Raw genomic sequence first — 55,673 nt, 5'->3', positions numbered from 1 at the left:
GCCGGCCTGTGCTGCTGCCTGCACGCTCACACCTCACGTCACTACTCCGTACCTGGGCTCGCGGTCTTCCCGATAGGTACGCACGCGAACCCTCGAGCGCTCACCATGTCGGCCGCGCGGACACCCCGCCGTCCACCACCAGGTCGTGCCCGGTGACCCAGGACGCGAGGGGTGAGGCCAGGAACACGCACGCGTCGGCCACGTCCTCGGGCCGTCCGAGCCGCCCCAGAGGCGCGTTCCGCACCCACCGCTCCACCCCCTCCGGCCAGGCCTCCGCCAGCCCCGCCCGGTCGATCAGCCCGGGCGAGACCGTGTTCACGCGGATGCCCCGCGGTCCGTACTCCAGGGCCGCCGACCGCGCGTGCATCACGATCGCGGCCTTGGAGACGGAGTAGTGGGCGTGCCCGGGCGCGGGGTGCCGCGCCTCGATGGACGCGATGTGGGTCACGCAGCCGCCCGGCCCCATGACCTCGGCCGCAGCCTGCGTACACGCGAAGGCACCGGTCAGGTTGGTCTCCACGACCGCCCGCCAGTCCGCCGCCGTCATCCCGGGCAGGGGCTGGACGGGCTGCACACCGGCGTTGTTGACCAGCGCGGTCAGTCCGCCACCCCACGCGGCGGCCTCCCGGACCAGCCGCCGGCACTCGTCCTCGTCCCGCAGATCCGCTTCCAGTACGACGGCCCGGGCGCCCGAGTCCTCGATCCGGGACGCCACGTCACGGGCCGCCGCCACCGCCGTACGGCAATGGAGTGCGACGGCCGCGCCCTCCTCGGCGAACCGCAGCGCGATCCCCCGCCCGATGCCGCCGCCCGCGCCCGTGACCAGGGCGACCTGCCCTTCCAGGAGTCTCATGGACGGGACAGTCCCGCGATGCGTGCGGCCTGGGACGGATAACGCGCCGTCAGTTCGGCCGCGTCCCCGTGCTCGTAGTCCTCGTAGGTGAAGCCGGGCGCCATGGTGCAGCCGAAGAAGGTCCACGTGCCGCGGGTCCTGGCCCCCATCCAGGTGCCCGCGGGCACGGTCAGCTGGGGGTGCTGGCCGCCGCGTATGTCCGGTCCCAGGACGGCGGTCGTCGCCGTGCCGTCCGGGGCGAGGAGCAGGAGGTCCAGCGGGTCGCCGAGGTAGTGGTGCCAGATCTCGTCGCTGGGCAGGCGATGCAGGGCGGAGTAGTCGTCGGCGGTGAGGAGGGCGACGATCGCCGTGCCGTGCGGCCTGCCGTCGCCACGCTCCTCGCCCGCCCAGGTCTGCCGGAACAGCCCGCCCTCGCGGGGGATCGGTACCAGGCCGTAGTGGGCGACGAGGTCGTCAGGCGTCACCCGGGAAGGCTACCTCCCTTGTCAGGAACGCCAGTTGGGCATGCTTCTCGGGCAGGTACACGTCCGGGAGGTCGATCTCCGGCAGCACGACCGCGGCTCCGGCCACGAAACCCTGCTTCAGGAAACGGGCGATGGCCTTCTCGTTGCGCACGTCGGGGTCGACCACGACCCGCCGTTTGTCCAGGACCAGCAGCACGTACGAGGCCACGGCGGACAGCAGCGCCGACGACCAGCCGGGGTGCGTGCCGTGCGGGCCGGGGGGCGGGAGCAGCAGGTGAATGCCGATGTCACCGGGTTCCGCGGGGTAGCACTCGCTGACGCGGTCGGCCTCCGGCTCGTAGGTCTGCAGGAGTCCGGCCGGTTCGCCGTCCTTCTCCAGGAGATAGGCGTGGTGGGTGTCGAGAGTGTCCAAGTGGGCGTAGACCTCTGCCACTTGCTCCTTTGTGAGGCCGTTCATGCCCCAGAACGCGGCCCGTTCCTCGCGCACCCAGGCGTGGACGGTCGCGGCGTCGGCGTGCGGGTCGAGCCGCAGGACGCGGACGGTGCCGAAGCCGTCCACGGTCCGGGTGTGGACCGCTTCACGGGTGGGGGTCTCGGACATGGTCTCCTCAGTCTTCCTTCTTCAGCTGCTGCCAGTCGGTGCCGACGGGGACGAGATCTCCCCTGAGCCACAAGGGGAGTTGGTCGTGGTGATGCGGTGAGCCGGACACGCCGGAGGCGCCCAGTGGGACCACCCAGAGGCTGTCCTCGCGGCGGGCTAGGTCCCAGACGTAACGGGCGGCCGGGCCACGGGCGGCGAGGTCGGTGAGTCCGGGGACCGCGGAGGTGCACAGGACGCAGTCGTGGTCGCCGGAGAGGGCCGGGGCGTCCCAGTCGCTCTCGGGAAGCGCCCGCCAGGGGGCGAGGCGATGGGTGTCGCCCCAGGTGCCCCGCGGCGGCTCGGCGGCCACTTCCTCCACGGCGGCCCGCACGATCCCGGCGCGGTCGATGCCGTACAACTCCTCGGCGCGCAGGAGGTGTTCGAGCGCGAAGGCGACACGGGGGACGAGGCCGAGCCAGGGGAGCAGGACGTCCGGGTAGGCGGGCGGGGCGGTCAGGGCCGCGAACGCGGGGTGGGCGGCTAGCCGTCGTACGACCGCGCTGCGTACGGCGGCGTAGAGGGCGGCCTCACGGCTGCTCGCGACCATGCGGCGATTCCAGCGGAGAATCGTTTCCCTCGTGGTCACGGCCTCGGGGCTCAGTCCGTCCAGGGCCTCGAGGTGATCCAGCAGCGGCTGCGCGGAGGCGAGATGGGTGTCCGTGTGGATCAGGGGCATGTCGGCGGCCGACCACTGCTCCTTCTCCCGCAGCAGGGCGGTGATGCGGTCGGCCCGGTGGGGCGGGGCGAACTCCACGCCCAGCGGGGTGGCGGGGCCGCGCTGGTTGGCCATCACGGCGATGCCGTCGGTGAGACCGGCGCGGGGAGAGTCGTGCCAGCCCCGCCAGTCGTGCCCGGGCTCCCAGGCGGGGACGGGGTGCAGCCGGTTGGCCTCCGCGCGCACGGGGACCCGTCCGGCGACCCGGTGCAGCAGCCCGCCCTCGGTGTCGGCGGCCTGGACGACGTTCACGGGCTCGGCCCACAGGTCGAACGCCCGGTCCACGTCGACGGTACGGCGGGCCCGGAGGAGGGGGAGCAGGGCACTGAAGCCGAGGTCCTCGGTGACCTGGGGCGGGTAGCAGAGGGAGAGGGCCACGGGCACACCCGGGAAGACCGGCCGCTCCTCCTCCGGCACTCCCTCGTCCAGCCCTTCCGGACCGCCCGCGATCACCGGCCCCCGCCCGGTCTCGATCACCTCGATCTCGACCGGGGCCTCGCCCGCCACCTCGACCGTCTCGGTGTGCCGGGTGGCCCGGTGCCAGACGCCGTCCGGGCCGAGGGCCTCCACCCCGGCCCCTGTGCGGCGCAGTCGCTCCCGGTACAGGTCCTGGTAGTCGGCCATGGCGTTGGTGATGGACCAGGCGACCGTGCCGGTGTGGCCGAAGTGGGCGATGCCGGGGACCCCGGGGACCGCGAGGCCGATGACGTCGAACTCGGGGCAGGAGAGCCGGATCTGCTGGTAGACGCCGGGATCCTCGATGTAGCGGTGCGGGTCGCCGGCGAGGACGGCGTGGCCGGTGGTGGTGCGGGTGCCGGCGACCAGCCAGCCGTTGCTGCCGGAGGTGCCCGGGCCGTCGGCGGCGAACAGGCCGATCGCGTCCGGGCCCAGGTGCCGTAGCGCCTCGTCCCGCCAGAGCTTGGCCGGGAAGCCGGCGAACAGGATGTGGGTGGCGAGCCAGACGCCGAGCGGGGTCCAGGGCTCCCAGCGCCCGGGGGCGAGGCCGACGCGGGCGAACTCCGGGGCCCGCGCGCCCGGCAGCTCCTCGTTCACGCCGTCGACGTACGCCCGCACCCAGTCGGCCGTCTCCGGGTCCCGTCTCTCCAGCGCACCGAAGCAGCGTCTCGCCGTGTCGTCCAGGCGGGCGCGTCTCGCGAGGGTGTCCCAGGACAGGGCCCCGGCACCGAGGAAGGCGGCCGAGGTGCCCTGCGCCCGGTGCCGTTCGGCCTCCAGCTGCCAGGCACGGTCGCGGGCGGTGACCCGGCCCTGGGCGCGCGCGAGTTCACGCGCGCTGCCCGCGCGGAGATGGGGAATCCCCCAGGCGTCGCGGTAGATCTCGATACTCACCCTCGAACCCGCTTCCGTTTAAGTTAGGCTTACCTAAGTTTGCCTGGTGAGGGAATCGTACGCGAGGGGTGAAAAGGTCATGGGGCAGGGGCACGGCTGGGAGGGAGCGGTCCTAAGACTGCTGCGCGCGAAGGACTTCACGTTCACCGTGACGGGCGCCGAGTACGTCACCGGCGCGTACCGGCGGGTGCACCTCACCGACGGCGGCATGCTGGCGGTCACCGGCGTCCACCCGACGATGTGGGTGCGCGTGTGGTTCTCCGGCGCGGGCAAACCGCACCAGCGCGCGTACACCCTGGTCGACCCGGACCCCGCGGCAGGCACCTTCACCCTGGAGTTCGCGCTGCACGACGGCGTGGCCAGCGACTGGGCCCGGACGGTGAAGCCCGGCGACACCATCGAGGCCACGGTCCACGGAACCGGCTTCGAGCGCCCCGACCCCGAGCCCACCCATGTCTTCGCCATCGGCGACCCGGCCTCCCTGCCCGCCCTCAACTCCCTCCTCGGCGCCCTGGACTCCTCCCCCGCGACCGTCTGGTTCGAGGGCGGCGACGAGGGCCTCCCCTTCCGCACCGACCCGTCCCGCCACGAGGTCCGCCGGGTCCTCCGCCTCGACTCCGGCGCGCATCTGGTCGCCCAGGTGAAGGCGGACCTGCCCGGTCTGCTGAAGAGCCACCCGGACGCGTATGTGTGGATCGCCTGCGACACGACGACGACCAGGGCGCTGTCGTCGTACGTCCGCAAGGATCTCGGCGTGGCCAAGGAGCGGGTGAACGCGCTCGGCTACTGGAGGGAGCAGTCCGCCGACTCCCGGTAGAGGCGAGCCGTCGGCACAGGCATGATCGGGGACATGGACGTCACCCTTCACCTCGCCCAGGACCCCGAGGCCGACGAACTCCTCGGCCGCTCCCCGCTCGCCGCGCTGGTCGGGATGCTGCTGGACCAGCAGGTCCCGATGGAGTGGGCGTTCAAGGGCCCCCGCACCATCGCGGACCGCCTCGGCGCGAACGACCTCGACGCGCACGAGATCGCCGCACAGGACCCGGAGGCCTTCGCCGCGCTGCTCTCCGAGAAGCCGGCCGTGCACCGCTACCCCGGCTCGATGGCCAAGCGGATCCAGCAGATGTGCCAGTACCTGGTCGAGCACTACGACGGCCAGGCCGAGCTGGTGTGGAAGGGCGTGGCCGACGGCCGCGAACTGCTGCGCCGCCTGGAGGAGCTGCCGGGGTTCGGGAAGCAGAAGGCGCAGATCTTCCTGGCGTTGCTGGGCAAGCAGCTCGGCGTTCAGCCGAAGGGCTGGCGCGAGGCCGCCGGCGCGTACGGCGAGCCGAAGTCCTTCCGGTCCGTCGCCGACATCACCGGCCCCGAGTCGCTCACCAAGGTCCGCGCGCACAAACAGGAGATGAAGGCGGCGGCGAAGGCGGCCAAGAAGGCCTAGTCAGCCGGGTGGCCCGCCCCGGTGGCCGTGCGGTGGCCGGCGGTCCCAGCATGGACCATGACCGAGTTCGACGACCGCTTCGACGACCGCAAGGTCCACGCGGGCCGCCCGCCGGGTGTCTCGGCGCACGCGCCCGAACCGCCCTTCGAGGGGCCCTTGCACACCCTCGCCCAGGCCGCCTGGCAGGTCGTCCTGCTCACCGGCGTCGCCTCCCTGATCCTGGGCGTCCTGGTCCTGGTCTGGCCCGACGCCACCCTGCTCGCGGCCGGTGTCCTCTTCGGCGTCTACCTCCTGATCAGCGGTGTCTTTCAGCTGGTCGCGGCCTTCGGCACCCACAGGACGACGGCCCTGCGCGTCCTGGCCTTCGTCAGCGGCGCCCTGTCCATCCTGCTGGGCCTGTTCTGTCTGCGCGGCCCGATGCGGTCGATCCTGCTGCTCGCCCTGTGGATCGGCATCGGCTGGCTGATCCGCGGCATCACCCAGACCCTGGCCGCCGCGTCCGACCGGTCGATGCCGGCCCGCGGCTGGCAGATCTTCCTCGGCGTGCTCACCTTCGCCGCCGGGATCGTGCTGATCGACTCCCCCTTCGAATCGGTCGCCGTGCTCACCCTGGTCGGCGGCATCTGGTTGGTCGTCGTCGGAGCCGTGGAGATCATCACCGCGCTCAGCATCCGCACCCGGGCCCGGGAGGTACCGCGCACGCTGTGACCATGTCCCCCACGGTCATGCCCCGGCCAGGTGAAGCCCACGGCTGAAGCGGTGATCGCCCCCGCCCGACGGCGCCCGGCGAGTGCCACCCACGCCACCGACGGACGCGCCGCCTCGACCGGACGAACCGCGCGCCGGACGAGAACCGACGGGTACCACCCAGTCGCCGCCGCACCACCGGCATGCCTACTGCCGCGACCGACGACGAGTCACCCCCGCCGGACGGCAACCCGCGGGCGCCACCCCCGATCTCCACCACACCACGGCCCTCCACCACGGCCACAGTCCCGTCACCCCACCGGCGGGCACTCTGCTGCGACCGGACGAACCTCACAGCCGCAATCACGAGCCGCGCGCGCCGGACGGGAACCGATGGGTGCCCCCGGCCGCCGCAGCACAGCCATGCCTGCTGCCGCGGCCAGGAGAACCCCGCAGCCGAGTCACCAACCACGCCCTCGGGACAGGAACCGGCGAGCATCACCCCCGCCCCACCGACGTGCACGCTGCTGCGACCGGGTGAATCGCGCGGCCGAAGTGATGAATCACGTGCGCCGGGCGGGGAGACGACCTGTGTGAGTTCCGTACGACGTGCCCCGCGCAGCCATGACTGGCTGCGGACGCTCGTGCTGCTGCTCGCGCTGCTGGTTCCCGGGGCCCATTTCCAGGCGCACGCGATCCCGCCCGTTCCGGCCGGGGAGCTCGTCGAGTACGACGTCCTCGACACCCCCCTGCGGCCACCGGCCCGGACCGTCCACCGTACGGCCGTACCTCTGCGCCCCGTTCCGCGACCGCAGACGGCTCCCGGAGTGCCGGCGTACCGCCCCGTCCCGGCGTCGCCGCGGCCGCCGTACGTGCTGCGCGCCCTGCGTTCCGTGGTCCTGCGCTGCTGACAGAGCCCGCTTCCCGCAGGCCTGCTCAGCACTCACGCAAGGAACACCGTCATGCCCAACGACCCGTACGCGATCCTGCGCGCCCTGCTGCGCGCGGAGGCCGCACGCAGTGCACCGAAACCGCAGAGCACCAAGAAGAAGCCGCCGTCGGGAGAGGAGAAGCGCGGCTGATCCTCCGGAGGAGGCGGGACTACCGCCTCCTCCGGGCCGTACCGAAGAGCGAGCGGGTGATCTCACGCCCGATCTGCGTGCCCAGCGACCGCGTGAGCGACTTGAACATGCCACTGCCGACGACCTGTTCGACGACGGAGGGGTCCTCCCGACGAGACGTGGGCGGGGCCTTCATCTCGTCCGGGCCCTTGGCACCCCGCGAGCTGAGCTTCTCGTACGCCGACTCCCTGTCCACAGCCTGTGCGTAACGCCCATGCAGCGGCGAGGCCTCGACCGCCGAGTCCAGCGCACCGGCGTCGACAGGGCCCATCAGGGACTCGGGAGCGCGCAGGCGGGTCGCGGCGACGGGCGTGGGAGCCCCCTTCTCGCTCAGCACCGTCACCACGGCCTCCCCCGTCCCTAGACCGGTGAGCAGCTCCTCCAGGTCGTACGCGGAGTCGGGGAAGGTCTTCACGGTCGCCTTCAACGCCTTCTGGTCGTCGGGGGTGAAGGCCCGCAGCGCGTGCTGGACCCGGTTGCCGAGCTGGGCGAGGACGTCGGCGGGTACGTCCTTCGGGGTCTGCGTGACGAAGAAGACGCCGACCCCTTTCGAGCGAATCAGCCGGACGGTCTGCGTGAGGGAGTCGAGGAAGGCCTTCGAGGCCCCGTTGAAGAGCAGATGCGCCTCGTCGAAGAAGAAGACGAGCTTCGGCTTGTCGGCGTCACCGACCTCCGGCAGATCGTGGAACAGATCGGCGAGCAGCCACATCAGGAAGGTCGAGAAGAGCTGCGGCCGGTCCTGTACGGCGGCCAGTTCCAGCACGGACACCAGCCCGCGCCCGTCGTCCTGCGTCCGCAGCAGTTCAGCGGTGTCGAACTCCGGCTCCCCGAAGAAGTCGGCCATGCCCTGCGCCTCGAAGGCGGTGAGGGACCTGAGGATCACCCCGGCCGTGGCCGTGCTGAGGCCACCGATGTTCCTCAGCTCGCCCTTGCCCTCGTCGGAGGTCAGGAAGGCGACGACGGCCCTGAGATCCTTGAGGTCGACGAGCTCGAGCCCCTTCTGGTCGGCGTAGTGGAAGATCAGGCCGAGGGACTGCTCCTGGGTCTGGTTGAGCTGGAGCACCTTGGACAGCAGCACCGGACCGAAACTGGTGACGGTGGCCCGGACGGGGATGCCGTGGCCGATGCCGCCGAGGGCGTAGAACTCGGCGGGACACCCGGTGGCGGCCCACGTCTGATGCACTTCCGCAGCTCTGGCCTGCACCTTCTCGTTGCGCACACCCGGCTCGGAGATCCCCGAGACATCGCCCTTGATGTCGGCGAGGAAGACCGGAACCCCCTGCGCCGACAGCTGCTCGGCGATGAGCTGGAGCGTCTTGGTCTTGCCGGTGCCGGTGGCACCGGCGACGAGCCCGTGCCGGTTGAGCATCGGCAGCGGGATCCTGACCTGCGCGTCCGGCAGACAGACGCCGTCCCACAGCAGCGCGCCCAGATCGAGGGCGGGGCCGGTGAAGGCGTAGCCGGAGGCGATCTTCAGTGCCTCCCGGGGCAGAGCGGCGGAGCCGGACTGTGCCTCCGGCATGGACCGGTCGGTGGTGCCCGCGGCGGCCCCCGTGACGCCCTCCGGCGGGGTCTTTCGCTCGCTCATGCCAAACCCCTGCTCCCGTTACGCGCCTTTTCGCGGCTTTTTTCCAGCGTCGCACTCGGTCGCCATGGCTGCGCCCGGAAGGTCTTGACCGGTAGGCTTTCCGTGTGATCTTCAAGCGCATCGGAAACGGCCGGCCGTACCCCGACCACGGCCGGGAAAGCACCCGGCAGTGGGCGGACGTCGCACCGCGCCCGGTCCGCCTCGATCAGCTGGTGACGACCAAGGGCCAGCTCGACCTGGAAACCCTCCTCGCCGAGGACTCGACGTTCTACGGCGACTTGTTCGCGCACGTCGTGAAATGGCAGGGCGACCTGTACCTGGAGGACGGCCTGCACCGCGCGGTGCGGGCGGCGCTCCAGCAGCGACAGGTGCTGCACGCGCGCGTGCTCGAACTGGACTGAGTGACCGCGCTGTAAAGGTTTGGCCCTTTCGGGTTCACCTGCGCCGTGGTCAATGATCATCTAGTAGGCATTGCCGTCCTGGCGCACTACGCTGCGCCCATGAGCATGCTGACGCCCCCCGGCATGGGCCGTAAGTACCGGATCACGGGCGACAAGTACCCCCGGATGCGTCGGCGCCGGCGGCGCAGCAGGCTCGTGCTCGGCGTGGTGGCCTCCGTGGCCGCGCTGAGCCTGGTCGGCTGGGGCACGCTCCAGCTCATCGACGTGTTCACGGGCGGCGGGGACGAGGCCTCCGCGGTCGGCTCCAAGGGTGACTGCACGACGAAAGCCGGCGCGTCCCCCTCCGCCTCTGCGGTCCCTCTCCCCAAGCCGGGCCAGATCACCGTCAACGTCCTGAACGCCACGGCTCGCGGCGGACTCGCCAAGAAGACGGCGGACGAACTGAAGAAGCGGGGCTTCAAGATCGGCGATGTGGGCAACGCGACGGCGACCTACGACAAGAAGGTCAAGGGCACGGGGGTACTGCTCGGTCCGTCGACCGCCCTCAAGACCTCGCTGCCGGTCCTCGCGACACAGCTGGCCTCCGCCGAGACCCGCACGGACACGCGCAAGGGCGCCGAGGTCGACCTGATCATCGGAACGGGCTTCAAGAGCCTGACCAGCAAGGCGGCCGCGAACAAGGCACTGGCCGCACTGAACGCACCCGAGCCGACGGCTACGGCGTCGAAGAAGAGCTGCTGAGGTGTCGTAAGGCGGGGCCACACCGGGTCCTTACGCGTCTGCAGGCCGGTGGGGGCCGGTCGCGCAGTTCCCCGCGCCCCTGGGTAGGTGCAGTCACCCGCGCCAGGACGGGCCGTTGGCCGCGTACGGCGTGAAGGGGACGGGGTGGGGGGTGTCCGCCCGCAGCGGCCGGCGTCCGTTACCGAGCACTGTTGGAGCAGCCGAGCCGCCGGACCGAGGACGGACCCCCCCCCCCCCGGCCCCGACCCACCCACCAGACCGCACGCGCTACACCCGCCCCCACCGAACCGAAACAGGCCGCCGCAGGCATCCAGGGGCGCGGGGAACTGCGCACAACGCCCGCCCCCACCCAGCCGCACAGGCCGCCGCAGGCAAACCCACCGAACCCGCACAGGCCGCCGCAGGCACCCCCGCTCAACCGCCGGAGGCAACCCCTACTCGGCCGCGCCGTACAACCGGTCCCCCGCGTCGCCGAGGCCCGGGACGATGTAACCGTGCTCGTTGAGGTGGTCGTCGACCGCGGCCGTGACCACCGTGACCGGAGTGCCCGCCAGCTCGCGCTCCATGATCTCCACGCCCTCCGGGGCGGCCAGCAGAACCACCGCCGTCACGTCGTCCGCACCGCGCTTGATCAGCTCACGGATCGCGGCGACCAGGGTGCCACCGGTCGCGAGCATCGGGTCGAGGACGTACACCTGCCGCCCGGAGAGGTCCTCCGGCATGCGCGCGGCGTACGTGGTCGCCTGCAGCGTCTCCTCGTTACGGATCATGCCGAGGAAACCCACCTCGGCGGTCGGCAGCAGACGGACCATGCCGTCCAGCATGCCGAGCCCGGCACGGAGGATCGGCACCACCAGCGGGCGCGGATACGACAGCTTCACACCGGTCGTGGGGGCGACCGGCGTGCGGATGTCGACCGCCTCGGTGCGCACGTCGCGCGTGGCCTCGTAGGCGAGCAGGGTGACCAGTTCGTCGGCGAGACGACGGAAGGTCGCGGAGTCGGTGCGCTGGTCGCGCAACGCGGTGAGTTTGTGGGCGACCAGAGGGTGGTCGACGACGTGGAGACGCATGGCCACAACAGTAGCCGGGTCCACCGCACCCCTCGCGCTGGCGTCAAACCGCCCGACCGGGGGAAAGTGGGAGGGACGGACTGGGGTGGTGAACCGATGCCTGACCTGCCTGAGCACGAACCGTCGTCACAGGAGACCGACGCCGAGCGCCGGCGCCGTCGAGCGCAGTTCCTGCGCGATCTCGCGGAGGCCCGAGAACTTCGCGACCGGGTGCAGCCGCGCCGGGCGAAGGTGGCCCGGCTGCGACACGCGATGCGTATGCGGACCTTCCGCTGGTAAGGATGATCACGCGCCCCGAGCCTGGCGGCGCACCGACGGTGCGCCGAACAGGTGGCTGTGCGTGGGCCCTTGGGAAAGCGGCGTACGATCCCGCTCGTGGCGGCGACGAGTGCGCTGGTGAGTCCTTCACCGACGTGCCGACGCACGTGCGATCAAAACCACCGGACACAGGGTGCCGAAGACGTCCCCTGAACGCCTTGTTTCTGCCACGATTCCGAGTGGGCGGGGCTCGGAGCCGAGCTCTCCCCGCCTACAACCTCCGCCGGGGGGACCCCCAACCGGCACGCCTATGACCAGTGGGAGAGTCACGGTGTACTTCGCCGCACTGCTCGCGCGCACCGAAGACGGGTGGGAAGCGAGCGACACAGAGCTGGACGATGTGGAGACCCTGTCGGATCTGGCCGACCTCGCCCGGGAAGCCGCGCCCGAGGACGACACGGTGCTTGTACTGATCGAGCAGGAAGACGCTTGGTTCGGCGTCGTCCGCATCGACGGCGAGGAGGACCCTCGCATCTATGTCTCGGACGCCGCCGCCGCTGCCCGCAGCTCGTACGGCGAGATCCTGCTCACCGACGAACTGCTCGGAAGGGAGCCCGGCGACGACGACCCGGACCTCGACGCCCTCGACCTCGACGGCACCGAGGACGGTGAGGACGAGGACGAGGACGACGACCCGACCGCGGAGGCGGGTGTCTCCGGAGAGATCGTGCCGCACGGCCCGGTCGGCGACGCGCAGGTCCTCGACGACCTGGGCGTCAGCGAGAAGCAGCTGAAGTCCCTGTCGGAGGACGCCGTCACCGAGATCGCCGAGTCCCTGGGCGCCTCGGAGGTCCTGGAGACCGTCCGCTGACCGGAACCACCGCGGCAGACCCGGTACGTGACCACTGGCGGGCCGCGATGCGGCTCGCCCTGGAGGAGGCCGGCAAGGCGGGCGCGGACGTGCCGGTGGGCGCCGTCGTACTGTCCCCGGACGGTACGACCGTGCTCGCGGCCGGCCACAACGAACGCGAGGCCGGCGGCGATCCGACCGCGCACGCGGAGATCCTCGCGATCAGAAGGGCGGCGGCGGAGCTCGGCGAGTGGCGGCTGACCGGCTGCACGCTCGTCGTCACGCTGGAGCCGTGCACGATGTGCGCGGGCGCGATCGTCCAGTCCCGGGTGGACCGGGTGGTCTACGGAGCCCGGGACGAGAAGGCCGGCGCGGCCGGTTCCCTGTGGGACGTCGTCCGCGACCGGCGCCTCAACCACCGGCCCGAAGTCATCGAAGGTGTCCTCGCGGAGGAGTGCGCCGGACTCCTCACGGAGTTCTTCCGCGAGCGCTGAATTCCGATTTCAAAGCACGCCCCACCTTGCTGTAAGGTCTCCCTCGGTAGCGTGTCCGAGCGGCCGAAGGAGCTCGCCTCGAAAGCGAGTGTGGCGCAAGTCACCGAGGGTTCAAATCCCTCCGCTACCGCTTGAGAAGGGCCTCGTCGAGAGACGGGGCCCTTCGTGCGTACTGATCACCCCGGTTACACTCGCGCCCCAGAAGGAACAGACACACCAGAAGCGGGGGAGGCCGCGGTGGCGGTGAACGGAAAGAAGATCGCCGTCTATGTGCTCGTGGTCTTCGTGCTGTATGTGATCATCACGGACCCTGAAAAGGCGGCTGACTACGTCCAGATAGGGTTCGAGGGCATATCGGACGCCGCCAAGGCCGTCGGCGACTTCTTCACCTGGCTGGCCGACGGGGCGCATTGACAGAACCAAGGGAGCGCCCATGATCCGCCACCTCGTCCTCTTCAAGCTCGACGAGGGCGTCGAGCGCGACGACCCGCGCGTGGTGGCGGGCGTCGAGGCCTTCCGCGCGCTGGAGAGCAAGATCCCCGAGATCCGCTTCTGGGAGCTGGGCTGGAACCTCAGCGACCGGCCCATCGCCTACGACTTCGCCATCAACTCCGGCTTCGAGGACGCGACCGCGCTGCGGACGTACGTCGAGCACCCGGAGCACCAGGCGGGCGTTGCGCTGTGGAAGGAGTTCGCCACCTGGGTGATCGCGGACTACGCGTACTGAGCCCGAGCGCTCCGAAGCCTCCCGCCGGGAACGGTGGGAGGCTTTTCTGCGTCCAACGCCCCAACTTGCCACTCAACACGGCGTAACCAAACGTTATGAGGTGCTTGCACACAGTGCACATGTCTTGTGATGCTATGACCGCTTTTGACGGATGGGTTGATCAACGAAGAGGTGGCGTTGACCGTGTCGGCCAGTACCGCGCCTCCCCAGGAGGCCACCCAGGAGGCCGCTCCACGCAGTCGCGGCGCCGACACCCGGGCGCTCACCCAGGTGCTCTTCGGCCAGTTGAAAGGGCTTCAGCCGGGCACACCGGAACACAGCCGGGTACGGACGGCGCTCATCGAGGCCAACCTCCCTCTCGTGCGCTACGCGGCTTCCCGCTTCCGCTCCCGCAACGAGCCGATGGAGGACGTGATCCAGGTCGGCACCATCGGGCTCATCAACGCGATCGACCGCTTCGACCCGGACAGGGGTGTGCAGTTCCCGACCTTCGCGATGCCGACCGTCGTCGGCGAGATCAAGCGGTACTTCCGCGACAACGTCCGCACGGTCCACGTCCCACGCCGGCTGCACGAGCTGTGGGTGCAGGTCAACGGCGCGACGGAGGACCTGACGACCGCCTTCGGACGGACCCCGTCGACCGCCGAGATCGCGGAGCGGCTGCGCATCACCGAGGACGAGGTGCTGTCCTGCATCGAGGCCGGACGGTCGTACCACGCCACCTCGCTCGAGGCGGCCCAGGAGGGCGACGGACTGCCGGGCCTGCTCGACCGGCTCGGCTACGAGGACCCGGCGCTGGACGGCGTGGAGCACCGCGACCTGGTCCGCCATCTACTGGTCCAACTCCCGGAACGGGAACAGCGAATCCTGCTGCTGCGCTACTACAGCAATCTCACCCAGTCGCAAATCAGCGCGGAACTCGGCGTCTCGCAGATGCACGTTTCGAGGCTACTCGCGCGTAGCTTCCAGCGGCTGCGATCCGCCAATCGGATCGACGCTTAGCCGATGCATAAGGGGCGCACGGTCGCACGTTCCGGAACACCGCAGTTCGCAAGCAGTATCGAGGCGTAACCGGCACGAGCGAATCGCTCACCAGCGCCGTTCCCGACACTTCTGTGCCGAAAGACCGTCAGACCCCCTTTATCCAGGGCGTATTCGGGTCTCACATGTCGACATGTCACTACAGCGTGTTGCCGACATGTGACATTCTGCGGGAAGCGCGTTTGCCGAGGCTTCGGCTCCGGTATTCAGGTGAAGGCTGACGTTCCACCCGGGGCGTTCGCCACGACCGTCCCGCGACCCAAAGGGGGTGGCATGTCCGCAGATCAGGGCAGCTCGAAGGTGCTTACGCTCACGAAGAGCGAGGCTGAGCCAGTGCTCGACGACATCACGGCCGTCGAGGCCGCACCGGCCCCGGTCATCCCGGCTCCCCCGACGGTGTCCGGAGCCATCGACACCCGCACCCTGTCCCGCTCCCTCTTCCTGCGGCTCGCCGCACTCGACGAGAACAGCCCGGAGCGCGCCTACGTCCGGGACACCCTCATCGAACTCAACCTCCCGCTGGTGCGCTACGCGGCGGCCCGCTTCCGCTCGCGCAACGAGCCGATGGAAGACATCGTCCAGGTCGGCACCATCGGCCTGATCAAGGCGATCGACCGCTTCGACTGCGAACGCGGCGTGGAGTTCCCGACCTTCGCGATGCCGACCGTCGTCGGCGAGATCAAGCGGTTCTTCCGCGACACCTCGTGGTCGGTGCGCGTCCCGCGCCGCCTCCAGGAGCTGCGGCTGGCCCTCACCAAGGCCAGCGACGAGCTCTCCCAGAAGCTGGACCGTTCTCCGACGGTGGCCGAACTCGCCTCCGTGCTGGGCGTGTCCGAGGAGGACGTCGTCGACGGCCTCGCGGTCGGCAACGCCTACACCGCCTCCTCGCTGGACTCCCCGGCCCCGGAGGACGACGGCGGCGAGGGCTCCCTCGCGGACCGCCTCGGCTACGAGGACACGGCTCTGGAGGGCGTCGAGTACCGGGAGTCCCTGAAGCCACTGCTGGCCAAACTCCCGCCCCGTGAGCGGCAGATCATCATGCTGCGCTTCTTCGCCAACATGACGCAGTCACAGATCGGCGAGGAGGTCGGCATCTCCCAGATGCACGTCTCGCGCCTGCTGACCCGCACACTGGCGCAGCTGCGCGAGGGCCTCATCTCGGACTGACCTGCCCTGACCGGGTGCCGGCAGCTGCGCTGGGCTTGGGCGGGGCGCCTATGGGGGTGCCTCGCCATGCCGCCGGGCGGCTGCGGGTCGGTGGGGGCTGGTCGCGCAGTTCCCCGCGCCCCTGGGGAGTTGCACTCCCCTACGCCACGACGGACCGATCCCCACCTCATGTGCCTCGACGGGCCGTTCGCCGCACCGCGCGCCACCACGGGCCGGTAGCCGCGTACGGCGGCAAGGGGACGGGGTGGGGGGTGTCCGCCCGCAGCGGCCGGCTCCGATACCGGGCACCGCCCAAGTAACAGCAACCGCCGGACCGAGGACGGACACCCACCAGAACCGCACGCGCTACACCCGCCCCCACCGAGGACGCACAGGCCGCCGCAGGCATTCAGGGGCGCGGGGAACTGCGCACAACACCCGTCCCCACCGAACCCGCACAGGCGCCGCAGGTACCCGCTACTTGAGCGCCAGCCAGGCCACCGCCGCGACGATCGCCACTGCGACCACCACGCCGATGATGAGGCCGATGCGCGGGCCGCCCGAAGAGGCGGGAGCGGTCTGCTGCCGACGGCCCTGCGGGCCCTCGTCGACGAACGCGCGGAACATCTGGGTGCTGCCGGCGGGGTCGTGGTTGCCCTGGGGGACCTGGTTCTCAGCCATGCCCAGAGACCCTAGCGAATCCGGGAGCCGGGCCCAAGTGCGGGGCTCAGGGGGGTTCGGAACTGCTGGCGACGCCGTGAGCGGGCTTGAGTCTGGGTGAGTGCCGGGGCCGGATGTGTGGGGCCGGTCGTCCGCGGTGCGCCGGGGGTTCGCTGCTGCCAAGAGGGTGTCCGAGCTCGAGGCCCTGAGGGGAACGGGAGTTCTCGGGGCGAACGGGTGACCTTTTCTGGGGTTGCTCGTTGACTGCTGTGACAGGGGCCTTCGGCCTGGCGGGAGGGGATCGGGTGGGCGGGCTGCGGGAGTTGGCTGCGTCGTTTGTGGTGCCCGCTCCGGCCGGGGTGGGCCCTTCGGGACCGGTTGCGGGTGTCTGCGGTGGATGCGGCGGTGCTGGTTGAGGTCGGGGTGTTCCTGGGTTCGCTGGCGGCCGGTGATCTCGCCGAGCGGTCCCGGCAGGGGCTGGGTCATGATGCGGCGTCCTGGGCAGTGCGCAAGCGGGAGCTGACGGGGAGGTCGTCGGCGCGCTGGGCGGGCAGTATCACCAAGGCCAGCCATGATCAGTGGACGCTGGCCAGGCGCGGGCAGGCCGCCCACATGGCCTGGCTGCGGCGGCAGATCGCGTCCATCGGGGCGCGGCTGGCCCAGCCGCTCGGTGCCAAAGCCGACAAGCGCGCAGAGCTGGTGCGCGGGTATGCCTCGCGGGGCGAGTGGCATGCCAAATCTCGCCGCCTGCAGACCCTCAAGGATCGGCTGGCGGTGGTGGAGGCGGACTGGGCGGCGGGCCGGGTGCGGGTGGTGCGCGGCGGTAAACGCCTCGCCCGCGCCCGCCATCATCTGGACGCGGCGGGGCTGGACGTGCACGGCAACCCGGTCGGCGAACCCCAGCGCTACTTCTACGACCTCACCGGCACCGCCCAGCATCGGGACGCGCAGATCCGGCACGCGCTGACCCGGCTGCTGCACCACGCCCGGTGTTGCGGGGCGTCCGCGATCGCCATCGAGGACCTCGACTTCAGCGATGGCACCAGCCGCGAGAAGCACGGCCGCAGCAAGCGTTTCCGTCGCCTCATCTCCCGCTTCCCCACCGCGAAGCTCAAGGCCCGGCTGGTGTCGATGGCCGCCGAGCAGGACATCGCCGTCATCGCGGTCGACCCCGCCTACACCAGCCGCTGGGGCGCCCAGCACTGGCAGCAGCCGCTCACCACGACAACCCGCAAGATGTCCCGGCACGATGCGGCAAGCATCGCGATCGGGCGACGCGCCCTCGGCCACCCGATCCGGCGACGGACGACACCGCCCCTGTCCCACCAGAGTGATGGTGCGGGGCATCGGATCGTCCAGGCCCGACCGGAGACCCGTCGGCGCGAGGGAACCCACCCCCCATGTTCCCGGACCGCGCACCGGATGCGCGCCGGCCGGGCCATGGAGCGAAAGCGGGCGACCAGGGTGCCCAACACCGTTCGGAGCACCCGGCTGAGCGTGCGTTCTGGCGACAGGACTCACTCCCGCTCAGTCCTTAGGAACGGTAGTACAGGCCCCCACCCGCAGGTTTACGTTCGCAATACTTGCCTTTGCCAAGTTTTTATGGCGCACTCACCCCGTTTCATTTGCCTGTAGCAACCAAGCACATCTATGGTTGCCCTAAGCAACGAATACGGGAGGTGTGATGGCCGAGCAGACGCGATACGAGGAGCTGATCCGTCAGTTCAGCGCCTTCGGCGCTGTGAAGAGGGAGATCGGACGGATGATGCCGTCCGAGTGCCCCGCCGGTTCCGCCGCCGTACTGACCCTGCTCGGGCGCTACGGAGACATGCGCATGAGCAGGCTCTCCGAGCTGCTCGCCGTGGACATGTCCGTGACCAGCCGGCACGTGGCGCACGTCGCCGAGCGCGGCTGGATCGAACGCTCCCCCGACCCGGCGGACAAGCGCTCACGCATCCTGCGGCTGACGCCGGCCGGCCAGGCGCTCCTGGACCAGCTGTCCTGTCGGACCTGCCAGCTGCTCGCCGAACGGCTGAGCGACTGGAGCGACGACGAGGTGGCCCAGCTGACCGCGCTGATGGCCCGCCTCCGGGCGAGCTTCGACGACACCCGCGCCCACGGCCCCGAACCGCGGCCGCCCGTGCCCCCCGTACTCGAACAGATCACCCGTACACCCGCGACCACCCAGTAAGAGAAGGAAGCCCATGGCTACGACCACACCAACCGGTGTGCGGGCACACGCCAAGCACGGGGGAGGCTCCACCGAGTACGCCCCCATGACGCACCGGCAGATCATGGAGGCCATCTCCGGCCTGCTGCTCGGCATGTTCGTGGCGATCCTGTCGTCCACGATCGTCACCAACGCACTCCCGCACATCATCAGCGACCTCGGCGGCGGCCAGTCCGCCTACACCTGGGTCGTCACCGCCGCCCTGCTGTCGATGACCGCGGCCACTCCCCTGTGGGGCAAGCTCGCCGACCTGTACAGCAAGAAGGCGCTCGTCCAGATAGCCCTGGTCATCTACGTCCTGGGCTCCGCGGCGGCGGGTCTCTCGCAGAACGCCGGCATGCTGATCGCCTGCCGCGTCGTCCAGGGCATCGGCGTCGGCGGCCTGTCCGCCCTCGCGCAGATCGTCATGGCGGCGATGATCTCCCCGCGTGAGCGCGGCCGTTACTCCGGCTACCTCGGCGCGACCTTCGCCGTCGCCACCGTCGGCGGTCCGCTGCTCGGCGGTGTCATCACCGACACCTCGTGGCTGGGCTGGCGCTGGTGCTTCTACGTCGGCGTCCCCTTCGCCGTCATCGCGCTGATCGTGCTGCAGAAGACCCTGCACCTGCCGGTCGTGAAGCGGGACGTGAAGGTCGACTGGGCCGGTGCGTTCTTCGTCGCCGCCGCCGTCTCGCTGCTGCTGGTCTGGGTCACCTTCGCCGGTGACAAGTACGACTGGATCTCCTGGCAGACGTACGCGATGGTCGGCGGTTCCATCGTCCTCGGTCTGGTGTTCGTGCTGGTCGAGTCCAAGGTGCGCGAGCCGATCATCCCGCTGCGCCTGTTCAGGAACCGCACCATCACGCTCGCATCGCTGGCCTCGCTGTTCGTCGGTGTCGCGATGTTCACCGGCACGGTCTTCTTCAGCCAGTACTTCCAGCTGGCCCGCGACAAGTCCCCGACGATGTCGGGTGTGATGACCATCCCGATGATCGGTGGTCTGTTCGTCTCCTCCACCGTCTCCGGGCAGTTCATCACCCGCACCGGACGCTGGAAGGCGTGGCTGGTCAGCGGTGGTGTGCTGGTGACGGCCGGTCTCGGTCTGCTCGGCACCATCCGGTACGACACGGCCTACTGGAAGATGTCGATCTTCATGGCCCTGCTGGGTCTCGGCATCGGCATGATGATGCAGAACCTGGTGCTGTGTACGCAGAACCAGGTCGACCCGGGCGACCTCGGCTCCGCCAGCTCCACGGTCACCTTCTTCCGTTCCCTCGGCGGTGCGGTCGGCGTCTCCGCGCTCGGCGCGGTCATGTCCCACCGGATCACGCACTACGTCACGGACGGCGTCGCCGCCCTCGACCCCAAGTACCAGGCCGCCCTGTCCGGTTCCGGCTCCTCCACCGACAGCATCCCGGACCTGAGCAAGCTCCCGGCCCCGGTGCGCACCCTGATGGAGAGCTCCTACGGCCACGGCATCGCCGACGTGTTCCTGATCGCCGGTGCCCTCGCGGCCGTCGCGTTCCTGATCACGCTGTTCATCAAGGAGGTTCCGCTGAAGACCAAGGGCGCACTGGCGCAGGCGGCCGGCGACGACTCGTCCGCCGAGGCCCCCGCGGAGGCCGCGACCCCCGCGGAAGCTGCGGCTCCGACGACTGCCGGGCACACGCCGAGCTGGGCCTCGACCACCTCCGACACCGAGACCGCTCCCGACGGCACGCAGCGGCTGTCCGCCGTCGCCACCCTGACCCGCCCCGAGGAGCCCTCGGCCGGCTCCGGCGGCATCCCGGTCCGCGGCTTCGTGCGCGGCAACGAGAGCGCGCCGGTCCCGCAGGCCGCGGTCACGCTGATCTCGCTCGCGGGACGGCAGCTGGGCCGGTCGGTGACCCAGGCCGACGGCTCCTACGCGGTCGAGGCGCCGAGCGTGGGGTCGTACGTCCTGATCGCCTCGGCCGACGGCTTCCAGCCGCAGGCGTCCACGGTGCTCGTGAACAGCGAGCCGGTGGCCTACGACGTCCTCCTCAGCGGCACCAGCGGGCTGAACGGACTCGTGCGGGCCGCGCGGAGCGGGGAGCCGGTCAAGGACGCGATGGTGATCGTCACTGATGTGCGGGGTGATCTGCTGGCCACCGGGACCACCGGTGAGCAGGGCGAGTTCGCCTTCGGCGAGCTGGTGCCGGGTGCGGTGACCGTCGCGGTGAACGCCGCCGGGTACCGGCCGCGCGCGCTGCCCGTCGAGGTCGGTGGCACCGGCGTCACCCGTATCGAGGTCGACCTCGACTCGGGCGCCCGCCTCCAGGGTGTCGTACGGGCGCCGCACGGTCCGCTGGCCGACGCACGGGTCACCCTCGTGGACGCGGCGGGCAACGTGGTCGGTACCGCCACCACGGGGACGGACGGGGCGTACGCCTTCACCGACCTGGACGGCGGCGAGTACACGGTCATCGCGACGGGGTACCCGCCGCAGGCGACGGCCCTGACGGTGAACGGCCCCGCGGTCGACGGCCACGACATCGAACTCGCCCACCCCGGCGAGTAGTCCACCGACTCCGGCCCGTGGCAGGAGCGCGCTCCGAGCGGAGGTGCGCGCCCGCCACGGGCCGGTCTTCTTCGAGGAGTTACGTGAAATGGGACTGAGCGCGAGGATCCGGACCCGGGACGGCTGGGCCGTGTCGCACGCGGTCGTCACGGTGACCGACATGACCGGGACGCAGGTGCTGCGCGCGGAGGCGGACGCCGAAGGGGCGGTACGGGACGGCACACCGCTGGAGCCGGGGCCGTACACCGTCATCGTCACGGCCGTCGGCTACGCGCCCGCCGCGTCGAGCGCGATCGTCACCGCGAGCGGCCGGGCCGAGGTCGGCACGGTCACGCTGGCCCGCATCGGCGGGGCGGAACTCCCGCCGCCGGGGCCCTGGACCGTGGACCCGGCCCACTCCGGCGTGGGCGCGGTCGCCCAGCACCTGGGCATCTCCAGCGTGCACGGCCGCTTCACCGACTTCACGGCGGCGATCGAGGTCGCCCCGGACGACGTGACCAAGTCGCGGGTGGAGGCGGTGATCCGGGCGGCGTCCATCGACACGGGGAACGCGATGCGGGACGAGCACCTGCGGTCGGCGGACTTCCTGGACGTCGAGCGGTATCCGGAGATCACGTACCGGTCCACGGGGCTGGCCGTGGCCGGTACGGACCGGTGGACCGTGCGGGGTGAGCTGGCGATGCGTGGTGTCGTGCGCCCCGTCGACCTGGACCTGGCGTATCTGGGGACGGGGGCCGATCCCTGGGGCGGGACCCGTGCCGCCTTCCGGGCCACCACCCAGCTTCGGCGGGAGGACTTCGCCATGAACTACAACCAGGTCGTGCAGGCGGGGATCGCGGCGATCGGTACGACGCTGAAGGTCGAGCTCGATGTCCAGGCGGTACAGGGGGAGTCGCTGCCGCAGGCCTGAGGCCGTTGTCAGTGGCAGGTCGTACCGTTCTGGCATGGAGCGAACCACGGGGGTACAGGCCTACTACGCCGAGTCGGCGCAGCGGCTGGGAAGGGTGTACGAGAGCGTCTCCTTCGAGTCGGTGCACGAGGCGCTGCTGGATCTGCTGCCGGAGGCGCCCGCGCGGGCGCTGGACGTCGGCGCGGGGACGGGGCGGGACGCGGCGGCGCTGGCCCGGCGCGGGTTCACGGTCGATGCGGTGGAGCCGGTGGCGGAGCTGCGGGACCTGGCCGAGGGGCTGCATCCCGGCAGCGGGGTGGCCTGGCGGGCGGGTGCCCTCCCGGAGATACCCGGCGTCCAGGGGCCGTACGACCTCGTCCTGCTGTCCGCGGTGTGGATGCACCTGCGGCCGGAGGAACGGCCCCTCGCCATGCGGCGCCTGGCTGAACTGCTCGCCCCCGGCGGCATCCTGCTGATCACCCTGCGGCGCGGTGAGCCACCGGCGGACCGGCAGATGTTCGACATCGCGCCGGAGGAGGTCGCCGGGCACGGGGCAGGGGCGGGGCTGAAGCTGCTGCGGATCGTGGACGAGAAAGCCGACCGACTCGGCCGTGAGGCGGTTCACTGGAACGCCGTGGCGCTCCAACTAGGCTGACGTCATGGCACCGAACATTGCGACCAACAAGGCCGTCTCGCTGGACGAGTTGCTGGACTTCGTACGGCCCCGGCACCGGGCGATCCTGCTGACGCGGCGGGGGGACGGGTCACCGCAGGCCTCGCCGTTGACCTGCGGGGTGGACGACTCCGGGCGGATCGTCGTCTCGACGTACCCCGAGCGGGCCAAAACGCGCAACGCGAAGCGGGACTCCCAGGTCAGCGTGATCGTGCTGAGCGACGACTGGAACGGACCGTGGGTGCAGGTCGACGGGACCGCGGAGGTCGTCGACTCGCCGGAGTCCGTGGAGCCGTTGGTGGAGTACTACCGGAACATCGCAGGGGAGCACCCCGACTGGGACGAGTACCGGGCGGCGATGGTGAAGCAGGGCAAGTCGATCATTCGGGTGACGCCGGTGCGGTGGGGTCCTGTGGCTACCGGTGGATTTCCCGAGCGGTTGGCTTCGCCGGACGCCTGAGGGGCCCTGGGTCGGCGCACCTAAGCGGGTCCGGCCATCGCCTCGATTCCCTTGATCAACAGGTCCAGGGCGAACGTGAAGTCCCGGTCCCTCATCTCCTCCACCGTGTCGCCTCCCCTCGCCGTCATGATCTCCTCGTTCTCCTTGAGGATCTCCGCGGCGCCGGGAGCCCGGGTGGCGGTGGTCATGGCGTGGCGGAAGTAGGCCTCCTGGGTCATGCCGGCCTGGGCGGAGCGGGCGATGAAGTGGCCCTCGATGGTGCCGAAGCCGTAGACGAACTGGAAGACGGCGGAGATCGCGCCGGTGATGCCGTGTGCGGGCAGGCCGGTCTTGCGGATGACCCGGTGCACGATCCGGGAGAGCGCCAGGGAGTTGGGGCCGATGTTGAGGAACGTCCCGGCCAGCGGTGAGACCCAGGGGTGCCGGACCAGCAGGCCCCGGTACTCCTTGGCCACCGTGCGCAGTTGGTCCCGCCAGTCCTCGTCGGCCTCCGGGTCCGGCAGCTCCAGTTCGCCGAAGGCCGCGTCCAGGGCGAGTTCGAGGAGGTCGTCCTTGGTGTCGACGTACCAGTAGACGGACATCGCGGTCACGTTCAGTTCGGCGGCCAGCCGCCGCATGGAGAACTTGGCCAGTCCTTCGGCGTCCAGGAGACGGACCGTCACCTCGGTGATCCGGTCCCGGTCGAGCCCCGACGGCTGCCCGCCGCCACGGCCGCTCCGGCGCACCTTGCCCTCCAGCCACACACTGGTCCGACCCGAGGCCTTCTGACCTGCGTTGGGCATGGCGCACCTTTCGAAAGCATCCGTCCACTTGCAAAGATGCTAGGCCTTACCGGGCGCGAGCCGTATCGTTGTGCGGCTCCGCCGCGTGGGCGCGACCAGCCACGACGGACTCGCACCCGCCGACGGCCCGAAGCTCCGAGCTCCTAGGCACCCTCTGCCTGCTCAGCCCGCCGCAGCAACACCGCGGCGACCACTCCGCCCAGCAACACAGCGCCCGCCCCCACCAACTGACTGCTCTCCAGGCCGGAGGCGAACGCCTCGGTGATCCGGGCCCGCTCCTGTGCCGACCCCGCCTGCGCCAGCGCCGCCGGCAAGGACGCCGCCGCCACCGGGACCAGCGCCGCGAAGCGGGAATTCAGCACCGCGCCCAGCACCGCGACCCCGAGCCCCTGCCCGAACTCGGCGAGCGTTCCGTTGATACCGGCTCCCACCCCCGCCTTCTCCGGAGGGATCGCGCTCATGACGGCGTTGGCCATGGCCGGCATCGCGAAGGCGACCCCGGCGCCCATGACGACCAGGCCGGCCAGCATGCCGCCGTACCCGTGACGGCCGAGCACGGCGATCGCCGCGAGGCCCACCGCCAGACAGGTCATCCCGATGGCGATGGTGAGCGGTGTGCCGGCCCTCGGCAGGAGCTTCGCGCTGACCCCGGTGAGGTTGAGGGCGACGATGGTGAGGGCGAACGGCGCCGTCCGCAGTCCGGCCTCCAGCGGGTCGTATCCGAGGACGAACTGCAGGTGCTGCGTGAGCAGGAAGAGCGAGCCCGCCATGCCGAAGGCGACGAGGATCGCGCCCGCGACGGCCCCGGTGAACCGCTGGTTGCGGAAGAAGTGCATGTCGAGCATGGGGTACGGGACGCGCAGTTCCCATACGGCGAACCCGGTCAGCACCACGGCTCCGACCGCGGCGGAGGTGAGGGTGGTGGCGGAGGTCCAGCCGTGGTCCGGGCCGGAGATGATCGCGTAGACGACGCTCGTCATGCCGATCGTTGAGAGCAGTGCGCCGAGCAGGTCGGGGCGGTCGCCCTGCGGGTTCTTGGACTCGGGCACCAGGGCCAGGACGGCCACCAGGCCGATGGCCGCGACCGGGATGTTGATGAGGAAGATCGCGCCCCACCAGAAGTGGTCGAGCATCACGCCGCCGAGCAGCGGTCCTACGGCGAAGCCGAGCGAGTTGACCGTCGACCAGAGGCCGATCGCCTTCACGCGTTCGCTGTCGTCGAAGATCTGGACCACGACGGCGAGCGTGGTGGTGATGAGGAGCGCGCCGCCGACGCCCATGCCGGCGCGGGCCGCGATCAGCTGTGCGCTGGTGGTGGCGAGACCGGCCACCAGGGAGCCGACGCCGAACAGGGCCAGGCCCGCCATCAGCAGCTTCTTGCGGCCGTAGCGATCGGCGGCGCTGCCCGCGGTGAGCAGCAGACCGGACTGCACCAGCGAATACGCGTTGATCATCCACTGGATGTCGGAGGTGGCCGCGCCCAGTTCCCGGGTGAGCGAGGGGATCGCGACGTTCAGGACGGTGTTGTCGAGCAGCACGGTCAGTTGCGCGAGACAGATGACGCCGAGTATCAGCCAGCGCTGGGGATGGCCCTGGGAGACGGTGACGGGAGCGGGAGCGGACATGCCGTACACCGTAGAACAGTTCCCATACGCTGTACAACAAACTTTCCGGCTACGGACATGGCACAGGGGCGGCAACCCACGCGGCTGCCGCCCCTGTGCCCTGATCCGGTCCTACGTCAGCCGCTCGCCTTCTGGGTGAGGTCGTAGAAGGTGGCCGAACCGACCGTCACCTTCTTGAAGGTGGCCTCTACCCACGAGGTGATCTGCGAGGACGTACCGCTGCTGCTGCCGCCCATGCCGCCGCCGGAGCCGCTGGAGATGAAGTAGTGGATCTTTCCGTCCGCCACGTACTCCTTGAACTGGGCCAGTGTCGGGGACGGGTCGGTGCCGTTGAAGCCGCCGATCGCCATGACGGACTCGTCGGTGGCCAGCTGGTAGCTCGCGGCGTTCTGGGCGCCGATCGCGGCCGCCGCCCAGGTGTAGTCGTCCGCGTCGGCCGTCAGCAGCTTCTTGGCCTCGGCGGAGACGGACGCACCGTTGAGCAGGCCGCCGACACCGCCGCCTCCGCCCATGCCGCCGCCGTCACCTGTGGTGCCGCCGGGCATGCCGCCCTGCTGGTTCTGCGTGTTGCCGTTGCCCTGGGTGTTGCCGTTCTGGCCGGGCATCCCGCCGCCGAAGCCGCCGGTACCGCCCGTGCCGCCGCCCGGGAAGCCCTGGCCCTGCTGACCCTGGCCCTGTGTGGTGCCGTTGCCGTTCTGGGTCTGGCCGCCCGGGCCGCCGGTGCCGCCGCCGAAGCCGCCGCGCCCGCCGCCACCGGGACCGCCGCCCATCATGCTCGCGCCCGCGGGGCCGGCCGTCGGGATGGACCCGGTGTGCGCGGAGTTCACCGTGCTCAGCGTGTACGCCGTCGGACCGGCGAGCGCGGCCATGATGCCCAGGGCCGCGGCACCGAGCGCCAGCTGTCGGCCGAGCCTGGCCACGAAGATCAGGCCGAGCGCGGCGACCAGGCCGCCGGTCAGGACCAGCCACTTCAGCCAGGGCAGGTAGTCGGGGGTGCGGTTGAGGAGGACGTACCCCCAGGCCGAGGCCGCCACGACGGAGGCCGCGAGGGTGAGCGAGGCCCACATCTCGGCGCGCTTCTCCCACAGGGTCCCGGCGCCCATGCCGACCACGGCGGCGATGTAGGGGGCCAGGGCGATCGTGTAGTACTGGTGGAAGATGCCCGCCATGTAGCTGAAGACCACCAGAGTGATCAGCAGCGAGCCGCCCCAGACGAGGAACGAACCGCGGGTCACCGACGTCCGCTTGAGCTTGCGCGTCGCCACCAGGCCCGCGACCAGCAGGATCAGCGCGGCCGGCAGCAACCACGAGATCTGGCCGCCGATCTCGGAGTTGAACATCCGGTCCCAGCCGGTCTCGCCCCACTGTCCGGTGCCGCCGGCGCCGCCACCGCCGCCGATGCTGCCGGTCTCCTCGCCGTTCAGACGGCCGAGACCGTTGTAGCCGAAGGTCAGCTCGAGGAACGAGTTGTTCTGCGAGCCGCCGATGTAGGGGCGGGAGGAGGCGGGCCACAGCTCGACGATCGCGACCCACCAGCCGCCGGAGACGATCAGGGCACCGGTCGCGGCGGCCAGCTGACCGAGGCGCTTCTTCAGGGAGACCGGCGCGCAGACCGCGTACACGATCGCCAGCGACGGCAGGATCAGGAAGGCCTGGAGGGTCTTCGCGAGGAACGCGAAGCCGATCGCGACGCCCGCCCACACCAGCCACTTCGTCTTGCCGTCCTCGATGGCACGGACGACGAAGTAGCAGGCCAGCGCCATCAGCAGGGCCAGCATGGCGTCCGGGTTGTTGAACCGGAACATCAGCGCCGCGACGGGGGTGAGCGCGAGCACGGCGCCCGCGATCAGACCTGCTCCGGGGCTGAACCGGCGGCGCACGGACGCGTAGACGACGGCGACCGTGCCGACGCCCATGAGGACCTCGGGGCCGAGGATCGTCCACGAGTTCAGGCCGAAGATCCTGGCCGCGATCTCCATCGGCCACAGGAAGGCCGAGGGCTTGTCGACGGTGATGGCGTTGCCCGCGTCCAGCGAGCCGAAGAACATCGCCTTCCAGCTCTTGGTGCCGGCCTGGACGGCCGCCGAGTAGAAGGAGTTGGCGTAGCCGGAGGCGCTCAGGTTGTAGAAGTAGAGCGCCGCGGTCGCGAGCAGCAGGCCCCAGAAGGCCGGGCGTGCCCAGCGCGGGTCCTCCGGGCGGCCGCGCCACAGTCTCCGCGCGAGGGGCTGTTGGGGTTCACCGGACTCGGGGGCCGGGGGAGCGACCGGCGCCTCGGGGGCCGTCGCCGCCGGACCCCACCCGGAACCCTGCTGGGTCGGATGGTCGGTCTGCGTGGTCATCAGGAGTTCCTCGGGTCGGTGTCGGTCGGGCGCACCGGCTGCAACTGCACGGTGGCGTCCCTCCAGGAGCGCTGCTCCGCGGCTTCACCGGCGCGGAACTCGGTTGTCTCGTACGGCGACTGCGGCGCCGTGGCGTACTGGTGCGCGGTGGGGCGCTGGGGCAGCGGCGCGTAGGGCTGCTGGGTGGAGTGGGTCGGCGAGGACGGGCTGTGGCCGGCCACCACCGTGGAGCGGGGCTGGTCGTCGTCGCGGTCGGGGAAGACCCAGGCCCTGAAGAGCAGGAAGCGCAGCACGGTCGCCGCGAGGTTGGCGGCGATCAGCACCGCCAGCTCGGTGGAGTGCGCGGGGTCGCTGCTGGCCGCGTTGAGCGCGGCGAGCGAGCCGCTGGTCAGCGCGAGGCCGATACCGAAGACCACCAGGCCCTGCGCCTGGTGCCGGACGGCGCCGCCCCGCCCGCGCACCCCGAAGGTCAGGCGCCGGTTGGCGGCGGTGTTGGCGACCGCGGAGACCAGCAGGGCCAGCGCGTTGGCGATCTGGGAGCCGCCGAACTGGCGGAAGGCGCTGTAGAGCACCAGGTAGAAGAGGGTCGACAGACCGCCGACCACACAGAACCCGACGAGCTGGCGGGCCAGCCCCGTGGGCACGTCCTGGATCTCGCGGTCGCGCGGGTCGTCGCCGAACGGCCGGGTGATCCGGTCCAGCGGCAGCGATCCGCTCGCCAGGGCCTTGCCCACCCGCCACACCCCCTTGAGGTCCTCGGTCGCCGTCTTCACGATGTGGACGGTGGAGTCGGGGTCGTCGACCCAGTCGACGGGCACTTCGTGGATACGAAGCCCCGCGCGCTCGGCGATGACCAGCATCTCGGTGTCGAAGAACCAGCCGGTGTCCTCGACGAGCGGCAGCAGGACCTGCGCCACGTCACGCCGGATGGCCTTGAAGCCGCACTGCGCGTCGGAGAAACGGGCCTGGAGCGAGCCGCGCAGGATGAGGTTGTAGGCGCGGCTGATGAACTCGCGCTTGGGGCCGCGCACGACCCGGGAGCTGCGGGCGAGCCGGGAGCCGATCGCCAGGTCGGAGTGGCCCGAGATCAGCGGGGCCACCAGCGGCAGCAGGGCGTTGAGGTCGGTGGACAGGTCCACGTCCATGTACGCGAGGATCGGGGCGTCCGAGGCGGACCAGACGGTCCGAAGGGCCCGGCCGCGCCCCTTCTGCTCCAGCCGGAAGGCCTTGACCTCCGGGATCTCCGCCTCCAGCCGCTGCGACACCAGGGGAGTGGTGTCCGTCGAAGCGTTGTCCGCGATGGTGATGCGGAACGCGTACGGGAACGTGCGCTTGAGGTGCTCGTGCAGTCTCAGCACACACGGCTGGAGGTCCTTCTCCTCGTTGTAGACGGGGATCACTACGTCCAGGACAGGCGTACCGGCGTCGCCGGCCGGGAGGTGCTCCCGCGCCGGCAGGGTGCCGGGAGAAGAGTCGGTTCGCATGTGAACGACTCTGGTCAAGCCCCCTGTTGCACCCATATGGCGGCGCTGTGCTGTGCCTGTGAGTGCGATTGCCAGTTCGTTTCGGGTGCCGGACGCGGGGTCGCGGGACCGACAGCTGGCAGGTGCACGGTGAACACGGTGCGCCCGGGAACGCTGTCGACGGTCACGGCGCCGCCGTGCGCGGTCGCGACGGCCTGCACGATGGCGAGGCCGAGACCCGTCGAGCCGGAGGCACGCGAGCGTGAGGAGTCACCGCGCGCGAACCGTTCGAAGACGTGCGGGAGCAGGTCGGACGGGATGCCCTGGCCGTTGTCCTCGACGTCCACGCACATCCAGGGGCCGCGGCGCTGGATCCGCGCCGTGACGGTGGTGCCCTCCGGGGTGTGTTTGCGGGCGTTGCCGAGCAGGTTGATGAGCACCTGCTGGAGACGAGCCGCGTCACCGGAGACGAGGGCGGGTTCGTCGGGCAGGTCGAGGCGCCAGTTGTGGTCCATGCCGGCCGCTCGGGCGTCACTGATGGTGTCCACGACGAGCGGGATGAGGTCGGTCTGCTCGAACTGCAGCGGCCGCCCGGCGTCCAGGCGCGCGAGCAGCAGCAGGTCCTCCACGAGCAGCGTCATACGGCCCGCCTCGGACTCGATACGGCCCAGGGCGTGCCGGGTGTCGGGGCCGACCTCTTCTCTGCCGCGTCTGGTGAGCTCGGCGTACCCGCGGATGGAGGCGAGCGGGGTCCGCAGCTCGTGACTGGCGTCGGCCACGAACTGGCGCACCCGCATCTCGCTCTGCTGGCGTGCGTGCAGGGCGCCGTGGACGTGGTCCAGCATCCGGTTGAGCGCGGAGCCGACCTGTCCGACCTCGGTGTGCGGATCGCACTCCGACTCGGGCACCCGCTCGCTCAGGTTGACCTCGCCGGTGTGGAGCGGGAGTTCGGAGACCCGGGTGGCGGTGTTGGCGACCCTGCGCAGGGGGCGGGTGGCGAGCCCGACCAGGACGTAACCGGCGATGACGGCCGCGCCGAGACCGGCGGCGGTGACGCTGATCTCCACGAGGATCAGGGTGTCGATGGTGGCGTCGACGTCCGTGGTGGGGAGGGCGACGTAATAGGCGGAGGTGTCGTTGCTGGAGTACCGGACGAGATAGTCACCGATACCGGGCAGCTCCACCTTGTGCTGCTTGTTGTCCTTGGGGACCGTGTTCAGCACCTTGATCTGGGCGGCCGTGAGGTTCTCGGCGGTCATCCCGAAGTTCTGGTCGGAGCCGGAATTCACCCCGCGCTTGGCATCGGTGATCTTGCCGTTCTCCAGCTTGGCGGCGATCGTGCCGTCCGGCCCCGGGCCGATGACGAACGTGGCGGGGGTTTTCTGCTGGTTGGCCTGCGCGCCGAGCTGGCCGTTCTTGTCGTCACCGTCGCCGTTGGCGCCGTTCGCGAACTTCCCGGGCGGGAAGTCGCGCGGCGCCGCCCGTGACGAGGCCTCGTTCAGCTTGCCGCTCAGCTGGTCGTAGAGATGTGACCGCAACGCCAGTGTCGTCACCGTGCCGATCACCGAGCAGACCACGGCGATCAGCACCACCGACGCGACGACGAGCCGCGTCCGCAGCGTGCGCGGCTTGCCTGCTCGCCCTGCTCGCTTCTGCGCCCGCGGCCGTCGTCGTCCGCTCATGAGGCGGCGGGCTTGATCAGATAGCCGGCTCCGCGCCGGGTGTGGATCATCGGCTCACGTCCCGCGTCTATCTTCCGGCGCAGGTAGGAGATGTAGAGCTCGACGACGTTGGCCTGGCCGCCGAAGTCGTACGACCACACGCGGTCGAGGATCTGCGCCTTGCTGAGCACCCGCCGGGGGTTGCGCATGAGGAAGCGCAGCAGTTCGAACTCGGTCGCGGTGAGGTGGATGTTCTCTCCCGCGCGCGAGACCTCGTGGCTGTCCTCGTCGAGGGTGAGGTCACCGACGACCAGCACGGAGTCGCTGCGGCGGTCGGCGGCACCGGACCGGCGGATGAGCCCACGCAGCCGGGCCACGACCTCTTCGAGGCTGAACGGCTTGGTGACGTAGTCGTCGCCACCGGCGGTGAGCCCGGCGATGCGGTCCTCGACGGCGTCCTTCGCGGTCAGGAACAACACCGGCACGTCCGGCAGGTCACGCCGAAGCCGCCCGAGGACGGCCAGTCCGTCCATGTCGGGAAGCATCATGTCGAGAACGACGGCGTCGGGCCGGAACTCCCGCGCGGTCTGAACGGCACCCTGGCCGTCTCCCGCACTCCGGATCTGCCATCCCTCATAGCGCAGGGCCATGGAGAGCAGTTCGGTGATCGACAGCTCGTCGTCCACCACAAGCACCCGGACGGGGCTCCCGTCCGGCCTCAGCAGTTCGGTGCGCCCCTGGGGCGAGGTCGTGGTCATGGCCAACACCATGTCGGGGCCCCCTGAGAGCACCCTTTCGGATATCTGTGATTTTCCTGAGAAACGCACAGGCGGCTCTCAGGGAACGCCTGGGGAATCCCTTGTTCGACGAGGCGGACGTGTTCGACGGGGTGGACGAGACGGGGTGGACGAGCCACCCGCCCGAGACTCCGACCGCTACCGGACCGGCCCCTGCTCGTCCACATGAACCGTCGGCGCGCCGAGGAACACCTCGGCGCCGACCGGGCCGTAGGCGATGTTGAAGGTGTCCAGCCAGTACGACCAGTCCCGCAGCCCTACGGCGCTGCTGAAGCGGTAGTTGAGCCGCCACCGCACCCACTGCCCGGGCTCGAGCCGCACGCCCGGACGCCGCCGCGGCCGGGGCGGCACCCCGAACATCGGTCTCACCCTGGGCAGGACCCGCAACCGCCCGTCGGCCTCACGGAGTTGGACGTCGACGCCTCTGAGGCTGTCGCCCTGGTGGTCGTGCGGCACGAAGTCGTCCCGCTCGTCCATCCGGACCGCGTGGACGAACGGCTCCCCGTCGCGCCCCACCGCGGACGGCGGCAACACGAAGCCGACCGGAGCCGCGTTCCTCCTTGTCGCGGCCTCGCCGCCACGGGACTGCTTCGTCCACGACGTGCGTATCCACTGCACCGTGACGTCCATCCCCGGCCCTCCCCCTCATCAGAACAACCCGTCCTGAACCCCCGGCATCTCCTTGAACTCTCTCATCGGCACGGTGATTTCCGCCCCGTCGGCCGGAACCAGATCCCACCCGGTCATCAGCCGTGTGTCCAGTACGACGACTCCCCCGCCCTCCGTCTCCAGGTGCAGGTCCGGGCCGGCGGCCGCGACGAGACGACCGCCCACCGACCCGCCCGCGACGAGCTCGCTCACCTCACCGACGGCGGTGGGCAGGCCGGCGAGGCCGAAGACCTCGACGTGATCGACCGGTTCGTAGGGCGCCCGCTCCAGGGACTCGGGCCAGCCGCCCAGTGCCACCGCCCGCGTGTGCAGTTCGGCGATCTCGGCGGCCCGCTCGGCGGCCGACGCCGGCAGGGCGGACCGGACGGCCCGCTTGTCGCCGTACGGAATGCGATCCGGCACCGAGAGCGCTGCCCGCAGCAGTTCCTCGGTGCGCCGGGCGGCCATGAGCGGACCGGTGCCGAGCCAGCTGAAGCACACGGCGCCCTGTTCCCACAGGCGCGCGCTCCCCCGCTCGTACGCCGTGATGCCGACCTTGACCATGCCGGGCCCGAACCACGCCAGGTACACCCGGTACGGACGGGGATCGTCCGCGAGGGTGTCGGCGGCCACGGAGTGTGCCCGGTCAAGCCGCGCACACTCCTCGCACCGCGCCCCCGTGCTCCGCCCCGACACCGCGGCCCGCGCCGGACACGCATGCCCCCGCGCTCCCACACATGTCCGCACACCCCCCTCCGCGACCCCGAAGGCCACCCGCTTCCCCCAGGTCAGCGCACTGCGCCGACCACCGACCCACCGCAGCCCGGGCCCACCCGCCGACCACCGCAGCCCCGAGCATCTCCATGCCTGTGCCATCCCTCACGAGGGTAGGGGGCACCACTGACAACGGGGATCACGCGAGGGTCCGAGGCCGGTCCACGGGGTCCGAGGCCGGTCCTCAGGGTCCTGACACGGTCCGCGGGAGCCGGAGACTGGTCCACGGGAGCCGGAGAACCGGTCGCGGGAGCCAAGGACCCGTCACGGGAGCCGGAGACTGGTCCGCGGGAGCCCGAGACCCGTCCGCACAAGCCGGCGACCCGGTCGGCAGATGCCCGAGACCCGATCCGCACGAGCTGGAGACGAAGGCCGGTCGGGGGAGCCGAAGTCCCGTCCGCACAAGCCGGAGCGCCGTCGCGGGAGCCGAAGGCCGGTCGCGGGAGCCGAAGACCCGGTCCGCACAAGCCCGAGACCCGTCACGGGAGCCGAAGACCGGGCGCGGGAGCCGAAGACCCGGTCCGCACAAGCCCGAGACCCGTCACGGGAGCCGAAGACCGGGCGCGGGAGCCGGGACGCGAGGACTCCCGGGCGGGGAGTTCAGCCCACCGACTCCACGGCGACGGGTTCCGCCGGCGCCCCCACCCTGGGCTCGACCACCGGGGTCCGCGAACCTCCTCGTCCGGCCATCCGGCACCCGACACACCCGGCGTGCCCCTGCCGCGCGCTCGTGTCCCGCACTCGCATCCCCCACTGCTCGCGCGGCCGGCGCCCCGGCGGTTTGCCCCAACCGGCCAGGTGCAGGGCCCAGGTGACGAGGGCGCCCACCGCGGTGATCGCGAGACCACCGGCCATCGCGACACCGGACACCGTGCACACCCCCAGCCCCAGCACGGCGGTCCCGACGGTCGCGATGCCGAATCCGGTCCACCCCGCGACCGTGTGCCCCTCGTCATACTGATGTGCACTCACAGATCCTCCTCGACCCGATCCCTCACTCCCTAAGAAATTTAGCGCAGAAACCTCTCACGCGCTAAGAGAAATCCGCAGAACGCGCCCCTGCGAACGCCTCGCGCCCTGCCAACGCCCCAGAGAATCAGGAACCCGATGTCCGCCGAGCCCCGCCCCAACGCCACTCCGGCCCAGACACGGGAGGCGATGGACCTCTTCATCGCCACCGCCCACCTCGGCCAGCAGGAGATGGCCCAACGGCTGGGTCTGAACGTCACCGACCTGCTGTCCTTCGCCTGCGTCCTGAAGGCCGGCGAGGACCTCCTCACCGCGGGCGACCTCGCCGAGCACGCCCATGTCACGACCGGCGCGGTCACCGGCATCCTCAACCGCCTCGAACGCGGCGGCTACGTCACCCGCGTCCCCGACCCCACCGACCGCCGCCGCGTCCGGGTCGCCGCGCTGCCCGACGCCGTGGCCAAGGTCGTCGCCCTCTACCAGCCGTACTACGACCGCCTCGACGCCGTCTTCGCGGGCTACTCCGCCGACGAGATCGCCGTACTCCACGACTGGTTCAGCCGTTCGACGAACCTCGCGCTCGCCTATATCGAGGAGCTGCGGGCGAAGGACGCGGACGGCGAGTAGCGGGACCGCCCCACCCCGGGGGTGGAGCTAGCCCCACCTCCCATTCGGGAGGGCACTCCATCGTTACGGCGAGCCCGCGACGGCATCGTTGATCTCAGCCGATCCACCCCGGATCAGGCGGATCGAGAAGCCCGCGCCGAGCCGGAGGAAACACCATGGAGCCGCAGACGGCCGACAGGACCCAGTCCCCGTCCTCGCCCTCCTTGTCCTCCTCGCCCTCCCCGGCCGCCCCCGGCCCCCTCGCCTCCTTCGTCCGCTTCGTCGTCTGCGGTGGCGGGATCGGCGTCCTCTCCAGCTTCGCCGTACCGCTGGTGGCGATGACGATGCCGTGGGCGGTCGCCAACGCGGTGATCACCGTCGCCTCCACGCTCCTGTGCACCGAGCTCCACGCCCTGTTCACCTTCGGCACCGGCCGCCGCCCCGGCTGGCGCAGGCACCTCCAGTCCTCCGGCTCCGCGGCGGCCGCGTACGCCGTCACCTGCGCCGCGATGTTCCTCCTCCACGTCATCCAGTCGGCGCCCGGCATGCTCACGGAACAGGCCGTCTACCTCACCGCGTCCGGTCTGGCCGGCATCGGCCGCTTCCTGGTCCTGCGCCTGTTCGTCTTCACGAGCGGCCGCAAGAGCCCGCTCCGGCCCCGGCGACCCGTGCTCCCCCTGCCCCGCCCCGTGCTCACCCAGGCCGCCGTGGGCGCCACCTGCTGACGTACGGTCACCGCGGCCGCTCGCCCCGAAGGCAGCTGTCGTGCGCGGGTACTGGCGCAACGTGCCCGGCCCCTTCTACGGCGCCGCCACCGACTCGACGATGCTGGGCCACCTGGACGCCCTGCGCCAGATCTCTCGACCGGAGTCGGGCGCCCAGTCGGTGGGAGGCGCTGCCGAGGCTCTGGGCGTTCAGGCCGCCAGGTGACGTCTCAGAGCCTCCGCCGCGTCGGACACGAACGTCGCCCGCCCGGCCGCCTCCAGCAACTCGGCCTCTCCGAACCAGCCGTGCCACGCGATCTCCGCCGGATCGGGCACGAGCGCTCCGGTCACGACGACTTCGTGCACCCCGAGCCAGTAGGGGCTGATCTCGCCGCGACACAGGAACTTGAAGAGGAAGCGAGGTGTCCCGAACACCCCCAGTTCCTCGGCGAGTTCACGGGCCGCGGCCTCCTCGTACGACTCCCCGACCTCCGCCGCCCCGCCCACCAGCCAGTTGTACTGCCCCGGGAAACGGGAATCGTTCTCCGGCCGCCGATGCATGAGAATCCGCCCGTCCGGATCACGGCAGACCGTGGTCGCGATCCGGTGCAGCCACCCCTTCTCGATGGCCTCCGCCCGGTCCACCACCCCGATGACCCGGTCCTCCTCGTCCACGCGCTCCACCAGTTCGCCCATGACGGTCACGATGACAGAGGGGTACGACAACGCCATGTTGGGGGCTGCCGACACCCTGGGGGTGCAGCTGCCCCCACCCCGGACCGGGCGGCGGGCTCCATGTCGCCGCCCCGGAATCGACGGCATCGTAGAAGCCATCGGATCCCGGATCCCGGGCCCGGCCCCCGAGTTCACCGCCCCCCTCCGTGCGTCGCCCTCCGGAAGGAACCCCATGAGCCCGCTGCTGTCCTCCCCGCCCTCCTTGTCCTCCCCGTCGATCGAGATCTCCCCCGAGAGCGAACTGGCCCCGCTGCTCACCGCCTGGGACCTGGCCCACCCCGCCGCGGCCGACCCCGACTGGCGCCACCTGCTCGACGAACTCGCCCACCCCCGCACCACCCAGGCCTTCCACGGCCTGGCCACGACCGCCGCATGACCTCGCTGCCACGCCATCACCCCACCGCAAGAGGTCCCGGAGATCCCACTCCGGGGCCTCTCGTATGTCGGGGGCGGGGGCGGGGACAGCGACGGGCGGGCACGGGTGACGATGCGCGGATATGCCCCGAGCAGGCCGTCGTGCTGGTCATTCCGGTCGCTCGGGAGGGTCTGAGGGGAGCTGAAGGTCAGGGGCCGTTGCTGGGGTTGCCGCATCAGGTCGCTGTGCGGTCTCGCCGGCTCTGCGGGCGCCGGCCAGATTGCTACGACTGACCAACGTACGAGGGTCGGTGTCACCCAGTACCTGCTCCCGCTGAGCGAGAGTGGACTCGTACAGGGGGATGGCCCGCTCCAGATCCCCCGCATCCTCGTAGACGATGGCGAGGTTGTTGCGGCTGGTCAGGGTGTCGGGGTGGGTGTCGCCCAGCACCTGCTCCCGCTGGGCCAGGGTGGACTCGTACAGCGCGATCGCCCGCTCCAGATCCCCCGCCGCCCGGTACGCGCCGGCCAGGCCGCTACGAGTGATCAGAGTGGAAGGGTGGGTGTCACCCAATACCTGCTCCCGCTGAGCGAGAGTGGACTCGTACAGCGCGATCGCCCGCTCCAGATCCCCCGCCGTCCTGTAGGCGTAGGCCAGGTTGTTGCGGCTGGTCAGGGTATCGGGGTGGGTGTCACCCAGCACCAGCTCCCGCTGGGCCAGGGTGGACTCGTACAGCGCGATCGCCCGCTCCAGATCCCCCACCTCCTCGTAGGCCCAGGCCAGGCTGCTGCGGCTGAGCAGAGTGTCGGGGTGAGTGTCACCCAGCACCCGCTCCCGCTGGTGGAGGATGGACTCGTACAGCGGAATGGCCCGCTCCAGATCCCCCGCCGTCCTGTAGGCGTAGGCCAGGTTGTTGCGGCTGGTCAGGGTATCGGGGTGGGTGTCGCCCAGCACCTGCTCCCGCTGGGCCAGGGTGGACTCGTACAGCGCGATCGCCCGCTCCAGATCCCCCACCGACCTGTAGGCGTAGGCCAAGTTGCTACGGCTGGTCAACGTACGGGGGTGGGTGTCGCCCAGCGTCTGCTCGCGCTGGTGCAGGATGGACTCGAACAGCGCGATCGCCCGCTCCAGATCCCCCACCTCCTCGTAGGCCCAGGCCAGGCTGCTGCGGCTGACCAGGGTGTCGGGGTGGGTGTCACCCAGCACCTGCTCCCGCTGGGCCAGGGTGGACTCGAACAGCGCGATAGCCCGCTCCAGATTCCCGGCCTTCTGGTGCGCGCCTGCAAGGCTGTTGCGGGTGATCAGGGTGGAGGGGTGAGCGTCGCCCAGTACCTGCTCCCGCTGGACGAGGGTGGACTCGAACAGCGCGATAGCCCGCTCCAGATCCCCCGCCGTCCTGTAGGCGCCGGCCAGGTTGTTACGGCTGGTCAACGTACGTGGGTGGGTGTCGCCGAGTACCTGCTCGCGCTGGGCGAGGGTGGACTCGAACAGCGGGACGGCCCGCTCCAGATCCCCCGCCGCCCGGTACGCGCCGGCCAGGTTGTTGCGGGCAATGAGGGTGTCCGGGTGGGTGTCACCCAGCACTCCCTCGCACAGGGCCAGGGTGGACTCGAACAGCGCGATCGCCCGCTCCAGATCCCCCACCGACCGGTACGCGCCGGCCAGGTTGATACGGCTGGTCAACGTTTGAGGGTGAGTTCCGCCCAACACCTTCTCGCGCTCGGCGAGGGTGGACTCGAACAACGGGACGGCACGCTCCAGATCCCCCACCTCCTCGTAGGCGAGGGCGAGGTTGTTGCGGCTGGTCAAGGTGGAGGGGTGGGTGTCGCCCAGCACCTGCTCGCGCCGGGCGAGCGTGGACTCGAGCAACGGGATGCCACGTGCCACGTCCCCCACCGCCATGTAAGCGAGGGCGAGGTTGTTGCGGCTGTTCAGGGTGAAACGGTGGGTGTCGCCCAGCACCTGCTCGCGCTGGGCCAGGGTGAACTCGTACAGCGGGATGGCCCGCTCCAGATCCCCCGCGTCCTCGTAGGCACCGGCCAGGCTGTTGCGGCTGATCAGGGTGTCGGGGTGGGTGTCACCCAGCACCAGCACCTGCTGGGCGAGAGTGGACTCGTACAGCGGGATGGCCCGCTCCAGATCCCCCGCGTCCCCGTAGGCACCGGCCAGGCTGCTGCGGCTGATCAGGGTGTCGGGATGGGTATCGCCCAGCACCAGCACCTGCTGGGCGAGAGTGGACTCGAACAGCGGGATGGCCCGCTCCAGATCCCCCGCCGCCCCGTAGGCCCGGGCCAGGCTGCTGCGGCTGATCAGGGTGTCGGGATGGGTGTCCCCCAGCACCTGCTCAGACCGCGTAAGGACAGCAGTGCGCAGAGGGATGGAGTGGGCATCGCGGCCCTGCCGGAACAGGTACTGGGCGGCAGCGCGGTAGATGCCGGTGGTCTCGGTCGAGGCGGGGCGGCTCGGTGGTGTGGATTCGGCCAGGGCGAAGACGTGGGGGAGCAGACGTTCCCACCGCGTGTTCGCCTCCGTGGCAGCGGCGTTCCCGTTGGGGACGGCCTGCCTCAGAGCCTGTTCGGCCTCCTGCCGGCCCAGGGCGACGGCGCTGGGATCAGAGGTGGCGCGGGCGCGTACCACCATCTGCACCAGGCGGTGCACCGTGATGCTCCGGCGGTCGGCAGTGAAGGCGATCATGTTGTAGGCGTGGAGCACGCCCAGGGCGTCGCCCAGCGCGATCGGATCGGTGGCCAGCGCGGCAAGGAGAGTCCGGGGGATGTCATCGGGGGCCAGCCATGCGACCGTGTACAGGAGTTTGACGGCGAGCGGATCACGGCCTTCGATCGCGGTCAGAGTGTGGAGCCAGATGCGGGCGATCGTGCGTTCCGGGTCGGTGCCGTCCGCGGCCCTGTCGAGGCCCCGTCCCAGCAAGTGCTGGTACACACCCAGAGGGGTACCGGTCTGGTGGAGGTAGGCCCCCACCTGCTCCAGCGCCAAGGGCAGATACCCGAGCTCGGCAGCCAGATCAGTGGCCTGGCGTCGCTGTTCCGGGGTCGGCTGTCCCTGGCCGAGGGCGAGTGTGCACAGCAGGTCGGCGGACGCGTCCGGGTCCATCAGGCCCAAGGCCATCGTCGGGGCGATGGTGTGCCAGCCGGTTGCCTTCCGGCTGGTGGCCAGGTGATGGCCGTCCGCCAGGGCGCCAAGGTAGTGGCGCAGGTCCGTCGGGTCCTCGACGTTGTCAAAGACCAGAAGCCAGCCCGGATGCCACTGCAGCCACACGATCGCCCATGCCGCACGCTCTTCCACGCCCACTGCTGCCGCCCATTGCGGGCACAGCCGCACTGCCAGCGTGGCCAGACTCGTGACGATCTGTTCGGTGGAATCGGCGGTGATCCACCACACCAACGTGTAGTCCCGCCGGTACTCGTGGGCATAGTGCAGCGCGAGCGAACTCTTCCCGATTCCGCCCAGTCCGTGGATGGCCCGTGTTTGGGACGGGGTTTGCGTCACCGCAGCCTCACCCTCCCGGGCGAGCAGCTCCCGCAACCGCTTCAGTTCCTGGTCCCGGCCGACGAACACCCCCGACGCGGACCCCGGCAAATTCGCTGCCCCCGGCGGCGCGCTCACCTCCCGCGCCCACCGCACCGCCTCCGGCGGCAGCATCACCACCCGGGCGCCATCGCCAGTGATCGCTACCGCGATGCTGCCGGCGGCAGCGACCGATCGGGGACCGGAGGCCTGTGGCCCACTCGACGTGGACAGCTGATCACTGCTCACGGCCTGAGCGTGGCGTTGTCACCGGTGATCGCAGTACCGATCGTCTGGGCGGCGATGGCCCGCTCACCCGACGCGGTCACCGTCACCGGCCCACCGGTGGCGGGCAGCAACTCGACCAGTTCCCGCAACAACTCGGCGTCCTCGCGTACCGCACGCCTGAGCTGTTGCCGCAGTGCTGCTGCCGCGTCCTCATCGTCGGTTGCCTCAGCCGCGTCCTGCACAGCCGCCTCCAGTGCGGCCCGCCCCGGCTCGTCCCGACGACGCCACACCGACTGCAGCATCCGCCGCCCCACGTTCGCCGTCGCGTCGACCGCAGCGTTCTCGGTCCGGGTCAACACTCCCGCGCCATAGGCCCCCAGGGCTGCCGTCAGGTACGGGCCCGCCTGGCCCACGAACTGAACGATCTCCGCACTCATCCACAACTCCTCGGGCTGCGGCTTTGCTTGTACCGCAAACCAAGCGTAAGGAAACGCCACTCCGTGCCGACCCGAAACGCCAGAAGCGGGGTGCTGCCGGTTGCTGTTTGCTGGTTCTTCGCCGGAGCACAGCACGACAAAGCCCCCTCCGGGATGATCCCGGAGGGGGCTTTGAACTGCTGTGCACTCGGCAGGATTCGAACCTGCAACCTTCTGATCCGTAGTCAGATGCTCTATCCGTTAAGCTACGAGTGCTTGTTCTGTTTTCTCGCCGTTCCTTGCCCTTCCGGGCCGCTCGCGGCGACAGGAAGAACATTACATGACTGCCGCTCGCATGTGAAATCCGTTTGCCGTAGCCATTGTGACCTGCGAAAACACCCCTCAGGGCAGGGGGACAACGACGAAGCCCCGGTCGCTCGGACCGGGGCTTCGGTGATCTTGCGCGGAGGCGGAGGGATTTGAACCCTCGATGGGATTGAAGTCCCAAACCGCATTAGCAGTGCGGCGCCATAGACCGGACTAGGCGACGCCTCCCGCACAGCCGCCCGCGCGAGCGCGAGTGGTGCGTGCAGATGATGACACAGCCGGAGGTCGTGCCACCAATCGGTTCCCACGGTACTAGGCAGGCGGGGCGCAGGGCAAAGTGCTTCGGCGCAACGTACGGCGCCGTCCGGCGTTAGTCAGGGCATGTCATACGTCACCCGGCTCGGCCGGCTCGCCCGGTTAAGCCCCCTCCCCCTGTTCCTGGCCGCCCTGGCCCCCACCCCCGCGTCGGCGTACACCGACGGCGGCGACCATCTCACCGTCACCGTCCGGGATGCGGGAAGCGGCGCCGACGGGACCTTCGAGGTCGACTGTCACCCCACCCGCGGCACCCACCCCGACCTCCCCGGGGCCTGCGCCGTCCTGGAGCGGAACACCCGCTGGGGGAAGGACACCTTCGCCCCCGTCCCGGAGGGCAGCTTCTGCACCATGCTCTACGGCGGTCCCGCCACCGCCCACGTCACGGGGACCTGGGCCGGGCGCCCCGTGGACACTTCGTTCGACCGGAGCGACGGATGCGACATCGCACGCTGGGACCGGTTCGTGCCGCTCCTCCCCAGCATGGGCACCTAGCCACCGAGGGGCGGTCACACGTTCTACTTCACTTCGTCGTGCGACCTCCCTCTCATCCAGCACCCTCCGCACAACGGCTGCGCTTAGACTCCCTCGCGTGACACGTCGCGGGCCCCTTGGCAAGATGGCCCGAACGGTCGGCAAGGTGCGGTAACAGGGAGGAAGCGTCTCGTGAGCAGCAGGCCATCCCGAGGCGCTGCTCGCCTCGCAGCCATACTCGACGCGCTTCCCGATGCGTTGGTGCTGGTCAACGCCAATGGGACCGTCGTCAACGCCAACACCATCGCGCTGGAGGCGTTCGAGGCGCCGGGCACCGCGCTGGTCGGGCGCGGGCTGCTCGATCTGCTGCCGCACTTCGACTCGCGGCTCATCCCGGGCTCCATGCGGCGGCCCGACCACATGGACCCGCGCGGGCAGACCAAGCCGACCCGGATGATCGCCCGCAGGACGGACGGCACCGAGTTCCCCGTCGAGGTCACCTCGGCGAACCTGGAGAACGGCCAGCAGGCCTACGACGGTTACGGCTACAGCGGCGACGAGCTGCTCATGCTCGTCGTACGCGACCTCACCGGGACCGTGGACACCGAGGCCGAGCTGGCACGGTCGCAGCGGCAGACCGAGATGATCCTGCGGGCCGCCTCGGAGGGCGTCGTAGGGACCGACACCGACGGGCGGATCGTGCTCGTCAACCCGGCCGCCGCCCAGATACTGGGTTACCGGGCCAGTGACCTCGGTGGCCGCGAGCTCCACGACCTCATCCTGCACTCCCGCGCCGACGGCACCCCCTTCCCGTACGAGGAGTCCCCCCTCGCCGACACCCTGCGCTCCGGGCGCAAGCACCGGGTGCGCGGACAGGTGCTGTGGTCGAAGAAGGACGAGAAGGTCCCGGTGGACCTGACGACCGCGCCGGTGCGCGACGGCGACCAGCTCGTCGGCGCCGTGCTCACCTTCACCGACCGGCGGCCCTACGACTCGCTCGCCGACGAGAAGACCGCCGCCGAGAAGGTCCACGCGGCGGAGCTGGAGCGGATCGAGGAGGAGCACGCCTCCGAACTCACCGCGCTGCGGCAGAAGCACATCACCGAACTGGAGGAGCTCCAGGAGCAGCACGACGAGGAAATCGCCGCCGGTGAGGAGCGGTACGCCGCGCTCGGGGAGCGCGAGAAGGACCGCTACGAGGCGCTCGCCGGGCGCCACGACCAGCTCCTCACCCTGCTCGGCCGCTCCCTGCGCGGCCCCCTCGACGAACTGCGCCGCGAACTGTCCGCGCTCGCCGCCGACGACGCCGGCCAGCTGTGGCCCGAGGCCAACCAGGTCCTGCACCACCTCTCGGCCGGCTACTCCCGCATCACCAACCTCATCGACAACGTCCTCGGCTACCAGCGACTCGACGCCGGCGCCGACGACATCGTCCGTACGAACGTCATGCTCGACGCGGTCGTCGCCGCCGGTGTGGACGGGGCCGTCGAGCTCATCGGGCCGGGGCGCGTCCAGTTCGCCGTGCATGCGCCGCCCATCGAGGCCGAGGTCGACGCCCAGCGCCTCGCGACCGCGCTCGCGCATCTCATCGCGGACGTGGCCGGGGTCGACGCGACCGGGAACTCTCCCGTGTCCGCGGGCGGTTACATGGACAACACGGTCGTGGTGGCGGCCGCGCAGCGCGGCGAGGGCGTACGGATCGAGGTGCGCGGGCCGTACGCCGGGGGAGACCCGGTGCACGAGCCGATCGTGCGCGGGATCGTGCGCGCCCACGGCGGTGTGCTGCAGACGCACGAAGTGCCGGGCATGAGCGGCAGCGCGTACGTCCTCGAAGTGCCCATCGGCGGTGGGGCGGGGGCCGTCGCGGCTCCCGGTCCGGCCGCGCTGGAGGCCGCCCCGGTGGAAACCGCCCCCGTGGAAACCGCCCCTGCCGAGGGCGGCGGGCGGCGGCGGGCCCGGCGCTCCTCCACCGACTCCTTCCTGGACGCCGACCTCCCGGCCGAGACCGACGAGTCCGTGGCGCCCACCGGGCGGCGCAGGCGGCGGGCGGCGGCCGAGCGGGAGCAACCGGTGTCCGTACCGGCGCAGGCCTCCGGCGACGACGGGGACGGCTCCGGCGGTACGGGGCGGCGCCGTGCTCGGGCCGCCGATGCCGGTGTGTCCGAGGGTGCCGTGGTGATGGCCGGCGAGCATGGCGCCGGGTCCGCCGCCGCGGGGACCGGTCTCGGCGGGACCGTGCCGCCGCAGGGCGTGCCCGTGCCGGCCGGGCGTCGGGCCCTGAGCGACGGCGGCGAACAGCACGCGCTGCCGGCGGCGTTGCCCGCGGGCGGCTCCACCGAACCGGGTCAGGCGCAGGGGCAGCTCCCGGTCGCCGGGCAGGGTTCGTCCGGCACGGGCGCACCGCAGGACGGGCGCCGACGGCGCGCCCTTGCCGCCGCGTCGGAGCGCGCGGCCGCGCAGGAGGCGGCCCCCCGTGCGGTGTTCGCCCTCCCGCCCGCCGAGGCGGACCGACCGTCCGACGACTCGGCCGCGGCGGGACCGGCTCCGGTGCAGGCACAGGCACAGGCACAGGCACAGACGACGGGGCCGGAGTCGGGACAGATTCCGGGCCAGGCTCAGGTCCCGGGGCAAGCTCAGGTCCATAGCCAGGGTCAGGTGCCGAACCAGGTCGCAGACCCGGCTCACGTCCCGGGCCAGGGCACGGGGCAGCTCCCGGGCCAGATGCAGGTACCCGGACAGCTCCAGGCGCCGGGGCAGGCACAGGCCCCGGGCCAAGGTCAGGTGCCGAACCAGGTCGCAGGCCCGGCTCAGGTCGCAGACCCGGCTCACGTCCCGGGCCAGGGCACGGAGCAGCTCCCGGGCCAGATGCAGGTACCTGGGCAAAGCCAGGTACCCGGACAAATCCATGCGCCGGGGCAGGCAGAGGTCCCCGCGCAACGTCACGCCCCGGGTCAGGCACAGGCCCCAGGGCAAAGTCACGCCCCAGGTCAGACTCAGGTCCCCGGCCACAGCCAGGTCCCGGGCTCGGCACAACTCCCGGGTCAGGTACAGGTACCCGGTCAGATTCAGGCACCGGGGCAGGTACAGATCCCGGGTCAGGCGCAGCCCCCCGGCCAGGCCCCGGCCGCCGTTTCCACGGCCGCTCCCCTCCCCGCCCCCGTTCCGGCCAACGGTCTCGCCCAGGTCCCCGGTCACGTCGTCCCCGACGACGGTCACGGCGACGACGGTCGGCACGACGCCGTGCCGCACGACCAGGCCGACGACCACACCCCGCCGCAACCGCACCCCACCAACGCGCCGACGGGCCGCCGCCGACGTGCCGTGGCCCAGCCCGCCGAGGTGCCGGGACAGCGTGTCCAGGCAGCCGCCCCCGGCGCGGTGCCGTCGGCCCAGTTCCCGGGTGTCCCCGTGCAGAACGCGACCGGACAGGTCGGCCTGGTTCCGCAGACCGCACCCGCCCCGGCCTCGCCCCTCCAGGCGGCCCCGGCCCAGCCCGGCCTCGCCCCCAACCAGCCCCTTCCCGCCGAGACACCCCAGCAGGACCAGTCCCAGAACACGCCCACTCCCCAACCGTGGCCCACCAGCCACGACGCCTCCGGCGCCGCCACCGCCGTACCCCCGAACCAGCCCGCCCCCCAGCCCGCGCAGGCCCCCGAAGCCGGTCAGCCCAGTCCGCCGCCCGGTACGCCTCTGCAGGCCCGGGTCGCGCAGCCGCTGCCCGCCGAAGCCGCGACCGCACCCGTCGACCCGAACTCCACCCAGGGCCGGGCGATCAGCGTGCGCACCCTCGGTCAAGGGGTCCCGTTCACCCGGCAGGCGGCCCAGGTGCAGCAGCCGGGGACGGCCACGCCTCCCCCGCAGCAGCCCGGTGGTTCGGGGCGGCGGCGCAAGCTCGGCACCCGGCCCGACCCCGCTGCCGCCGCGGCCCCGGAGCAGGGGGCCCGTCCGCATCCGGCGGCCGAGCAGGCCGTAGCGGCACCGGCGCAGACACCGCAGCCGTCGCTGGCCGGGCAGTCACGGCTCGCGCACGCCACCGAGGCGGCCGGACGGTCGTACGCCATAGGGGCGCCCGACGAGAACGCCGCCGAGGGGCCCGAGCCGCTGGACGGTCCCGGCGGGGCCGTCGAGATCCCGCACACCCCCCGGCCGCAGCCGATGGACGACGAACTGCCCCCGGAGCCGCTGGACAACCCGCGGCGGCTGCTGGTGTGGCCGGCGCCGGACGTGACGACCCAGCAGGCGCTCAGCGACCGTGGGTACCGGCCGGTCATCGTGCAGTCGCGCGAGGAGGTCGACGCGCAGATCGCGGCCTTCCCCGCCGCCCTGTTCGTGGACCCGCTGACCGGGCCGATCACGCGGACCGCGCTCCAGTCGCTGCGGCAGGCGGCGGTGGCGTCCGAGGTGCCGATCATGGTGACCGCCGGGCTCGGGCAGGCCTCGCGGGAGGCGGCGTACGGCGCCGATCCCGCCGTACTGCTGAAGGCGCTGGCGCCGCGGGACAGCGAGCAGCACCCGCCGCGCGTGCTGCTGATCGAGGAGCACGCGGAGATCGCGCTGGCGCTGACCGCGACGCTGGAGCGGCGGGGGATGCAGGTGGCGCGGGCCGCGAGTGACACGGATGCCGTGACGCTCGCGGGGCAGCTCAGGCCGAACCTCGTGGTGATGGACCTCATGCAGGTGCACCGGCGGCGGGCCGGGATCGTGGACTGGCTGCGGGCGAACGGGCAGCTGAATCGCACCCCGTTGGTCGTGTACACCGCGGCCGTGGACCAGGCCGATCTGCCTCGGCTGGCCTCCGGTGAGACGGTTCTGTTCCTCGCCGAGCGGTCGACCAGCGCCGAGGTGCAGTCACGGATCGTGGACCTGCTGGCGCGGATCGGCACGAACTAGGACCGGCGTCGGTGCGGGTACAGCCAGGTTCCGTGGCGCTCTCCGGCTGCCACCGGACGGGACGGTCGCGTGGCCGACGGACTTGCCGTCGGCGGCCTCCACCGCGGGCGGCGGTTCGGCCGGCCCGGCGCGGGGTTTCGCGACCTCGGCCGCCCGCGCGGCACGGCCCGCGGAGGCGGCCTTACGGCCTGAGGACGCGGCCGGGCAGTCGTTGCGGTGCCGCGTGCACACCCGCCCCACGACTCCCTACTTCGTGACCAGTCGCCGCGCCGCCTCGCGCACCGAGGCCCGCAGCCGCTCGTGGTCGCTCTCCTCGGCGCCCACCACGATCCGCCTCATCTGGGGGACGACCACGGCCCAGTTGGCGAGGGCGATCAGCAGGAACAGCAGGTCGCGGGCCGGGATCGCGTCGCTGAGGACGCCCCGGTCCTGGGCGTCCTGGAGGGCGTCGATCTTGTGCCGGTAGTGCTCCTGGCGCTCGGCCTCGTCGGGCAGCTCGGTGGCGCCGTACTCCATTCCCTCCCAGAAGAGCAGGCGCAGCACCTCGGGGTGGGCGGCGTGGTAGTCCATCAGGCGGTCGATCCAGCCCTCGATGTCGTCCGGGTCGACGGGGACGGCGACGGCCAGGTCGAGCATGACCTTCTCCAGGACCTTCGTGAACAGCTCCGCCTTGTTGCCGAAGTAGGCGTAGATCAGCTGCTTGTTGGCCTTGGCCTCGGTCGCGATGCGGTCGATGCGGGCGCCCGCGATGCCGTAGCGGGCGAACTCGGCGACCGCCGCCTCGAAGATCCGGGCCCGAGTGGCCTCGGGGTCCCTTGCTGCTGCCATGGGGCCAGAGTAGAGGGGACGGGTCAAGTAACCAACTATTTGGTTGACAGGGAATCGACGTGCGTCCCAGACTGTTGGGACTGTTCCAACCAACCAGTTAGTTGTTAGACCTGACTCGAAGGAGTCCCCGGTCATGCCGACAGCAACCGTCACCCGAGGGCGGTCCACGAAGGCCCCCGCCCGGCGCGCGGGCTCGCTCCTCCTCGTCCTCATCGCCGTCTGCACCGCCGTCACGGCCGCCAACATCTACCTCGCGGCCCCGCTGCTTCCCCTCATCGCCCGCGACTACGGCTCGACACCCTCCGCGGTGGCCTGGATCGCCTCGGTCGCGCAGTTCGGCTACGCCTTCGGGCTGCTCGTCTTCGCCCCGCTCGGCGACAGCGTGAACCGACGGCGCCTGGTCGCCGTCCTCTCACTCCTCACCACCGCGGCCCTGACCGCCGCCGCGCTCGCCACCGGCACCACCGCCCTCGCGGCCGCCGTCCTCATCGCCTCCGCGGCGACCGTCGTCCCCCAGCTGCTGGTCCCGCTGGTCGCCCAGCGCGCCCCCGCCGACCGTCGGGCCCGCCATGTCGCGGCCGTCATCGCGGGCCTGTTCACCGGTATCGTCGCGGCCCGTGTGCTCGGCGGCCTGATCGGTCAGGCCTACGGCTGGCGGGTGGTCTTCGTGGGCGCGGCCGCCCTGACGGCCGTCCTCGGCCTCGCGACGGCCTACGCCCTGCCGGTCGAACGAGTCCGCCGCTCAGGACCGCTCTTCTCGGGCCTCACCGCCCTGCCGTCCGTCGTCCGCCGCTCGCCCGATCTGTGGCGCGCGTGTGTGCGGCAGGCGGGGATGTACGGCGCCTGGAGCGCGCTGTGGACCTCGCTGGCGCTCCTGCTGACCGGCTCGTCCTACGGCCTGTCGACCGCGACCGCCGGTCTCTTCGGCCTCTTCGGGCTGGCGGCCGGCGTGGTGGCACCCCTGGCCGGGGGTTTCGTGGACCGCTTCGGCGCCGCCAAGGTCGTACGGTCGGCGTATCTGCTCGCCGCTGTGTCCGTACCGCTGTTCTGGCTCGGCGGCCACGTCATGTGGGCCCTGTTCGTCGCGGCGATCGCCGTCCACGCGGCCCTGGTCGCCTCCCACGTCGCCAACCAGACCCTCGCCCTGACGACGACCTCGACCCCGGCCACCGCCAACACGGCGTATGTCGTGGCGGGTTTCGCCGGCGGCGCGACGGCGTCCGCGCTCGCCGGGTCGGCCTTCGGATGGTGGGGCTGGGGCGGGGTGTGCGCCGTGGCGGGAGCGTGGCTGGGGCTGGGGTGGCTCGCCACTTCGGTACGGCGGTGACGGTTGTCGGGTGACGGTTGTCGGGTGACGCCTGTTGAGCAAAGGCTAGCGAGTGACGGCTGTTATACGGGGGGGGGGAGGACCCCTGATCCGGCTGCGGCGCCCTGCTCCCCGCACCCCTCGCTGTCTCAGAGCTGGGTGACGTCCAGCTCCCCCTGCGCGTACCGCTTGCGGAGCACCTTCTTGTCGAACTTTCCGACGCTCGTCTTCGGGACCGCCTCGATGATCGACCAGCGCTCCGGGAGCTGCCACTTGGCGATCTTGCAGACGTCGCTCGCGAGGAAGGCGCGCAGGGACTCGAAGTCGGCGGTGGAGCCCTCCTTGAGGACGACCGTGGCCAGCGGGCGCTCGCCCCACTTGTCGTCGGGAACGGCGACTACGGCGGCCTCGGTGACTTCCGGGTGGGACATCAGGGCGTTCTCCAGCTCGACCGAGGAGATCCACTCGCCGCCGGACTTGATGACGTCCTTGGCGCGGTCGGTGAGGGTGAGGAAGCCGTCGGCGGAAATGGTGCCGACGTCGCCGGTCTTCAGCCAGCCGTCCTCGCTGAACTTGTCGGCGGGGCGCAGGGGTTCGGCATCCGGGCCGTTGTAGTAGGCGCCCGCGATCCAGGGGCCGCGGACCTCCAGCTCGCCCGCGGACTCGCCGTCCCAGGGGAGGCGCTCGCCGCCGGGGCCGCTGAGGCGGGCCTCGACGCCGGCCGGGAAGCGGCCCTGGGTGAGGCGGTAGGCGAACTCCTCGGGCGTGCCTGCCGCATGGGCCGGCGGGCGGGCGATGGTGCCGAGCGGGGAGGTCTCCGTCATGCCCCAGGCGTGACAGACCCGCATGCCCAGCTTGTCGAAGGCCTCCATCAGGGAGGGCGGACAGGCCGAGCCGCCGATGGTGACCTGGGTGAGGGAGGAGACGTCACGGGGCTTGGCGGTGAGCTCGCCGAGCAGACCCTGCCAGATGGTGGGGACCGCGGCCGCGTGGGTCGGCCGCTCGCGCTCGATCATCTCGGCGAGGGGCGCGGGCTGCAGGAAGCGGTCCGGCATCAGCATGTTGACGCCGGTCATGAAGGTGGCGTGCGGCAGGCCCCAGGCGTTGACGTGGAACTGGGGGACGACCACGAGCGAGGTGTCCTGGTCCGTCAGGCCCATCGACTGGGCCATGTTGACCTGCATGGAGTGCAGATAGATCGAACGGTGGCTGTAGACCACGCCCTTGGGGTCGCCCGTGGTGCCGGAGGTGTAGCACATGGCGGCGGCCTGACGCTCGTCCAGCTCGGGCCAGTCGTAGGTGGTGGGCTTGCCGGCGATCAGCTCTTCGTACTCGTGCACACGCGCGTGGGAGCCCTCGAGGGCCGTGCGGTCGCCGGGGCCGGAGACCACCACGTGCTCGATCGTCTTGAGGTGCGGGAGCAGCGGGGCGAGCAGGGGGAGCAGCGAGCCGTTGGCGATGACGACCCGGTCGGCCGCGTGGCCCACGATGAAGGCCAGCTGATCGGCCGGGAGGCGGAGGTTGAGGGTGTGCAGGACCGCGCCCATGGAGGGGATCGCGAAGTAGGCCTCGACATGCTCGGCGTTGTTCCACATCAGGGTCGCCACCCGCTCGTCCCCGGCGACTCCGAGGTCCTCGCGCAGCGCGTGCGCCAGCTGGGCGGCGCGGGCGCCGACCTCGGCGAAGGAGCGGCGGTGCGGCTCCGGTTCGCCGGTCCAGGTGGTCACCTGTGAGGTGCCGTGGATCGACGACCCGTGGGTCAGGATCCTGGAGATCAGCAGCGGTACGTCCTGCATCGTGCTCAGCACGGCGTCCTCCCGGGGGCGACATTGCCTACGCGGTAGTAAGGGCTGCGCCGATTCTGCGCACATACCGCGCGGTATGTCACTAGAGCCGGGCGATCGATCACGTCACGATGCCCTCACAACGGCCGACCGTCACGAACGGTTCCCTACCGGGCGAGCACCAGCTCGGGGTCCTCGCGGAGCTTGCCGAGCGCCCTGGACACCGCCGACTTCACGGTCCCGACCGAGACGCCGAGCACCTCGGCCGTCTGCACCTCGCTGAGGTCCTCGTAATACCTGAGGACGACCATTGCCCGCTGCCGCGCCGGCAGCTTCATGATCGCCCGCCACATCGCGTCGTGCAGCGCCTGCTGCTCGGCGGGGTCGTCCTCGCCGGGCACGGGGTCGGGCTCGGGGATCTCGTCGGTCGCGAACTCGTCGACCTTGCGCTTGCGCCACTGCGAGGTGCGCGTGTTCAGCAGGGCGCGGCGGACATAGCCGTCGAGGGCACGGTGGTCCTCGATGCGCTCCCAGGCGACATAGGTCTTGGTCAGGGCGGTCTGCAGCAGGTCCTCCGCGTCGCTCGGGTTCGCGGTCAGCGACCGGGCGGTACGCAGCAGCACCGGCTGGCGTGCCTTCACGTACGAGGCGAACGAGGGGTACGCGAGGGTCTGCGTCGCCGGTACGGCGGCCTTCGAAGCACTGGTGCAGACGGGTGTGGTCATGGCTCCACGCTAGATTCGCGACCACCCCCCGCTCATCGGCCACAAGTCCCGAAGAAGACTCCCCCTCAGGTTGTAGAGGTGGGGCTGACTGCACCTCCTGAAGGTGGACGAGGAGGGCGCATCTACTGCGGGATTACCCCTGGGGGCTACGCGTCCACAGCGAGCACCAGCCCGGACGTGGGTACCCCTGTCCCGGCCGTCACGAGCACGCGCTCGGCCTCCGGCACCTGGTTCACGGCCGTCCCCCGCAGTTGGCGTACCGCTTCCGCGATCCCGTTCATGCCGTGCAGGTAGGCCTCGCCCAGTTGGCCGCCGTGGGTGTTGAGGGGGAGCGCGGCCCGGCGTACGAAGTCCGCGGCCTCGCCCCGGGTACAGAAGCCGAACTCCTCCAGCTGCATCAGGACGAACGGGGTGAAATGGTCGTACAGGATCGCCACGTCGATGTCCTGGGGACTCACGCCGGAGGTGCGCCACAGCTGGCGGGCGACGACGTTCATCTCGGGGAGGCCGGTGAGGTCGTCGCGATAGAAGCTGGTCATCTGTTCCTGGGCCCGGCCCGCGCCCTGGGCGGCGGCCGCGAGGACGGCGGGCCGGTGGGGGAGGGCACGCGCGCGTGCGAGGGATGTGACGACGATCGCCTGGCCGCCGTCGGTCTCCTGGCAGCAGTCCAGGAGCCTGAGCGGCTCGACGATCCAGCGGGAGGCCGCGTGGTCGGCGAGGGTGATGGGGCGGCCGTGGAACCAGGCGGCAGGGTTGGTGGCCGCGTACGCGCGGTCGGTCACCGCCACCTGGCCGAAGACCTCCGGGTCGAGGCCGTAGGTGTGCAGATAGCGCTGGGCCGCCATCGCCACCCAGGAGGCCGGGGTGAGCAGGCCGAAGGGGAGGGACCAGCCGAGAGCGACCCCCTCGGCGGAGGGTTCGCGGTGCTGGACGCCGGAGCCGAAGCGGCGGCCGGAGCGTTCGTTGAAGGCGCGGTAGCAGACCACGACCTCGGCCACTCCCGCCGCGATCGCGAGCGCCGCCTGCTGGACGGTCGCACAGGCCGCGCCGCCGCCGTAGTGGACGCGGGAGAAGAAGGACAGCTCGCCGATCCCGCAGGCCTGGGCCACGGTGATCTCCGGGCTGGTGTCCATCGTGAACGTGACCATGCCGTCCACGTCGGCCGCCGTGAGCCCCGCGTCGTCGAGCGCCGCGCGGACCGCCTCGGCGGCCAGGCGCAGTTCGCTGCGGCCGGAGTCCTTGGAGAACTCGGTGGCCCCGATGCCGACGATCGCGGCCCGGCCTCCGAGCGCGTCACGCGCGCGTGCGCTCATTCGGCGTCCCTCATCGAGAAGGTGACCGTCCCGGTCACATGGTTGCCGATGCCGTTGGTCCCCACGATCCGGACGGTCGCGGTGGTGTCTTGGAGAGCTTCTATGGTTCCGGTCAACACCATCGTGTCCCCCGGGTAGTTGGGCGCCCCCAGCCGGATGGCCACCTTCCTGAGCACGGTCCGCGGTCCGAAGTGGTCGGTGATGTAGCGGCCCACCAGGCCGTTCGTCGTCAGGATGTTCATGAAGATGTCCGGGGAGCCCTTCTGCCGGGCCAGTTCCGGGTCGTGGTGCACGTCCTGGTAGTCCCGGGAGGCGATCGCGCCCGCGACGATCAGAGTGCGGGTGATCGGGATTTCGAGGGGTGGCAGCTCGTCGCCCGTTCTCATACGGCGGCCTCCTCGGCAGCGGCCTCCTCGGCGGCGGCGCGGAAGACGGGAAGGGTGAGATCACCGTCGTACGTCCGGAAGACGAGCCGCACCGGCATCCCGATCCGCACCTTGTCGTACGGCGTCCCGACCACGTTGCTGATCATCCGCACGCCCTCCGCGAGTTCGACGAGCACGACGGCGTAGGGAGGGTCGAAGGCCGGGAAGGGCGGGTGGTGCATGACGACGTACGAGTAGACGGTCCCCTCGCCGCTCGCCTCGACCGTGTCCCAGTCGGGGCCGCCGCAGTGGGCGCAGCCCGGGAGCCAGGGGAAGCGGAGGGTCGCGCAGGAGGTGCAGCGCTGGAGGAGGAGTCGGCGTTGTTCGACGCCTTCCCAGAAGCCCGCGTTGTCACGGTTGACGACGGGGCGGGGGCGCTGGGGCCGGGGTGAGGTCTTCTTCCGTTGTGCGGGCGCGTACTTGAGGATGCGGAAGCGGTGGGTGCCGACCAGGGTCTCGCCCACGCGGACGTCGGTGCGGGTCGTGACGAAATGGCCGGTGCCGAGCTTGGTGGTCTTGCGGTCCGAGACCGACTCGATGACGGTGTCGAAGGTGATCCGGTCGCCGGGGCGCAGGGGCTGGAGATACTCCTGCTCGCAGTCGGTGGCGACGACCGAGGTGCAGCCCGACTCGTCGAGGAGGGCGAGGAGTTCGTCGTACGCCGATGACCTGCCCGCGTGCCCGGTCAGCCCACCCATCGTCCAGGCCTGGAGCATGGTGGGCGGGGCGACGGCACCGGCGCCGGTGTAGACCGGGTTGGCATCGCCGAGGGCTTCGCACCAGTGCCGGATCATGGGCAGATTGACGGGGTCCTTACCGACCCCGCCAACGGCGGCGGGGTGCCCTTCGTAGGCCTTGAGCCGGGTCAGCAGGTTGTCTGCCGGGGGGTGGGGGTCGGGCCGGGGCGGCGGGGGGTCCGCGTGGTGGGAGTGGGGCTGGGGTGCCGGGGTGTCTGGGCGGCGGTGCTCGGGCCGGGACGTCAGGTCGTCCGCGTCACAGACCTGCTCCCGGACTCCGGAGCTATCCGCAGGGCGCGTCTCTGGCGGCCGAGGCCTCAAACCGTCCGCGCCGCGGGCCTGCGGCCGAGGTGCGGAGGCGTCCGGATGACGCGTGTCCGACCGGGCTCTCAGACCGTCCGCGCCGCGGGCCTGCGGCCGAGCTGCGGAGGTGTCCGTGTCGCCGGACTGTGGCCGAGCTGCCAGGGTGTCCGGATTGTGGCTCCCCGACCCGGGTGCCGGGCCGTCCGTGTCGCCGGACTGCGGTCGTGCCGCCACGGCATCCGGGGCCCGGGGGCCCGGCGGGGCCGTCGAGTCGTTCGCAGCGTAAGGGTTCGGCCGGGCCGCCGAGTCGTCCGGATCGTAGGCCTCCGGCCGAGGCGGCGGGGTGTCCGGATCGTCGCCCATGGCGGCAACCTCCTTGTCCGCAAGATTTCCTGACTGTCCGTCAGATGCAGTGCGGTGTCAAGGCCGTCGCCGCGCACGCGAACACGCCTGCGCGGCGGCGCCGAAGCACCGCCGCGCGGACGTGTCCCACCCCGTGAAGCACCCCCCGTCGATGGCCGGTCAGCCCTCTCGCATCACCACCACAGCGGGCTGAAGTTGACGGATGTGTTGTTGTTCCCCTGGTTGACCGCCGTGAACGCGGAGCCCTTGACCTGCGCCGTGTTGCTCTGGGCCGAGGCACCGGAGCCGACGGCGTTCTGCTGCGTGGTCGACGAGTTGCCGTTGTTGTCGTGCCCGACACCGCTGCCCACGATGCTCGCGACACCCGCGTTCGATCCGTTGTCCGCGAAGCCGCCGTTGTCCGCCGCCGCGACGCCGGTGAAGAGGGCGGCGGCGAGCGGGAGGGCGGAGACGGCGGCGATGACGCGGGCGGTACGGATGCTTGCCATGGTGTTTCCTCCAGAACCCGGCCTGTAGCCGGTAGTACGTCAAGTAAGGCTGTTCCCAGGGAAGTTGGCCGACCACCCCGGTGCTGTGCACGACGTCGCGAGATCAGAGTTGCCCACCGAATCCCCGGCGAACCAGAGCGGAAGCGGTTATTCCCCCTGAAGCGTGAGGACAAGTCGATAAACCCCTTTCGCGACTTCAGTCAGCAGATCAGGACGATAAGGGCGCTCAATCGTCAAGTGGGACAACAGGGGAAGCGTTCCGGCACTTTTCCAGCCAATCCCTCGACCCCGGCGCGCCGCACCCGCCACCTCTTCCCTTTTTCGAACGTACGTACGAACATGGAGACATGGCCACCACCGACCGGCAGGCCACGACGCTGGCCCTCGCACACGCCCTGTCCGCCGCCGAGCGCGGGCTGGCCGTCATCCCCCTGTCCCGCACCAAGCTCCCGGCCCTGCGCTCCCCCCACCGCGACGACGGCTCCTCGGCCGCGCCCTGCCACGGCGAGTGCGGCGCGTTCGGCCATGGGGTCTACGACGCTTCGACCGACCCCGTCCGCATCCGCGAACTCTTCGCGGCGGCCCCCTGGGCGACCGGATACGGCATCGCGTGCGGCCTCCCGCCCCACCATCTGATCGGCCTGGACCTGGACACCAAGTCGGGCACGGACTCTTCGGCGGCCCTGCGCGAACTGGCCCTGCGCCACCTCTTCACGATCCCCGACACGGTCGTCGTCCTGACCCCGAGCGGCGGCCG

52 protein-coding genes, 3 tRNA genes and 1 pseudogene (1 of these 56 running past the window's edge) are annotated in these 55,673 nt (G+C 71.0%); 28 read left to right on the top strand and 28 right to left on the bottom strand.

Going from position 1 to position 55,673, the window contains the following annotated elements; all coding sequences use genetic code 11:
- Positions 1–100 precede the first annotated feature (100 nt).
- The 4 genes from RNB18_RS09470 to RNB18_RS09455 are packed head-to-tail and all read right to left on the bottom strand — an operon-like array spanning position 101 to position 4,019.
- Entirely contained in the window at positions 101–853 is a 753-nt protein-coding gene (locus RNB18_RS09470) for an SDR family NAD(P)-dependent oxidoreductase (RefSeq protein ID WP_311713656.1), read from the bottom strand.
- Positions 850–1,317, bottom strand: a complete 468-nt coding sequence (locus RNB18_RS09465) for a cupin domain-containing protein (RefSeq protein WP_311713655.1) — start codon at positions 1,315–1,317, stop codon at positions 850–852. Before RNB18_RS09465 ends, RNB18_RS09470 begins: the two co-directional genes overlap by 4 nt.
- Complete coding sequence (locus RNB18_RS09460; protein WP_311713654.1) at positions 1,307–1,918, bottom strand: GNAT family N-acetyltransferase; 612 nt, start codon at positions 1,916–1,918, stop codon at positions 1,307–1,309. Before RNB18_RS09460 ends, RNB18_RS09465 begins: the two co-directional genes overlap by 11 nt.
- A gap of 7 nt (positions 1,919–1,925) precedes the next feature.
- Positions 1,926–4,019 carry a penicillin acylase family protein gene (locus tag RNB18_RS09455; RefSeq protein ID WP_311713653.1) on the bottom strand — a complete coding sequence of 698 codons (2,094 nt, stop codon included), beginning with the start codon at positions 4,017–4,019 and terminating at the stop codon, positions 1,926–1,928.
- Between the two features lie 79 nt (positions 4,020–4,098).
- Here RNB18_RS09455 and RNB18_RS09450 point away from each other — a divergent pair, with 79 nt between their 5' ends.
- The 4 genes from RNB18_RS09450 to RNB18_RS09435 all read left to right on the top strand — a co-directional run bounded on the left by RNB18_RS09450 (position 4,099) and on the right by RNB18_RS09435 (position 7,055).
- Positions 4,099–4,836 (top strand): siderophore-interacting protein, encoded by a 738-nt coding sequence (locus tag RNB18_RS09450; protein ID WP_311713652.1) that lies wholly within the window; start codon positions 4,099–4,101, stop codon positions 4,834–4,836.
- A 33-nt stretch (positions 4,837–4,869) separates the two neighbouring features.
- Positions 4,870–5,457, top strand: coding sequence for an HhH-GPD-type base excision DNA repair protein (locus tag RNB18_RS09445; RefSeq protein WP_311713651.1), 588 nt, complete (start codon positions 4,870–4,872; stop codon positions 5,455–5,457).
- Positions 5,458–5,514: 57 nt separating this feature from the next.
- Positions 5,515–6,165 carry an HdeD family acid-resistance protein gene (locus RNB18_RS09440; RefSeq protein ID WP_311713650.1) on the top strand — a complete coding sequence of 217 codons (651 nt, stop codon included), beginning with the start codon at positions 5,515–5,517 and terminating at the stop codon, positions 6,163–6,165.
- Between the two features lie 572 nt (positions 6,166–6,737).
- The gene (locus RNB18_RS09435) at positions 6,738–7,055 is read left to right on the top strand and encodes a hypothetical protein (RefSeq protein ID WP_311713649.1); all 318 of its coding nucleotides are present in this window, start codon (positions 6,738–6,740) and stop codon (positions 7,053–7,055) included.
- Between the two features lie 190 nt (positions 7,056–7,245).
- On the opposite strand, the gene RNB18_RS09430 is transcribed toward RNB18_RS09435, so the two are convergent.
- A complete protein-coding gene (locus RNB18_RS09430) occupies positions 7,246–8,787 on the bottom strand; it encodes a helicase HerA-like domain-containing protein (protein WP_311713693.1) in 1,542 nt (513 codons plus the stop codon).
- Between the two features lie 170 nt (positions 8,788–8,957).
- Here RNB18_RS09430 and RNB18_RS09425 point away from each other — a divergent pair, with 170 nt between their 5' ends.
- Together RNB18_RS09425 and RNB18_RS09420 are read left to right on the top strand one after the other, a co-directional pair.
- On the top strand, positions 8,958–9,254 hold the full coding sequence (locus tag RNB18_RS09425) for a type II toxin-antitoxin system VapB family antitoxin (protein WP_003999914.1): 297 nt from the start codon (positions 8,958–8,960) through the stop codon (positions 9,252–9,254).
- A 99-nt stretch (positions 9,255–9,353) separates the two neighbouring features.
- On the top strand, positions 9,354–9,995 hold the full coding sequence (locus tag RNB18_RS09420; RefSeq protein ID WP_311713648.1) for a LytR C-terminal domain-containing protein: 642 nt from the start codon (positions 9,354–9,356) through the stop codon (positions 9,993–9,995).
- A 434-nt stretch (positions 9,996–10,429) separates the two neighbouring features.
- Here the strand turns inward: RNB18_RS09420 and upp are convergent, their stop codons facing one another.
- Positions 10,430–11,065 carry a uracil phosphoribosyltransferase gene (upp, locus tag RNB18_RS09415; RefSeq protein WP_057609479.1) on the bottom strand — a complete coding sequence of 212 codons (636 nt, stop codon included), beginning with the start codon at positions 11,063–11,065 and terminating at the stop codon, positions 10,430–10,432.
- 96 nt (positions 11,066–11,161) lie between these two features.
- On the opposite strand from upp, the gene RNB18_RS09410 reads away from it, so the two are divergent.
- From RNB18_RS09410 to RNB18_RS09375, 8 genes are all read left to right on the top strand, one after another.
- Positions 11,162–11,344 (top strand): hypothetical protein, encoded by a 183-nt coding sequence (locus RNB18_RS09410; RefSeq protein ID WP_007383124.1) that lies wholly within the window; start codon positions 11,162–11,164, stop codon positions 11,342–11,344.
- A gap of 310 nt (positions 11,345–11,654) precedes the next feature.
- A complete protein-coding gene (locus RNB18_RS09405) occupies positions 11,655–12,194 on the top strand; it encodes a tRNA adenosine deaminase-associated protein (protein WP_311713692.1) in 540 nt (179 codons plus the stop codon).
- A 47-nt stretch (positions 12,195–12,241) separates the two neighbouring features.
- Positions 12,242–12,667, top strand: coding sequence for a tRNA adenosine(34) deaminase TadA (gene tadA / locus RNB18_RS09400; protein ID WP_311713647.1), 426 nt, complete (start codon positions 12,242–12,244; stop codon positions 12,665–12,667).
- Positions 12,668–12,712: 45 nt separating this feature from the next.
- A tRNA-Ser gene (locus tag RNB18_RS09395) sits at positions 12,713–12,797 on the top strand.
- Positions 12,798–12,904: 107 nt separating this feature from the next.
- On the top strand, positions 12,905–13,081 hold the full coding sequence (locus RNB18_RS09390) for a hypothetical protein (RefSeq protein WP_266517021.1): 177 nt from the start codon (positions 12,905–12,907) through the stop codon (positions 13,079–13,081).
- Between the two features lie 19 nt (positions 13,082–13,100).
- Entirely contained in the window at positions 13,101–13,394 is a 294-nt protein-coding gene (locus tag RNB18_RS09385; protein ID WP_057609276.1) for a Dabb family protein, read from the top strand.
- Between the two features lie 144 nt (positions 13,395–13,538).
- Complete coding sequence (locus RNB18_RS09380) at positions 13,539–14,396, top strand: RNA polymerase sigma factor SigF (protein WP_311713646.1); 858 nt, start codon at positions 13,539–13,541, stop codon at positions 14,394–14,396.
- Between the two features lie 312 nt (positions 14,397–14,708).
- A complete protein-coding gene (locus RNB18_RS09375; protein WP_311713645.1) occupies positions 14,709–15,602 on the top strand; it encodes an RNA polymerase sigma factor SigF in 894 nt (297 codons plus the stop codon).
- Between the two features lie 456 nt (positions 15,603–16,058).
- Here RNB18_RS09375 and RNB18_RS09370 read toward each other — a convergent pair whose 3' ends face one another.
- Complete coding sequence (locus RNB18_RS09370) at positions 16,059–16,262, bottom strand: hypothetical protein (RefSeq protein WP_266562699.1); 204 nt, start codon at positions 16,260–16,262, stop codon at positions 16,059–16,061.
- Positions 16,263–16,546: 284 nt separating this feature from the next.
- On the opposite strand from RNB18_RS09370, the pseudogene RNB18_RS09365 reads away from it, so the two are divergent.
- The 6 genes and pseudogenes from RNB18_RS09365 (at position 16,547) to RNB18_RS09340 (ending at position 23,011) form a co-directional block, all read left to right on the top strand.
- Positions 16,547–17,779: pseudogene (locus RNB18_RS09365) on the top strand (IS200/IS605 family accessory protein TnpB-related protein).
- A 146-nt stretch (positions 17,780–17,925) separates the two neighbouring features.
- The gene (locus RNB18_RS09360) at positions 17,926–18,432 is read left to right on the top strand and encodes a MarR family winged helix-turn-helix transcriptional regulator (protein WP_311713644.1); all 507 of its coding nucleotides are present in this window, start codon (positions 17,926–17,928) and stop codon (positions 18,430–18,432) included.
- A 13-nt stretch (positions 18,433–18,445) separates the two neighbouring features.
- Entirely contained in the window at positions 18,446–20,989 is a 2,544-nt protein-coding gene (locus RNB18_RS09355) for an MFS transporter (RefSeq protein ID WP_311713643.1), read from the top strand.
- An 88-nt stretch (positions 20,990–21,077) separates the two neighbouring features.
- Complete coding sequence (locus tag RNB18_RS09350; protein WP_280858768.1) at positions 21,078–21,899, top strand: YceI family protein; 822 nt, start codon at positions 21,078–21,080, stop codon at positions 21,897–21,899.
- Positions 21,900–21,933: 34 nt separating this feature from the next.
- On the top strand, positions 21,934–22,533 hold the full coding sequence (locus RNB18_RS09345; RefSeq protein WP_311713642.1) for a class I SAM-dependent methyltransferase: 600 nt from the start codon (positions 21,934–21,936) through the stop codon (positions 22,531–22,533).
- A gap of 4 nt (positions 22,534–22,537) precedes the next feature.
- Positions 22,538–23,011, top strand: coding sequence for a PPOX class F420-dependent oxidoreductase (locus tag RNB18_RS09340; protein WP_057609263.1), 474 nt, complete (start codon positions 22,538–22,540; stop codon positions 23,009–23,011).
- A 20-nt stretch (positions 23,012–23,031) separates the two neighbouring features.
- Here the strand turns inward: RNB18_RS09340 and RNB18_RS09335 are convergent, their stop codons facing one another.
- The 9 genes from RNB18_RS09335 to RNB18_RS09295 all read right to left on the bottom strand — a co-directional run bounded on the left by RNB18_RS09335 (position 23,032) and on the right by RNB18_RS09295 (position 34,072).
- Positions 23,032–23,793: a TetR/AcrR family transcriptional regulator gene (locus tag RNB18_RS09335; protein ID WP_311713641.1), complete on the bottom strand. Its 762-nt coding sequence runs from the start codon at positions 23,791–23,793 to the stop codon at positions 23,032–23,034.
- A gap of 143 nt (positions 23,794–23,936) precedes the next feature.
- Positions 23,937–25,418, bottom strand: a complete 1,482-nt coding sequence (locus RNB18_RS09330; protein ID WP_311713640.1) for an MFS transporter — start codon at positions 25,416–25,418, stop codon at positions 23,937–23,939.
- Positions 25,419–25,534: 116 nt separating this feature from the next.
- Entirely contained in the window at positions 25,535–27,757 is a 2,223-nt protein-coding gene (locus RNB18_RS09325) for an ArnT family glycosyltransferase (protein ID WP_311713639.1), read from the bottom strand.
- The gene (locus tag RNB18_RS09320; RefSeq protein ID WP_311713638.1) at positions 27,757–29,241 is read right to left on the bottom strand and encodes a bifunctional glycosyltransferase family 2/GtrA family protein; all 1,485 of its coding nucleotides are present in this window, start codon (positions 29,239–29,241) and stop codon (positions 27,757–27,759) included. Before RNB18_RS09320 ends, RNB18_RS09325 begins: the two co-directional genes overlap by 1 nt.
- Positions 29,242–29,255: 14 nt before the next feature.
- Complete coding sequence (locus tag RNB18_RS09315) at positions 29,256–30,902, bottom strand: sensor histidine kinase (RefSeq protein WP_311713637.1); 1,647 nt, start codon at positions 30,900–30,902, stop codon at positions 29,256–29,258.
- On the bottom strand, positions 30,899–31,639 hold the full coding sequence (locus RNB18_RS09310) for a response regulator transcription factor (protein WP_054235077.1): 741 nt from the start codon (positions 31,637–31,639) through the stop codon (positions 30,899–30,901). The genes RNB18_RS09315 and RNB18_RS09310 overlap by 4 nt, the downstream gene beginning before the upstream one ends.
- A gap of 177 nt (positions 31,640–31,816) precedes the next feature.
- The gene (locus RNB18_RS09305) at positions 31,817–32,308 is read right to left on the bottom strand and encodes a hypothetical protein (RefSeq protein WP_280858775.1); all 492 of its coding nucleotides are present in this window, start codon (positions 32,306–32,308) and stop codon (positions 31,817–31,819) included.
- An 18-nt stretch (positions 32,309–32,326) separates the two neighbouring features.
- Positions 32,327–33,202: a DUF2797 domain-containing protein gene (locus RNB18_RS09300; RefSeq protein WP_311713636.1), complete on the bottom strand. Its 876-nt coding sequence runs from the start codon at positions 33,200–33,202 to the stop codon at positions 32,327–32,329.
- A 498-nt stretch (positions 33,203–33,700) separates the two neighbouring features.
- Positions 33,701–34,072: an HGxxPAAW family protein gene (locus tag RNB18_RS09295; RefSeq protein WP_311713635.1), complete on the bottom strand. Its 372-nt coding sequence runs from the start codon at positions 34,070–34,072 to the stop codon at positions 33,701–33,703.
- Positions 34,073–34,207: 135 nt separating this feature from the next.
- Between RNB18_RS09295 and RNB18_RS09290 the strand changes: the two genes are divergently transcribed.
- From RNB18_RS09290 to RNB18_RS09280, 3 genes are all read left to right on the top strand, one after another.
- A complete protein-coding gene (locus RNB18_RS09290; protein ID WP_311713634.1) occupies positions 34,208–34,696 on the top strand; it encodes a MarR family winged helix-turn-helix transcriptional regulator in 489 nt (162 codons plus the stop codon).
- Positions 34,697–34,851: 155 nt separating this feature from the next.
- Positions 34,852–35,400 (top strand): GtrA family protein, encoded by a 549-nt coding sequence (locus RNB18_RS09285; RefSeq protein WP_311713633.1) that lies wholly within the window; start codon positions 34,852–34,854, stop codon positions 35,398–35,400.
- A 40-nt stretch (positions 35,401–35,440) separates the two neighbouring features.
- Positions 35,441–35,605, top strand: a complete 165-nt coding sequence (locus RNB18_RS09280) for a hypothetical protein (RefSeq protein ID WP_311713632.1) — start codon at positions 35,441–35,443, stop codon at positions 35,603–35,605.
- Here RNB18_RS09280 and RNB18_RS09275 read toward each other — a convergent pair.
- Positions 35,590–36,075, bottom strand: coding sequence for an NUDIX domain-containing protein (locus RNB18_RS09275; protein WP_311713631.1), 486 nt, complete (start codon positions 36,073–36,075; stop codon positions 35,590–35,592). The two genes, RNB18_RS09280 and RNB18_RS09275, sit on opposite strands and share 16 nt — an antisense overlap.
- Before the next feature lie 211 nt (positions 36,076–36,286).
- Here RNB18_RS09275 and RNB18_RS09270 point away from each other — a divergent pair, with 211 nt between their 5' ends.
- Positions 36,287–36,490 (top strand): hypothetical protein, encoded by a 204-nt coding sequence (locus RNB18_RS09270; RefSeq protein WP_311713630.1) that lies wholly within the window; start codon positions 36,287–36,289, stop codon positions 36,488–36,490.
- Between the two features lie 147 nt (positions 36,491–36,637).
- On the opposite strand, the gene RNB18_RS09265 is transcribed toward RNB18_RS09270, so the two are convergent.
- The 4 genes from RNB18_RS09265 to RNB18_RS09250 form a co-directional block, all read right to left on the bottom strand.
- Positions 36,638–40,243, bottom strand: coding sequence for a tetratricopeptide repeat protein (locus tag RNB18_RS09265; protein WP_311713629.1), 3,606 nt, complete (start codon positions 40,241–40,243; stop codon positions 36,638–36,640).
- Positions 40,240–40,659, bottom strand: a complete 420-nt coding sequence (locus RNB18_RS09260) for a hypothetical protein (RefSeq protein WP_311713628.1) — start codon at positions 40,657–40,659, stop codon at positions 40,240–40,242. The genes RNB18_RS09265 and RNB18_RS09260 overlap by 4 nt, the downstream gene beginning before the upstream one ends.
- Before the next feature lie 182 nt (positions 40,660–40,841).
- A tRNA-Arg gene (locus RNB18_RS09255) sits at positions 40,842–40,914 on the bottom strand.
- A 188-nt stretch (positions 40,915–41,102) separates the two neighbouring features.
- Positions 41,103–41,193, bottom strand: a tRNA-Ser gene (locus RNB18_RS09250).
- A 153-nt stretch (positions 41,194–41,346) separates the two neighbouring features.
- Here RNB18_RS09250 and RNB18_RS09245 point away from each other — a divergent pair.
- Both RNB18_RS09245 and RNB18_RS09240 read left to right on the top strand, forming a co-directional pair.
- The gene (locus tag RNB18_RS09245; protein WP_311713627.1) at positions 41,347–41,775 is read left to right on the top strand and encodes an SSI family serine proteinase inhibitor; all 429 of its coding nucleotides are present in this window, start codon (positions 41,347–41,349) and stop codon (positions 41,773–41,775) included.
- Positions 41,776–41,946: 171 nt separating this feature from the next.
- A complete protein-coding gene (locus RNB18_RS09240; RefSeq protein ID WP_311713626.1) occupies positions 41,947–46,644 on the top strand; it encodes a PAS domain-containing protein in 4,698 nt (1,565 codons plus the stop codon).
- A gap of 246 nt (positions 46,645–46,890) precedes the next feature.
- Here RNB18_RS09240 and RNB18_RS09235 read toward each other — a convergent pair whose 3' ends face one another.
- Complete coding sequence (locus RNB18_RS09235) at positions 46,891–47,472, bottom strand: TetR family transcriptional regulator (protein WP_311713625.1); 582 nt, start codon at positions 47,470–47,472, stop codon at positions 46,891–46,893.
- 133 nt (positions 47,473–47,605) lie between these two features.
- Between RNB18_RS09235 and RNB18_RS09230 the strand changes: the two genes are divergently transcribed.
- Positions 47,606–48,799, top strand: coding sequence for an MFS transporter (locus RNB18_RS09230; RefSeq protein ID WP_311713624.1), 1,194 nt, complete (start codon positions 47,606–47,608; stop codon positions 48,797–48,799).
- Between the two features lie 128 nt (positions 48,800–48,927).
- Here RNB18_RS09230 and RNB18_RS09225 read toward each other — a convergent pair whose 3' ends face one another.
- From RNB18_RS09225 to RNB18_RS09200, 6 genes are all read right to left on the bottom strand, one after another.
- Positions 48,928–50,574, bottom strand: coding sequence for a long-chain fatty acid--CoA ligase (locus RNB18_RS09225; protein ID WP_311713691.1), 1,647 nt, complete (start codon positions 50,572–50,574; stop codon positions 48,928–48,930).
- A 155-nt stretch (positions 50,575–50,729) separates the two neighbouring features.
- Positions 50,730–51,287, bottom strand: coding sequence for a SigE family RNA polymerase sigma factor (locus RNB18_RS09220; protein WP_053851784.1), 558 nt, complete (start codon positions 51,285–51,287; stop codon positions 50,730–50,732).
- 146 nt (positions 51,288–51,433) lie between these two features.
- Complete coding sequence (locus RNB18_RS09215; protein ID WP_311713623.1) at positions 51,434–52,600, bottom strand: lipid-transfer protein; 1,167 nt, start codon at positions 52,598–52,600, stop codon at positions 51,434–51,436.
- Complete coding sequence (locus RNB18_RS09210) at positions 52,597–52,986, bottom strand: MaoC family dehydratase (RefSeq protein WP_311713622.1); 390 nt, start codon at positions 52,984–52,986, stop codon at positions 52,597–52,599. Before RNB18_RS09210 ends, RNB18_RS09215 begins: the two co-directional genes overlap by 4 nt.
- Positions 52,983–53,897: a bifunctional MaoC family dehydratase N-terminal/OB-fold nucleic acid binding domain-containing protein gene (locus tag RNB18_RS09205; RefSeq protein ID WP_311713690.1), complete on the bottom strand. Its 915-nt coding sequence runs from the start codon at positions 53,895–53,897 to the stop codon at positions 52,983–52,985. Before RNB18_RS09205 ends, RNB18_RS09210 begins: the two co-directional genes overlap by 4 nt.
- A 704-nt stretch (positions 53,898–54,601) precedes the next feature.
- Positions 54,602–54,916, bottom strand: coding sequence for a hypothetical protein (locus RNB18_RS09200; protein WP_311713621.1), 315 nt, complete (start codon positions 54,914–54,916; stop codon positions 54,602–54,604).
- Between the two features lie 347 nt (positions 54,917–55,263).
- Here RNB18_RS09200 and RNB18_RS09195 point away from each other — a divergent pair, with 347 nt between their 5' ends.
- Positions 55,264–55,673 carry the 5' end (the start) of a bifunctional DNA primase/polymerase gene (locus RNB18_RS09195; RefSeq protein ID WP_311713620.1) on the top strand. 463 nt of this gene lie beyond the right edge of the window, so 410 of the gene's 873 nt are visible here — the first part of the coding sequence; the start codon lies at positions 55,264–55,266; the stop codon falls past the right edge of the window.

Source organism: Streptomyces doebereineriae, assembly GCF_031845645.1.
Classification (GTDB): Bacteria; Actinomycetota; Actinomycetes; order Streptomycetales; family Streptomycetaceae; genus Streptomyces; species Streptomyces canus.
Note: the sequence above shows the minus strand (reverse complement) of the source record. Positions and strands in the feature narration are given on the sequence as shown.

What these genes read in the sequence shown, in the direction of transcription:
- RNB18_RS09215 (WP_311713623.1), bottom strand. Translation starts at nt 52,600, where the DNA reads ATGAGCGCACGCGCGCGTGACGCGCTCGGAGGCCGGGCCGCGATCGTC.
- RNB18_RS09450 (WP_311713652.1), top strand. Translation starts at nt 4,099, where the DNA reads ATGGGGCAGGGGCACGGCTGGGAGGGAGCGGTCCTAAGACTGCTGCGC.
- upp (WP_057609479.1), bottom strand. Translation starts at nt 11,065, where the DNA reads ATGCGTCTCCACGTCGTCGACCACCCTCTGGTCGCCCACAAACTCACC.
- RNB18_RS09350 (WP_280858768.1), top strand. Translation starts at nt 21,078, where the DNA reads ATGGGACTGAGCGCGAGGATCCGGACCCGGGACGGCTGGGCCGTGTCG.
- RNB18_RS09410 (WP_007383124.1), top strand. Translation starts at nt 11,162, where the DNA reads ATGCCTGACCTGCCTGAGCACGAACCGTCGTCACAGGAGACCGACGCC.
- RNB18_RS09230 (WP_311713624.1), top strand. Translation starts at nt 47,606, where the DNA reads ATGCCGACAGCAACCGTCACCCGAGGGCGGTCCACGAAGGCCCCCGCC.
- RNB18_RS09245 (WP_311713627.1), top strand. Translation starts at nt 41,347, where the DNA reads ATGTCATACGTCACCCGGCTCGGCCGGCTCGCCCGGTTAAGCCCCCTC.
- RNB18_RS09420 (WP_311713648.1), top strand. Translation starts at nt 9,354, where the DNA reads ATGAGCATGCTGACGCCCCCCGGCATGGGCCGTAAGTACCGGATCACG.
- RNB18_RS09300 (WP_311713636.1), bottom strand. Translation starts at nt 33,202, where the DNA reads ATGGCACAGGCATGGAGATGCTCGGGGCTGCGGTGGTCGGCGGGTGGG.
- tadA (WP_311713647.1), top strand. Translation starts at nt 12,242, where the DNA reads ATGCGGCTCGCCCTGGAGGAGGCCGGCAAGGCGGGCGCGGACGTGCCG.
- RNB18_RS09385 (WP_057609276.1), top strand. Translation starts at nt 13,101, where the DNA reads ATGATCCGCCACCTCGTCCTCTTCAAGCTCGACGAGGGCGTCGAGCGC.
- RNB18_RS09430 (WP_311713693.1), bottom strand. Translation starts at nt 8,787, where the DNA reads ATGCCGGAGGCACAGTCCGGCTCCGCCGCTCTGCCCCGGGAGGCACTG.
- RNB18_RS09445 (WP_311713651.1), top strand. Translation starts at nt 4,870, where the DNA reads ATGGACGTCACCCTTCACCTCGCCCAGGACCCCGAGGCCGACGAACTC.
- RNB18_RS09360 (WP_311713644.1), top strand. Translation starts at nt 17,926, where the DNA reads ATGGCCGAGCAGACGCGATACGAGGAGCTGATCCGTCAGTTCAGCGCC.
- RNB18_RS09330 (WP_311713640.1), bottom strand. Translation starts at nt 25,418, where the DNA reads ATGTCCGCTCCCGCTCCCGTCACCGTCTCCCAGGGCCATCCCCAGCGC.
- RNB18_RS09340 (WP_057609263.1), top strand. Translation starts at nt 22,538, where the DNA reads ATGGCACCGAACATTGCGACCAACAAGGCCGTCTCGCTGGACGAGTTG.
- RNB18_RS09440 (WP_311713650.1), top strand. Translation starts at nt 5,515, where the DNA reads ATGACCGAGTTCGACGACCGCTTCGACGACCGCAAGGTCCACGCGGGC.
- RNB18_RS09375 (WP_311713645.1), top strand. Translation starts at nt 14,709, where the DNA reads ATGTCCGCAGATCAGGGCAGCTCGAAGGTGCTTACGCTCACGAAGAGC.
- RNB18_RS09370 (WP_266562699.1), bottom strand. Translation starts at nt 16,262, where the DNA reads ATGGCTGAGAACCAGGTCCCCCAGGGCAACCACGACCCCGCCGGCAGC.
- RNB18_RS09285 (WP_311713633.1), top strand. Translation starts at nt 34,852, where the DNA reads ATGGAGCCGCAGACGGCCGACAGGACCCAGTCCCCGTCCTCGCCCTCC.
- RNB18_RS09470 (WP_311713656.1), bottom strand. Translation starts at nt 853, where the DNA reads ATGAGACTCCTGGAAGGGCAGGTCGCCCTGGTCACGGGCGCGGGCGGC.
- RNB18_RS09290 (WP_311713634.1), top strand. Translation starts at nt 34,208, where the DNA reads ATGTCCGCCGAGCCCCGCCCCAACGCCACTCCGGCCCAGACACGGGAG.
- RNB18_RS09355 (WP_311713643.1), top strand. Translation starts at nt 18,446, where the DNA reads ATGGCTACGACCACACCAACCGGTGTGCGGGCACACGCCAAGCACGGG.
- RNB18_RS09335 (WP_311713641.1), bottom strand. Translation starts at nt 23,793, where the DNA reads ATGCCCAACGCAGGTCAGAAGGCCTCGGGTCGGACCAGTGTGTGGCTG.
- RNB18_RS09305 (WP_280858775.1), bottom strand. Translation starts at nt 32,308, where the DNA reads ATGGACGTCACGGTGCAGTGGATACGCACGTCGTGGACGAAGCAGTCC.
- RNB18_RS09345 (WP_311713642.1), top strand. Translation starts at nt 21,934, where the DNA reads ATGGAGCGAACCACGGGGGTACAGGCCTACTACGCCGAGTCGGCGCAG.
- RNB18_RS09275 (WP_311713631.1), bottom strand. Translation starts at nt 36,075, where the DNA reads ATGGGCGAACTGGTGGAGCGCGTGGACGAGGAGGACCGGGTCATCGGG.
- RNB18_RS09270 (WP_311713630.1), top strand. Translation starts at nt 36,287, where the DNA reads ATGAGCCCGCTGCTGTCCTCCCCGCCCTCCTTGTCCTCCCCGTCGATC.
- RNB18_RS09200 (WP_311713621.1), bottom strand. Translation starts at nt 54,916, where the DNA reads ATGGCAAGCATCCGTACCGCCCGCGTCATCGCCGCCGTCTCCGCCCTC.
- RNB18_RS09325 (WP_311713639.1), bottom strand. Translation starts at nt 27,757, where the DNA reads ATGACCACGCAGACCGACCATCCGACCCAGCAGGGTTCCGGGTGGGGT.
- RNB18_RS09310 (WP_054235077.1), bottom strand. Translation starts at nt 31,639, where the DNA reads ATGACCACGACCTCGCCCCAGGGGCGCACCGAACTGCTGAGGCCGGAC.
- RNB18_RS09315 (WP_311713637.1), bottom strand. Translation starts at nt 30,902, where the DNA reads ATGAGCGGACGACGACGGCCGCGGGCGCAGAAGCGAGCAGGGCGAGCA.
- RNB18_RS09460 (WP_311713654.1), bottom strand. Translation starts at nt 1,918, where the DNA reads ATGTCCGAGACCCCCACCCGTGAAGCGGTCCACACCCGGACCGTGGAC.
- RNB18_RS09220 (WP_053851784.1), bottom strand. Translation starts at nt 51,287, where the DNA reads ATGACCACACCCGTCTGCACCAGTGCTTCGAAGGCCGCCGTACCGGCG.
- RNB18_RS09235 (WP_311713625.1), bottom strand. Translation starts at nt 47,472, where the DNA reads ATGGCAGCAGCAAGGGACCCCGAGGCCACTCGGGCCCGGATCTTCGAG.
- RNB18_RS09210 (WP_311713622.1), bottom strand. Translation starts at nt 52,986, where the DNA reads ATGAGAACGGGCGACGAGCTGCCACCCCTCGAAATCCCGATCACCCGC.
- RNB18_RS09225 (WP_311713691.1), bottom strand. Translation starts at nt 50,574, where the DNA reads ATGCAGGACGTACCGCTGCTGATCTCCAGGATCCTGACCCACGGGTCG.
- RNB18_RS09320 (WP_311713638.1), bottom strand. Translation starts at nt 29,241, where the DNA reads ATGCGAACCGACTCTTCTCCCGGCACCCTGCCGGCGCGGGAGCACCTC.
- RNB18_RS09260 (WP_311713628.1), bottom strand. Translation starts at nt 40,659, where the DNA reads ATGAGTGCGGAGATCGTTCAGTTCGTGGGCCAGGCGGGCCCGTACCTG.